Annotated in this window: 40 protein-coding genes and 1 tRNA gene; 17 read left to right on the top strand and 24 right to left on the bottom strand. The window is 63.1% G+C overall.

Features of this window, described 5'->3' with window-relative positions; genetic code table 11:
• A partial coding sequence (bamC, locus tag BGRAMDRAFT_RS29405) for an outer membrane protein assembly factor BamC (RefSeq protein ID WP_044021963.1) occupies positions 1 to 818 on the bottom strand: 818 nt, incomplete at its 3' end.
• A gap of 342 nt (positions 819 to 1,160) precedes the next feature.
• Between bamC and BGRAMDRAFT_RS29400 the strand changes: the two genes are divergently transcribed.
• From BGRAMDRAFT_RS29400 to BGRAMDRAFT_RS29390, 3 genes are all read left to right on the top strand, one after another.
• Complete coding sequence (locus BGRAMDRAFT_RS29400) at positions 1,161 to 1,625, top strand: DUF2844 domain-containing protein (RefSeq protein WP_006052540.1); 465 nt, start codon at positions 1,161 to 1,163, stop codon at positions 1,623 to 1,625.
• Between the two features lie 177 nt (positions 1,626 to 1,802).
• Positions 1,803 to 3,101, top strand: a complete 1,299-nt coding sequence (locus BGRAMDRAFT_RS29395; RefSeq protein ID WP_006052539.1) for a DUF3443 domain-containing protein — start codon at positions 1,803 to 1,805, stop codon at positions 3,099 to 3,101.
• A gap of 165 nt (positions 3,102 to 3,266) precedes the next feature.
• On the top strand, positions 3,267 to 5,192 hold the full coding sequence (locus BGRAMDRAFT_RS29390; protein ID WP_006052538.1) for a hypothetical protein: 1,926 nt from the start codon (positions 3,267 to 3,269) through the stop codon (positions 5,190 to 5,192).
• 184 nt (positions 5,193 to 5,376) lie between these two features.
• Here BGRAMDRAFT_RS29390 and BGRAMDRAFT_RS29385 read toward each other — a convergent pair whose 3' ends face one another.
• Positions 5,377 to 5,940 carry a hypothetical protein gene (locus BGRAMDRAFT_RS29385; protein WP_006052537.1) on the bottom strand — a complete coding sequence of 188 codons (564 nt, stop codon included), beginning with the start codon at positions 5,938 to 5,940 and terminating at the stop codon, positions 5,377 to 5,379.
• Between the two features lie 308 nt (positions 5,941 to 6,248).
• On the opposite strand from BGRAMDRAFT_RS29385, the gene leuA reads away from it, so the two are divergent.
• Positions 6,249 to 7,967: a 2-isopropylmalate synthase gene (gene leuA / locus BGRAMDRAFT_RS29380; RefSeq protein WP_006052536.1), complete on the top strand. Its 1,719-nt coding sequence runs from the start codon at positions 6,249 to 6,251 to the stop codon at positions 7,965 to 7,967.
• 133 nt (positions 7,968 to 8,100) lie between these two features.
• Here the strand turns inward: leuA and BGRAMDRAFT_RS29375 are convergent, their stop codons facing one another.
• The 8 genes from BGRAMDRAFT_RS29375 to BGRAMDRAFT_RS29340 form a co-directional block, all read right to left on the bottom strand.
• Positions 8,101 to 8,868 (bottom strand): amino acid ABC transporter ATP-binding protein, encoded by a 768-nt coding sequence (locus BGRAMDRAFT_RS29375; protein WP_006052535.1) that lies wholly within the window; start codon positions 8,866 to 8,868, stop codon positions 8,101 to 8,103.
• Positions 8,868 to 9,545 carry an amino acid ABC transporter permease gene (locus BGRAMDRAFT_RS29370; RefSeq protein ID WP_006052534.1) on the bottom strand — a complete coding sequence of 226 codons (678 nt, stop codon included), beginning with the start codon at positions 9,543 to 9,545 and terminating at the stop codon, positions 8,868 to 8,870. Before BGRAMDRAFT_RS29370 ends, BGRAMDRAFT_RS29375 begins: the two co-directional genes overlap by 1 nt.
• Before the next feature lie 22 nt (positions 9,546 to 9,567).
• Entirely contained in the window at positions 9,568 to 10,350 is a 783-nt protein-coding gene (locus tag BGRAMDRAFT_RS29365; RefSeq protein WP_006052533.1) for an amino acid ABC transporter substrate-binding protein, read from the bottom strand.
• A gap of 351 nt (positions 10,351 to 10,701) precedes the next feature.
• Positions 10,702 to 12,153 carry a dihydropyrimidinase gene (gene hydA / locus BGRAMDRAFT_RS29360; protein WP_006052532.1) on the bottom strand — a complete coding sequence of 484 codons (1,452 nt, stop codon included), beginning with the start codon at positions 12,151 to 12,153 and terminating at the stop codon, positions 10,702 to 10,704.
• An 80-nt stretch (positions 12,154 to 12,233) separates the two neighbouring features.
• Positions 12,234 to 13,745, bottom strand: a complete 1,512-nt coding sequence (locus BGRAMDRAFT_RS29355) for an NCS1 family nucleobase:cation symporter-1 (protein ID WP_006052531.1) — start codon at positions 13,743 to 13,745, stop codon at positions 12,234 to 12,236.
• A gap of 112 nt (positions 13,746 to 13,857) precedes the next feature.
• Positions 13,858 to 15,186 carry an NAD-dependent dihydropyrimidine dehydrogenase subunit PreA gene (gene preA / locus BGRAMDRAFT_RS29350; protein ID WP_006052530.1) on the bottom strand — a complete coding sequence of 443 codons (1,329 nt, stop codon included), beginning with the start codon at positions 15,184 to 15,186 and terminating at the stop codon, positions 13,858 to 13,860.
• A gap of 58 nt (positions 15,187 to 15,244) precedes the next feature.
• Complete coding sequence (locus BGRAMDRAFT_RS29345; RefSeq protein WP_006052529.1) at positions 15,245 to 16,594, bottom strand: NAD(P)-dependent oxidoreductase; 1,350 nt, start codon at positions 16,592 to 16,594, stop codon at positions 15,245 to 15,247.
• A gap of 120 nt (positions 16,595 to 16,714) precedes the next feature.
• Positions 16,715 to 18,022, bottom strand: a complete 1,308-nt coding sequence (locus BGRAMDRAFT_RS29340; protein ID WP_006052528.1) for a Zn-dependent hydrolase — start codon at positions 18,020 to 18,022, stop codon at positions 16,715 to 16,717.
• A 352-nt stretch (positions 18,023 to 18,374) separates the two neighbouring features.
• Between BGRAMDRAFT_RS29340 and BGRAMDRAFT_RS29335 the strand changes: the two genes are divergently transcribed.
• Positions 18,375 to 19,088: a TetR/AcrR family transcriptional regulator gene (locus tag BGRAMDRAFT_RS29335; RefSeq protein ID WP_044021962.1), complete on the top strand. Its 714-nt coding sequence runs from the start codon at positions 18,375 to 18,377 to the stop codon at positions 19,086 to 19,088.
• A gap of 23 nt (positions 19,089 to 19,111) precedes the next feature.
• On the opposite strand, the gene boxA is transcribed toward BGRAMDRAFT_RS29335, so the two are convergent.
• From boxA to BGRAMDRAFT_RS29315, 4 genes are all read right to left on the bottom strand, one after another.
• Positions 19,112 to 20,353, bottom strand: coding sequence for a benzoyl-CoA 2,3-epoxidase subunit BoxA (gene boxA, locus BGRAMDRAFT_RS29330; protein ID WP_006052526.1), 1,242 nt, complete (start codon positions 20,351 to 20,353; stop codon positions 19,112 to 19,114).
• 78 nt (positions 20,354 to 20,431) lie between these two features.
• Entirely contained in the window at positions 20,432 to 21,859 is a 1,428-nt protein-coding gene (gene boxB, locus BGRAMDRAFT_RS29325) for a benzoyl-CoA 2,3-epoxidase subunit BoxB (RefSeq protein ID WP_006052525.1), read from the bottom strand.
• A gap of 46 nt (positions 21,860 to 21,905) precedes the next feature.
• Positions 21,906 to 23,576 (bottom strand): 2,3-epoxybenzoyl-CoA dihydrolase, encoded by a 1,671-nt coding sequence (gene boxC, locus BGRAMDRAFT_RS29320; protein WP_006052524.1) that lies wholly within the window; start codon positions 23,574 to 23,576, stop codon positions 21,906 to 21,908.
• A 115-nt stretch (positions 23,577 to 23,691) separates the two neighbouring features.
• Positions 23,692 to 24,684 carry a helix-turn-helix transcriptional regulator gene (locus tag BGRAMDRAFT_RS29315; RefSeq protein WP_006052523.1) on the bottom strand — a complete coding sequence of 331 codons (993 nt, stop codon included), beginning with the start codon at positions 24,682 to 24,684 and terminating at the stop codon, positions 23,692 to 23,694.
• Positions 24,685 to 24,866: 182 nt separating this feature from the next.
• Here BGRAMDRAFT_RS29315 and BGRAMDRAFT_RS29310 point away from each other — a divergent pair, with 182 nt between their 5' ends.
• The 6 genes from BGRAMDRAFT_RS29310 to BGRAMDRAFT_RS29285 all read left to right on the top strand — a co-directional run bounded on the left by BGRAMDRAFT_RS29310 (position 24,867) and on the right by BGRAMDRAFT_RS29285 (position 32,203).
• Positions 24,867 to 25,334: a DUF4863 family protein gene (locus BGRAMDRAFT_RS29310; RefSeq protein WP_006052522.1), complete on the top strand. Its 468-nt coding sequence runs from the start codon at positions 24,867 to 24,869 to the stop codon at positions 25,332 to 25,334.
• Positions 25,335 to 25,342: 8 nt separating this feature from the next.
• Positions 25,343 to 26,944 (top strand): 3,4-dehydroadipyl-CoA semialdehyde dehydrogenase, encoded by a 1,602-nt coding sequence (locus BGRAMDRAFT_RS29305; RefSeq protein ID WP_006052521.1) that lies wholly within the window; start codon positions 25,343 to 25,345, stop codon positions 26,942 to 26,944.
• Between the two features lie 119 nt (positions 26,945 to 27,063).
• On the top strand, positions 27,064 to 28,671 hold the full coding sequence (locus tag BGRAMDRAFT_RS29300) for a benzoate-CoA ligase family protein (RefSeq protein WP_006052520.1): 1,608 nt from the start codon (positions 27,064 to 27,066) through the stop codon (positions 28,669 to 28,671).
• Positions 28,672 to 28,679: 8 nt separating this feature from the next.
• Positions 28,680 to 29,510: an alpha/beta fold hydrolase gene (locus tag BGRAMDRAFT_RS29295; RefSeq protein WP_006052519.1), complete on the top strand. Its 831-nt coding sequence runs from the start codon at positions 28,680 to 28,682 to the stop codon at positions 29,508 to 29,510.
• Between the two features lie 176 nt (positions 29,511 to 29,686).
• Complete coding sequence (locus BGRAMDRAFT_RS29290) at positions 29,687 to 30,010, top strand: hypothetical protein (protein ID WP_006052518.1); 324 nt, start codon at positions 29,687 to 29,689, stop codon at positions 30,008 to 30,010.
• Positions 30,011 to 30,091: 81 nt separating this feature from the next.
• Entirely contained in the window at positions 30,092 to 32,203 is a 2,112-nt protein-coding gene (locus BGRAMDRAFT_RS29285; protein ID WP_006052517.1) for a phosphocholine-specific phospholipase C, read from the top strand.
• 160 nt (positions 32,204 to 32,363) lie between these two features.
• Here BGRAMDRAFT_RS29285 and BGRAMDRAFT_RS29280 read toward each other — a convergent pair whose 3' ends face one another.
• The 3 genes from BGRAMDRAFT_RS29280 to BGRAMDRAFT_RS29270 all read right to left on the bottom strand — a co-directional run bounded on the left by BGRAMDRAFT_RS29280 (position 32,364) and on the right by BGRAMDRAFT_RS29270 (position 34,076).
• Positions 32,364 to 32,744, bottom strand: coding sequence for a DUF5594 family protein (locus BGRAMDRAFT_RS29280; protein ID WP_006052515.1), 381 nt, complete (start codon positions 32,742 to 32,744; stop codon positions 32,364 to 32,366).
• 109 nt (positions 32,745 to 32,853) lie between these two features.
• The gene (locus BGRAMDRAFT_RS29275) at positions 32,854 to 33,051 is read right to left on the bottom strand and encodes a hypothetical protein (protein WP_006052514.1); all 198 of its coding nucleotides are present in this window, start codon (positions 33,049 to 33,051) and stop codon (positions 32,854 to 32,856) included.
• Positions 33,052 to 33,167: 116 nt separating this feature from the next.
• Complete coding sequence (locus BGRAMDRAFT_RS29270; RefSeq protein ID WP_006052513.1) at positions 33,168 to 34,076, bottom strand: LysR family transcriptional regulator; 909 nt, start codon at positions 34,074 to 34,076, stop codon at positions 33,168 to 33,170.
• Between the two features lie 154 nt (positions 34,077 to 34,230).
• Between BGRAMDRAFT_RS29270 and BGRAMDRAFT_RS29265 the strand changes: the two genes are divergently transcribed.
• The 6 genes from BGRAMDRAFT_RS29265 (at position 34,231) to BGRAMDRAFT_RS29240 (ending at position 43,379) form a co-directional block, all read left to right on the top strand.
• Positions 34,231 to 36,363, top strand: a complete 2,133-nt coding sequence (locus tag BGRAMDRAFT_RS29265) for a 3-hydroxyacyl-CoA dehydrogenase NAD-binding domain-containing protein (RefSeq protein ID WP_006052512.1) — start codon at positions 34,231 to 34,233, stop codon at positions 36,361 to 36,363.
• 63 nt (positions 36,364 to 36,426) lie between these two features.
• The gene (locus BGRAMDRAFT_RS29260; protein ID WP_006052511.1) at positions 36,427 to 37,635 is read left to right on the top strand and encodes an acyl-CoA dehydrogenase family protein; all 1,209 of its coding nucleotides are present in this window, start codon (positions 36,427 to 36,429) and stop codon (positions 37,633 to 37,635) included.
• 15 nt (positions 37,636 to 37,650) lie between these two features.
• A complete protein-coding gene (locus tag BGRAMDRAFT_RS29255; protein ID WP_006052510.1) occupies positions 37,651 to 38,793 on the top strand; it encodes an acyl-CoA dehydrogenase family protein in 1,143 nt (380 codons plus the stop codon).
• Between the two features lie 86 nt (positions 38,794 to 38,879).
• On the top strand, positions 38,880 to 39,773 hold the full coding sequence (locus BGRAMDRAFT_RS29250) for a LysR family transcriptional regulator (protein WP_006052509.1): 894 nt from the start codon (positions 38,880 to 38,882) through the stop codon (positions 39,771 to 39,773).
• Between the two features lie 135 nt (positions 39,774 to 39,908).
• Positions 39,909 to 41,879: an aconitase family protein gene (locus BGRAMDRAFT_RS29245; RefSeq protein ID WP_006052508.1), complete on the top strand. Its 1,971-nt coding sequence runs from the start codon at positions 39,909 to 39,911 to the stop codon at positions 41,877 to 41,879.
• A 57-nt stretch (positions 41,880 to 41,936) separates the two neighbouring features.
• The gene (locus BGRAMDRAFT_RS29240) at positions 41,937 to 43,379 is read left to right on the top strand and encodes an MFS transporter (RefSeq protein WP_006052507.1); all 1,443 of its coding nucleotides are present in this window, start codon (positions 41,937 to 41,939) and stop codon (positions 43,377 to 43,379) included.
• Positions 43,380 to 43,469: 90 nt separating this feature from the next.
• Here BGRAMDRAFT_RS29240 and BGRAMDRAFT_RS29235 read toward each other — a convergent pair.
• The 7 genes from BGRAMDRAFT_RS29235 to rpmI form a co-directional block, all read right to left on the bottom strand.
• A tRNA-Pro gene (locus BGRAMDRAFT_RS29235) sits at positions 43,470 to 43,546 on the bottom strand.
• A 61-nt stretch (positions 43,547 to 43,607) separates the two neighbouring features.
• Positions 43,608 to 44,015, bottom strand: a complete 408-nt coding sequence (locus tag BGRAMDRAFT_RS29230) for a MerR family transcriptional regulator (protein WP_006052506.1) — start codon at positions 44,013 to 44,015, stop codon at positions 43,608 to 43,610.
• A gap of 46 nt (positions 44,016 to 44,061) precedes the next feature.
• Positions 44,062 to 44,472 (bottom strand): integration host factor subunit alpha, encoded by a 411-nt coding sequence (locus BGRAMDRAFT_RS29225; RefSeq protein WP_006052505.1) that lies wholly within the window; start codon positions 44,470 to 44,472, stop codon positions 44,062 to 44,064.
• Between the two features lie 69 nt (positions 44,473 to 44,541).
• Positions 44,542 to 46,977 carry a phenylalanine--tRNA ligase subunit beta gene (pheT, locus tag BGRAMDRAFT_RS29220; protein WP_006052504.1) on the bottom strand — a complete coding sequence of 812 codons (2,436 nt, stop codon included), beginning with the start codon at positions 46,975 to 46,977 and terminating at the stop codon, positions 44,542 to 44,544.
• Between the two features lie 184 nt (positions 46,978 to 47,161).
• A complete protein-coding gene (gene pheS / locus BGRAMDRAFT_RS29215; RefSeq protein WP_006052503.1) occupies positions 47,162 to 48,175 on the bottom strand; it encodes a phenylalanine--tRNA ligase subunit alpha in 1,014 nt (337 codons plus the stop codon).
• A gap of 158 nt (positions 48,176 to 48,333) precedes the next feature.
• On the bottom strand, positions 48,334 to 48,693 hold the full coding sequence (gene rplT / locus BGRAMDRAFT_RS29210; RefSeq protein ID WP_006052502.1) for a 50S ribosomal protein L20: 360 nt from the start codon (positions 48,691 to 48,693) through the stop codon (positions 48,334 to 48,336).
• Positions 48,694 to 48,722: 29 nt separating this feature from the next.
• Positions 48,723 to 48,920 carry a 50S ribosomal protein L35 gene (rpmI, locus tag BGRAMDRAFT_RS29205; protein WP_006052501.1) on the bottom strand — a complete coding sequence of 66 codons (198 nt, stop codon included), beginning with the start codon at positions 48,918 to 48,920 and terminating at the stop codon, positions 48,723 to 48,725.
• Between the last annotated feature and the right edge of the window lie 242 nt (positions 48,921 to 49,162).

Here is a 49,162-nt window from a genome sequence, read left to right as displayed (position 1 = left end):
GCCGTGGCCGCAGCCGCCGATTTCGCGCCGTTCGCCGCGGCATTGGGCGCTACCTGCGCGCCAGCCGGCGACAACGCCGCAGTGTCGGCGCCGCCCGACTTCGCGCGCGAATCGGCGAGCGCGAGCGCCGCCATCAGGCGCTTCAGATATTCCTGCTCGAGGCCGGGATCGTTCGCCTTGGGCTGCCACGTGCTCGAATCGTTGTTCGTGCCGGTCAGCGCCTCGCGCATGCCCTTCTGGCTGATGAACACATACGTGCCGCCGTTCGGCGCCGTTTCGAGGCGCGTACGGTACTTGTTGCGCTCGGACGTGACGTAGCTGTTGCCCATCGCCTTCGACAGCGTGCTGCGGATCAGCCCGTCGTTGATTTGCGCGTGCGTTTCGTTCCAGTCGGTCTCCATCACGCCCTTGTCGCGCTGATCGACGACCAGCAGGAAGCCCTGCTCCTGCCAGAAGCGGCGGATTTGCGGCCACGCCTCTGCCGGCGTCTTGCTGTCGATCACGAGCCAGCTTTCCGTGCCATCGCGCTGGATGTGCATGCCGCTCACGGCCGGCACGACGGACACCGTGTTCGCCGCCGGCGCCTGGGCCTGCACCTGACGCAGCGCGGACAACGAGGTTTCGCCGCCTTGCGGAGGCAGCGAACGCTGATCGGCCGTCTCGTCGATCAGGTTCGGCGGGACGGCGAGTGAAGCCTGCTTCGATTTCGAGTCGCTCTTGTAGTCGACTTTGGTCGGCGACGACGTGCCGCAGCCGGCGACCAGCCCGCCTGCCATCAGCATTACTGCAAACCGCTTGGTAAGACGAAGATGAGTCATGTTCGGGGAATCCTTCCGCTACGCCACGGCAAGTTTCCGTGGATCAACCCAACATTTTACCGATCCCGGCGGGCCCTGTGCAAAAACTGGGGTTTGCCCGCTCTGCGCGCTCTGTTGCCGGGCCACATTTAACGTTCCACAACTATTCCTAATGGTCTGTCAGACATCTGCAAGTTTGTCGTCAGAACATTGTTTTAAAAGGCACTTTTCGATTCGGCCTCCGCCCAATTTTGGGATGACGTCATGCGATGAAACGCGCACCACGCTTAGTTTTGCGACGCGGGTGCTATCTTCAAATTGACGTAGGACAAAACCCAGAAGCAGCGCGCAGGAGACCTCATCATGTACAAAAAACATCGTTCTCATCGTGTCGCCGCCTCTCTGATTGCCGCGACGGCGTTATGCAGCAGCGCGAGCGCTTGCGCGCAGCTCGGCGCTGTGATTGCGGCCAAATCAGGCGAGAGCGCACAACAAAGCCTGCTGAACGGCACGCTGCGACTGCGCACATCGACCGATGCGGGCAACACGACCATCAACGAGTACGCGACGAACGGCGGCGAAATCGTCGCCTACACCTGGCAAGGGCCGACGATGCCCGATCTGGCCGGCCTGCTCGGCAAGTACGCCGACTCTTACCGCACGGGGGCCGCGGAGGCGGCAGCGGCGCCGGACGGGAATCTGCACGCGTCGCGCGTCGTGCGGCCGGACGTGGTCGTCGAGTCGGGCGGGCCGATGCGCGGCTACGCGGGCCGCGCCTGGCTGCCCGGCGCGTTGCCGCCGGGCGTGACCGCCGACGATCTTCGCTGACGGGCATCCGCTCGCGCCTGGATGCGTCCGCGGGTCGACACGCGCACGCCGAGAAAGCCGGTCTGTCGCAGCGTGGATGGCCTGGGGACTTCCTCTCCGAGCGGGCGCTCGAGCCGCGAAACGCACCGCAGCAAGCAGCAACAACCACAACAAACCAACCGCTGACCTTCTGACGCCATGAAACCCACTCCTTCCCTTTGCGCCCTGCTCTCCGTCTGCACCGTCCTCGCGGCTTGCGGAGGTGGAGGCGGAGGCAGCGGCGGCAGCACCGCGACCGCATCCGGCGCGAGCGCGCCAGCCGGCACGGCTAGCGCTCCTGTTGCCTCAGCGCCGCCTGCCGCGTCGAGCCCAAGCAGCACCTCGGTCCCGCAATCAAATACGCCGAACGTTCAGCCGATCGTCGTGCACGCGGCGCCGCGCCTCACGCGCAACATGCTGACGACGAGCGTCACGGTCTGCCAGCCGGGCACGGACAACTGCGCGACCATCGACAACATTCAGGTCGACACCGGCTCGCACGGTCTGCGCATTGTCGCGTCCGCGTTGCCGGCGACCCTGCCGCTGAACGCCGTGCCGTCGGGCAGCGGCGTGTCAGGCGGCATATCAGGCGGCATATCGGGCGAATGCGCGGTGTTCGGCAGCGGCTATGCATGGGGCGCGGTGCGCAGCGCCGACGTGCGCATGGCCGGACAACTGGCCGCGTCGATCCCGATCCATCTGATCGCCGACCCTTCGGTGCCGTCGGTCCCCGCGGATTGCGCCGCCTCGGGCCCGTCGATGCTCACCGTCGACACGCTGCGCGCCAACGGCATTCTCGGCGTCGGCGTGTTCGCGGCCGACTGCGGCGGCGCCTGCGCGAACGCCGCGCTGCCCCGCTGGTACTACAACTGCGACGCGAGCGGCGCCTGCCAGGCAAGCGCCCAGCCGCTCGCGCAGCAGGTGGCCAATCCGGTCAGCCGCTTCGCGCTCGATAACAACGGCGTGGTGATCGACCTTCCCGCGATCCCCGACGGCGGCGCGCTGACCGTGTCCGGTTCGATGATCTTCGGCATCGACACGCAGGCGAACAACACGCTCGGCAGCGCGGGCGTGCTCAAGGGAAATTCGCAAACCGGCTACGTCAGCACGACGCATAACGGCCAGACCTTTTCGCAAAGCTATCTGGATACGGGTTCGAACGGACTCTTCTATCGCGACACGCAACTGCCGCAGTGCGGCCTCTGGTATTGCCCGAGTTCGACGCAAGCGGCGAGCGCGAGCATCGCCGGAACGAACGGCGCGTCGAACACGGTGACCTTCACTATCGGCAATTCGCGCGCTCTCTTTGCGTCGGGCAATAACGCCTTCAACAATATCGCGGGTGCGGCTGCGAGCGGCTTCGACTGGGGCTTGCCGTTCTTCTTCGGCCGGCGTGTGTACACGGCGATTGCTTCGCGCGCGACGTCGGCGGGACCGGGTCCGTACTACGCGTTCTGAAGGTAAGGCCGCATTTAAACTGCCGAAAATTCAGAAACTGACGGACAGCGCAAATTCGGTATGGGGTGGCTGCGATAATCGCCGTTCGCGGCTAACGCTTCAGGAATGCATTCAAGAATGCTTCCTGAAGATAGTTAGTCATGCATAACTGCCAATCGCTATCCGATGCAAGACGCCACCCAAGCCAGCCAAGCCGCCGAACCCACTTTCTCGCTCGACGATTTCGAGCAGCTCGTTTTTACGCGGCAGCATATCCGGGCGTCTATCCAGCTTCTGTGCGCGCTCGCGCTGCTTCAGAACAAGCGCGGCGTGCTGGACGAGAGCTTTCTTGCGTCGGGCATGAGCGGCTTGACGCCCGCGGAGCAACAGCAGCGCTTCTGCACGCGGCTCGCGAGCGCGGCTTCAACGCTGTTCGCCGATCCGGAATTCCAGCCGCCCGTCGAATGCTTCAGGCTCTTTCTCACGCTGCACGAATGGGTCGGCCTGGTGTTCTCGGCCACACCGTTCGGCAATGCGGATCATGTCGCCTGCCACCTCAACCCGCGCGGTGCGCAAGACCGGCAGTTTCTGGCTGGCGACAGCTTCGTCGAGAAACTGTGCGTGCTGTATTCGACCGAATCGGAGCTCGAACTCGAGTTTTCCGCGCTGTGGGCTTACGACAAGGTGCTCGCGGCGTGCCTCGCGCTCGTCCTGCTCGCGCCGGTTTTCAAGGGCTCGGCAAGCGCGCACGTCAAGCGTGAGGCGTTGATCGAATGGCTGCCCGGCAAGCTGCAACAGCTAGACGATCTCGACGACCTGCCCACCGCCTTGCTGCATAACGCCTACATGTTCTGCAGCTACGCACACACGCCTCGCCGTCACGAGATCAAGCGGGACATCAATGTGCTGGTGCGCCGCAAGCTCGCGCAACTGGGCCTGACCGACGTGGCGGCGCCGCGCGCAGCAGCCACGGCGAACGCGAACGCGAAGCAGGCGGGCAACGCAAAGCGGCGCAAGAAGCCGTTGATGCTGGTCGTGCTCGAGTGGTTCGGCGGCGCGCATTCCATCTACCGCACGCACTCGCGCACGCTCGAAGCCGCGCGCGAGCATTTCGAAGTGGTGGCCTTCGGCTTCGGCTATGCGACTGACGACATCGGGCGCGCGGTGTTCGACCGTTTCATCGAACTCGAGCAGCCCGAGTACATCGGCGAATGTCTGCGGACCATTCGCGACTTTGCCGAACGCGAGAAACCCGACGTGCTGTATATGCCGAGCGTCGGCATGTTCGTCATGACCATCTTCATGTCGAATCTGCGGGTCGCGCCGCTGCAGATCGCGGGGCTCGGCCATCCGGCTACCACGCACTCCGACAAGATCGACTATGTCAGCGTCGAGGAAGATTATGTCGGCGATCCCGCGTGCTTCAGCGAACGCCTGATGAAGTTGCCAAAAGACGGGCAGCCGTACCGCCACTCGGTGGCGCTGCCGGTCATCGCCCCGATCATTGCGCCGCCGCGCGCCACGGTGCACGTGATCATTACGGCCAGCGCAATGAAGCTCAACCCCGCGTTTCTCCATGCGTGCCGCGAGATCGGCGCGCGTGCCCGCACGCCTGTCGAGTTTCATTTCATGAGCGGCGTGCACGCCGGGCTCGCGCTCGATCATATGCGCGACGTTATCGGCCGCTCACTGCCGGGCGCGGTCGTCCACGGGTTTCATCAATACGCGAGTTACCTGGACTGTGTGAATCGCGCGGACCTTTTTTTGAGCCCGTTCCCGTTCGGCAATACGAATGGCATCGTGGACGCGCTCACGCTCGGTTTGCCGGGCGTGTGCAAACGCGGGCCGGAAGTGTTCGAGTGCATCGACGGCGCGCTGTTCGAGCGTGTGGGCATGCCGCCGTGGACCGCGACGGAGACCATCGAAAGTTATATCGAAGCGGCGGTGCGAATGATCGATGGGCACGACGAACGGACCGCATTGCGGCAGCGTTTGATCGATACGAAGGCGGTCGAGCGCTGCTTCGAAGGCCGGCCTGAGGCGTTTGCAGAAAGCGTGCTTGGCTTGATGAAGAAGAAGCGGAGCCGGCGCAAGGTGGAAGTGGTGGATTGACGGGGGTGCGGGTGTAGGGATGCCGGGGTGCTGCGGTGCGTGGCACGACGTTAGACGCCTCGCTTGCAACGTTGTTGGCGTGTGCGCAGAGACGTCCTGGCAAAAGCATAATAATAACCATGACCACATGCATCGGCGCGCCCGCCGCTCGGGCCACGCCGACACTCAGTTCACAGCGAGCGCCTTACTCGGCCGCTTCGTCCGAATCCGGCTCGGAGGGCGCCGCGAGTTTCGCCGGAGCGAGCCAGCTAAAGCTGCTGAGACTCGGGCCACTAAACGTGCATTCGGCGGCTGCGGCCTGAATGACCTTCTTCGGCTTGCCTGATTTGACGGCAAGCGCTTGCGCATCCGAAGTCGCCGAACCCGAAGCCGGAGCCGCAGCAGTCCGCGCACCCGATGCTGCGGCGTCGGAACCGGCCATCGCGCCTGTTGCCGACGTGCCCTTCGACCCGCCCATCGCGCCCGCCGTCGCGCTCCCCTTCGACCCGCCCTTCGCCACCGAAGCAGCCCGCGCCGCCGCGACTTCGGAGGCCGTCACGACATGTTCAATCGACCCTTCCACGACCACGCGCGACCCGTCGATACCGGCGCCCGTGTGGCCGATCTTCAACGTATCGGACGAAGTTTCCGCAAACTTGCTGCGCATCAGTTGCTCGCACGCGTCCGAGTTCTTGTAGACAGCGGTACAGGCCGCGAGCAGCGCCGCAGCGGTCGAGACGCACGCGATTGTGAGAATCCGATTCTTCATTGACGTTCCGTTTTTGAAACCGTCGCGAATTGTAGCCTGGGCGCTGCGCGCGAGCCTGCGCTTGACGCAGTCCCAATAATATGGTCCTATTGCGCACTATGTACCGCGCCCAGACCACCCTATCGCTACTACTAGCCCGCTCTACCGGGCTAGGTCTGCTGCTGCGCGCTTCCATCTGAATCTGAAACACCCGAAGCACCGCGTAATTTCCCAGTAACTGACCCAGCCCCGGTTTCCGACCGGCGGCCCTGCTTTGCGTTTTTGTCGTCCGGTCGACTTCCAGCTTGTCGAATTCAAGGACGATGAAAATGTTGAAGAATCCCGCTACGAAATACCGCTCGTTCAAGCCCATCAATTTGACGGATCGCCAGTGGCCGTCGCGCACCATCACGCGCGCGCCGATCTGGATGAGCACCGACTTGCGCGACGGCAACCAGGCACTCTTCGAGCCGATGAACGGCGAGCGCAAGATGCGCATGTTCAAGACGCTGGTGCAGATCGGTTTCAAGGAAATCGAAGTGGCGTTTCCGTCGGCCTCGCAGACCGACTTCAACTTCGTGCGCGAACTGATCGAAGGCGGCCACATTCCCGACGACGTCACAATCGAAGTGTTGACGCAGGCTCGCGACGATCTGATCGAACGCACCTTCGAATCCTTGCGTGGCGCGCCGCGCGCGATCGTCCATTTGTATAACGCCACGGCGCCGGAATTCCGCAAGATCGTGTTCGGCCTCGATCAGAACGGCGTCAAGGAACTCGCGCAAAAAGCCGCGCGCACGATGAAGCGTCTCGCCGACGCCGCGCCGGAAACGCACTTCACGCTCCAGTACAGCCCCGAAGTATTCAGCGGCACCGAGCTCGAATTTGCGAAGGATGTCTGCGACGCCGTGTTCGACATATGGCAGCCGACGCCCGATCACAAGGCCATCGTCAACTTGCCGGCTACCGTCGAAATGGCCACGCCGAACGTCTACGCCGATCAGATCGAGTGGATGCACCGCAATCTCGCACGCCGCGATTCGCTGATCGTCTCCGTGCATCCGCATAACGACCGCGGCACGGCCGTCGCCGCGGCGGAACTGGCGGTGATGGCGGGCGCGGACCGCATCGAAGGGTGTCTCTTCGGCAACGGCGAGCGGACCGGCAACGTCGACCTCGTCACGCTCGCGTTGAACCTGTACACGCAGGGCGTCGACCCTGGCCTCGACTTCTCGAACATCAACGAAGTCGCGCGCACCGCCGAGGAATGCACGCAGTTGCCCGTGCATCCGCGTCACCCGTATGTCGGCGATCTGGTGTTCACCGCGTTTTCCGGCTCGCACCAGGACGCGATCAAGAAAGGCCTTGCCGTGCAGAAGCCGGACGCGATGTGGGAAGTGCCGTACATGCCGATCGATCCCAACGACCTCGGCCGCACTTATGACTCGGTGATTCGCGTGAACAGCCAGTCCGGCAAGGGCGGTATCGCTTATCTGCTCGAGCAGACCTACGGCGTCGTGTTGCCGCGCCGTTTGCAGGTGGACTTCAGCTCGGCTGTGCAGCGCCTCACCGACACGAGCGGCCAGGAAGTCACGCCGTCGCAGATCTGGGAATTGTTCCAGCAGGAATACGTGCGCACCGCCGCGCCGGTTCATTACATCGGCCATAGCCTGTCCGAGCAGGACGGACGCGAGCGCATCAAGCTCACCGTCGAGATCAACGGCACGCGCCGCGTGTTGCACGGCGAAGGCAACGGACCGCTCGACGCCCTGATGCACGCGATGGACGTGCCGGTGCGCATCCAGCATTACGAGGAGCGCGCGTTGACGCAAGGCGCCGATGCGCGCGCGGTGGCCGTCGCCGAGATGGCCGGCGCCGACCTGACGGGCAGCGCGTTCGGCGTGGGCATCGACGCGAATCTGGTTACGGCGTCGATTCGCGCGGTAATCAGCGGCGTAAACCGTGCGTATGCTCGCGCGAGCGACGACGCGAAGCAGCGCTTCTTCGACGCGGCGCTCAACGACGAAGCGGAGCGCGCGGAAGCATAAGGCGAGGCTAGCCAGGCCGCGACGGCCCGGCTACATAAGAAAGGGGCGCCCTGCATATTGACGGGGCGCCCCTTCTTTTTTCGCAAAGATAAGCAGCAGGTTTAATCAGGCATCCTACCTGACCGAAGGCGCTTCACTCCGTCCACGCTTCCGGCAAGCTATGCGTGAGCGTCGACACGAAACGAGCGGTCTCGTCCTGCCGCGGCCGCATGAAGACCTCGCGCGACGGCCCCGCCTCCACCACCACACCGTTGTTGAGGAACACCACGTCGCGCGCGATCGTAGCCGCGAGCCGCAAATCATGCGTCGCCATCAGCATGGTCATGCCTTCGCTCGCGAGTTGCTTCAGCACTTCCACGACTTCGGCAGCGAGGCCGGGATCGAGCGCGGACGTGGGCTCGTCGCACAGCAGGACTTCCGGCGACGGCGCCAACGCACGCGCGATCGCCACGCGCTGCTGCTGTCCGCCCGACAGCGTGACGGGCCACGCATCGGCCTTGTGCGCGATGCCGACTTTCTCGAGCAATTCATCGGCGCGGGCCCGCGCTTTTTCCTTGTCCCACTTGAGCACGGTGAGGAGCCCCTCCATCACGTTCTGACGTACCGTGAGATGCGGAAACAACTGGAAGTTCTGAAACACCATGCCGGTACGGCGACGAATCGTCAGCACTGTTTCGCGCGACGGCCGCTCGTCCTGACTGAACGTGAGCTTCTGATCGCCGATTTCGAGCGAACCCGACTCGGGAATCTCGAGCAGATTCACGCAGCGCAACAGCGTGCTTTTGCCGCTGCCCGACGGTCCGATCAGCGCGGTCACGTTGCCCTGCGCGAGTTGCAGATCGACGGAATCGAGCACACGGTGCCCGGAAAAGTACTTGTCGATTTTTTCCAGTCGGATCATCAGTTGCCCGCCTGAAAGAGTGCATGACGGCCGAATTTGCGCTCGAGCCTGACTTGCGCCGACGACAGCACCGAACTGAACAGCAGATACACGAGTGCGGCTTCGGTATAGAGAATCAACGGTTCGTAGGTCACCGAAGCAATTCTCTGCGCGGCCTGGAACACCTCGGGCACGGTCAGCACCGCCGCGAGCGACGTGTCCTTCACGAGCGCGATGAACGAGTTGGACAACGGCGGCAACGCGACACGCGTCGCTTGCGGCAGAATCGCGCGACGCAGCGCCTGTTCGCGCGTCATGCCCATCGAATACGCGGCCTCCCACTGCCCTTTCGGAATCGACTCGATCACGCCGCGTATCACTTCCGAGTTATACGCGCCCACGTTCAGCGAGAAACCGATGATCGCCGCCGTCAACGGATCGAGCACGATGCCGACGTTCGGCAAGCCGTAGAAGATCACGAATAGTTGCACGAGCAACGGTGAGCCGCGAAACAGCCACACATAGAAGCGCACCGCCGCCACCGCCCACTTCGGCCCGAAGAGCCGCACGAGCGCCACGATAAACGCGAGAGCGAGCCCGATAGCGAACGACGCCAGCGTAAGCGGCACCGTGAACACGAGCCCCGCATACAGCAGCGGCCACAGCGACTGCGCCATCAGATGCAACCATGCCGGCATGATTCAGACTCGCGAAAGGCGTTTACTGGGAGACGTCTTTGCCGAAGTACTTCTGCGAAATCTTCGCGTACGTACCGTCTTTCTTCATGTCGGCGAGCGCCTTGTTGATTGCCGCGACGAGTTCGGGGCTGCCCTTGCGGATCAGCACAGCGGACTTGTCGCTGCTTTCCGGCGACGTATCCAGCGTAGCGATCTTCACCTTCGCATTCGGCTTGTGCTTTTTGAAGTCGAGGAACGACAACGAATCGTTGACGGTTGCATCGACGCGGCCCGCGGTCAGCAGGTCGATGGACTCGTTAAAGCCCTGCACCGGAATCACTTCCGCACCGTGCGACGCGGCAATTTTGCCGAAGTTGCTGGTCAGCGTGTTGGCCGATTTCTTGCCTTTCAGATCGTCGAAGTTCTTGATCGTCGTGTTGTCCGAGCGCACGATCAGCGCCGCGTGCGACGTGATGTACGGGTCCGAGAAATCGTATTTCGCCTTGCGCGCATCCGTGACCGCGACCTCGTTGATCACCGCGTCGTAGCGGTTCACGTCGAGCCCCGCGATCAGGCCGTCCCATTTGCCTTCGACGAATTGCGGCTTGACGCCGATGCGCTGTGCGATCTGCGTGCCGATCTCCACATCAAAGCCGGTCAGCTTGCCCGATTCGTCGTGGTACGTGAACGGCGCATAGGTGCCTTCGGTGCCGATCCTGAACACGCCCGAGGACTTGATCTGCGCGAACTCGTCGGCCGCGAAGACCGGGCTCACGGCGACCGCCTGCAGCAGCGCAACCAGCAAAATGGAACGAATCGACTTCATGTGTGGCTCCCTAAAGTGGCCAGGCCGTATGCCTGGTCTTCTGTTGGCAGTCGCGCGGGCGCTCACGCCCGGCGGAGTGGGCGGACTGTAGCAAACGGCTTGCCGTTTTACAAAGGATCAGCTTTCCAATCCATATGCGCATGCGTGCTAAGCCGCAGCGGTAACCTCCGCCATCGCATGAACTTCAACTCTACAGCAGATGTGAAGACGCGGCATGCATCGCAACATGGAACGTGGGCGCGGCGCCATCGGGGAAAACGCGAGACGGTCGTGCCGCGGCGAATGCGCGGCAGCGTGGAAAAGGCGGCGCGGGCTTCCATGTCCGCGCCGCCTTTTACGATGGCAGAAGCCCTACCGCTCGACGCGGTGCGGCTCTTTCAGCTTGTTCGACACGCGGATCGCGTCGAAGTACGCCGGGTTCGGCGGGCGCTTCTGATATTGGCCCGCGCCTCGCACGGCGCGCAGATCGCCGTCGGTCCATGCAAGGGCGCCGCGCGTGAGCGTATGCATCGCCACGCCTTGCACGGTCATCCCTTCGAACACATTGAAGTCGACTTTCTGATGATGCGTCTTCACCGAGATCGTCTTGCTTGCCTGCGGGTCCCACACGACGATGTCCGCATCCGCGCCGACCCGTATTGCGCCTTTTCGCGGGTACAGGTTGAAAATCTGCGCGGCATTCGTCGATGTGATGCGCACGAACTCATTCGGTGTGAGACGCCCCGAGTTGACGCCGTGATGCCATAGCACCGCCATGCGATCTTCCACGCCGCCGCAGCCGTTCGGGATCTTCGTGAAGTCCTCACGGCCCATCGCCTTTTGCGACGCGCAGAACACGCAATGATCGGTCGCCGTGGTATGCAACTGCCCGGCCTGCAAACCGCGCCACAATGCCTCGCGATGTTCGGCCGAGCGAAACGGAGGGCTCATCACGTGCGCCGCGGCGCGCGTCCAGTCGGGATCGCGATACACGCTTTCATCGATCACGAGATGGCCGGGCAGCACTTCGCCGAACACGCGCAGCCCTTCGCTGCGCGCACGGGAGATGGCGTCGACCGCATCTTTCGCGGACACGTGCACGATATACACCGGCACGCCCAGCACTTGCGCGATGCGGATCGCGCGATTCGCGGCCTCACCTTCGACCTCGGGCGGCCGCGACAGCGGATGTGCCTCCGGACCGGTGAAGCCTTTGGCCAGCAACTGACGCTGCAACTGGAACACGAGTTCGCCGTTTTCCGCGTGCACCGTGGGCAACGCGCCGAGTTCGAGCGAGCGCGAGAAGCTGTTCACCAGCACTTCGTCGTCGGCCATGATGGCGTTCTTATAGGCCATGAAATGCTTGAAGCTCGACACGCCGTGCTCGTGCACGAGCGTGCCCATGTCGCGATACACCGAATCGTCCCACCAGGTGACGGCCACATGAAAACCATAATCCGCCGATGCCTTCTCCGCCCAGCCGCGCCACTCCTTGAACGCCTCCATCAGGCTTTGCTTCGGGCTCGGAATCACGAAGTCGATGATGCTCGTCGTGCCGCCCGACAATCCCGCTGCGGTGCCGGTATAGAAATCGTCGCTCGCCGTCGTGCCCATGAACGGCAGTTCCATATGCGTGTGCGGATCGATGCCGCCTGGCATCACGTATTGCCCGCCCGCGTCGACTATTGCAGCGTCAGCCGGCGCTTCCAGGTCCACGCCGATTTGCAGAATGGTGCCGCCGTCTTGCGGATCGGCACATAAAACATCGGCACGGTAGGTGTTTTCCGCATCGATCACGGTGCCGCCGCGAATCAGGGTCGTCATGTTGCCGCCTCCTTAATTGACTTGCTTATCTCGCTGCCGTCTGGGCCACGCATGCTACGCGCGCCACGCGCCCCACGACTTCAAGCGCTTGCCACGCGTGCGCTCGGTCCCTTGCTGAACTTCATCCACGCGCTATACACGATCGACGCCAACGCGAGCCCGACAAACCATGCATACGTGTAGAGCGTATTGAAGATCGACGGCACATTGGCGAACGAAGCGGGAAACGCGGTATGCAAAAAGCCCGGCAGATTCGGCAACACCCCGATCACGAGCGCGACCACCGCGCCGATATTCCAGCCGCCCGTATAGCTGTATTCGCCGCGTTCGTCGAACAGCTCGCGCGGATCGAGCCGCGTACCGCGAATCAGAAAGTAATCGACCATCAGAATGCCCGCGACCGGACCGAGCAGCGCCGAATAGCCGACGAGCCACGTGAAGATATAGCCCTGCGTGGTGGCGAGAATCTTCCACGGCATCATGACGATTGCGATGGTCGCGGTAATCATGCCGCCCGCGCGATACGAAATACCCTTCGGCCACAGGCTCGAAAAATCATAGGCGGGACCGACGAGATTCGCGGCCAGGTTGCAGCACATCGTATCGAGTGTCAGAATCACGAGCGCAAGGCCGACGCCGATGCCTGTCATGCGGCTTGTCAGATCGATAGGATCCCAAATCGCTTTGCCGTAGATCACCACCGTCGCCGATGTCACGACCACCGAGATCACCGACAGCAAGGCCATCGGCACAGGCAAGCCGATCGACTGGCCGATCATCTGATCGCGCTGCGTCCTCGCGAAGCGCGTGAAGTCGGGAATGTTCAACGCGAGCGTCGCCCAGAAGCCGACCATCGCGGTGAGGCCCGGCCAGAATGTCGCCCAGAACATGCCTTCTTTCTTGCCGCCCGGCACGAACTGCGACGGCGCGGACAGCATCGAGCCGAGGCCGCCCGCCTTCGACGTCGCCCACCACACGAGCGCGATGCACATCACGATCTTGATCGGCGCCGACCAGCTTTCGAGCCAGCGGATCGAATCGGTGCCGTGCACGATGAAGTAGATTTGCAGCGCCCAGAACGCGAGAAAACACGCGAGCTGTCCAAGGGAAATATCGAGCAGCGGCAAGGCCGCGCCATGCAGCGCGTTGCCGGTCAGAATGTTGAGCAGCGTATAGATCGCGCTGCCGCCGAGCCACGTCTGAATGCCGTACCAGCCGCACGCGACGATAGCGCGCAGCATCGCCGGCAACTTGGCGCCCTGCGTGCCGAACGACGAGCGCACCAGCACCGCGTACGGAATGCCGTGCTTCGCGCCGGCGTGGCCGATCAGCAGCATCGGCACGAGCACGATCAGGTTGCCGAGCAGCACGGTCACCACCGCCTGCCACGGCGACATGCCCTGCTCGGTCAGGCCCGCGGCGAGCATGTACGACGCGATGTTCATCACCATGCCGACCCACAGCGCGGCGAAGTGATACCAGCGCCATGTGCGCTGCGCGGGGCCGGTCGGCGCGAGGTCGTCGTTATAAAGACTGCTGCCTTGCGCGCCGGCCGCGAATTGCGGATCGACGGAGTTCGCGGTCTGCTTCATCGAATGATCTCCACTTGATCGTCGAAGCCCGCGCGTTTCTGTGAACGCGTCGGGCGTTAAAGGGAAACACGGCTTATGTACAAACACTGCGCAACGACAAAAACCCCTTGTTTCAGGCTGCTTTCGCTGCGTGCGCCGGTTCCGCGCTCGCAGCGGCTTCCTGCGCTTCGCTCTGTGCCGCGTTCACGCGCGCCGGATTGTTCGGATGCGTGGTCCAGTTCGCATACTCGCCGTTGTCCACGCGCTCCATCGTGATGCATTGCTCGACCGGGCACACGTGCATGCACAGATTGCAGCCCACACATTCGGAGTCCACCACTTCAAAATGCCGGACGCCATCTTTTTCTTTTGTGATCGCCTGGTGCGCGGTGTCTTCGCATGCGATATGGCACAGGCCGCACTTGATGCACTTGTCCTGATCGATGCGCGCCTTGATGCTGTAGTTGAGATTCAGGTACTTCCAGTCGGTCACGTTCGGCACCGCGCGGCCGCGAATATCGTCGAGCGTGGCGTAGCCTTTTTCGTCCATCCAGTTCGATAGACCGTCGGCGAGATCGGTCACGATGCGAAAGCCGTAGTGCATGGCCGCCGTGCACACCTGCACGCTGCCCGCGCCCAGCACCATGAATTCGGCCGCATCGCGCCACGTCGAAATGCCGCCGATGCCCGAGATCGGCAGATTCGGCGTTTCTGTATCGCGCGCGATTTCGGCGACCATGTTCAGTGCAATCGGCTTCACCGCCGGGCCGCAGTAACCGCCGTGCGTGCCCTTGCCGTCGACCATCGGCAACGGCGACATCGCGTCGAGATCGACGGCGACAATCGAGTTGATCGTGTTGATCAACGACACGCCGTCCGCGCCGCCCTTGTAGGCCGCGCGCGAACCGACGCGAATATCGGTGATGTTCGGCGTGAGCTTCACGAGGCACGGCAGCTTCGTGCCCTCCTTCACCCAGCGCGTGACCATTTCAATGTACTCGGGCACCTGGCCGACGGCCGCGCCCATTCCACGTTCGCTCATGCCATGCGGACAGCCGAAATTCAATTCGACCGCATCGGCGCCGGTGTCTTCGACAAGCGGCAGAATCCATTTCCAGTCATGCTCGTTGCACGGCACCATCAGCGAGACAATCATTGCGCGCTCGGGCCAGTCGCGCTTGACCTGCGCGATCTCACGCAGATTGACGTCAAGCGGACGGTCGGTAATCAACTCGATGTTGTTCAAGCCCGCGATGCGTTGGCCGTTCCATTGCACGGCGCCATAGCGCGAACTCACGTTGACCACATGCGGATCGAGGCCGAGCGTCTTCCACACCACGCCGCCCCAACCTGCTTCGAACGCGCGGTTCACGTTATAGGCTTTGTCGGTCGGCGGCGCGGAAGCGAGCCAGAAAGGATTCGGCGAAGTAATGCCGGCAATCGTACAGCGCAGATCGGCCATGTTCGGCTCCTTGGGGACGGCTGCTATTTATGTGACTCGTTGCTAGCGACAATGCGCGCTAGGCGGCCTTGATGTCGGCGCGCGCGAATTGCGCGTGTATGGCTTCGGCGGCGAGCTTGCCGTCCTGCACGGCTTGCACAGTCAAATCGATGCCGCCCGTGGCCGCGCAATCGCCGCCGGCCCACACGCCCGCGAGCGAGGTCTGGCCGTTTGCATCGACGGCAATGCGGCCGCCGTCGAGCGTCAGCAGTTCGCGTGCTATGCCCGCGGGCACGAGCGTCTGACCGATTGCCTTCAGCACCATGTCGGCCTCGATCACGAAGCGCTCGGCGTCGCCGGTGTTGAAGCTTCGTTCGAACTCGACGCCGGTCACCACACCGTTCTCGCCGATCAAACGCAGCGGCGTTGCATGCGTGATGAGCGTCACGCCGTTGGTCTGCGCGAAGTCGCGCTCGGCCCACGTCGCGCTCATCGATTCGACGCCGCGCCGATACACCATCGTCACCGAGGCCGCACCGAGCTTGCGGCTTTGCACTGCCGCATCCACCGCCGTATTACCGCCGCCGATCACGACGACGCGGCGGCCGACCGGCACCGTGCCGAAGTCGCGCGCGCTGCGAAGGGCCTCGATAAAGTCGACGGCGTTCATCACGCCGCTCAGGTCCTCGCCCGCCATCGCGAGCGCGCGAACGCCGGTGAGACCGATCGCGAGAAACACCGCATCGTATTGATTGCGCAGTGCATCGAGTTGCACGTCGCGGCCGAGCGCAACGCCGTGCCTGATCTCGATGCCGCCCACCGAGCACAACCACTCGACTTCGCGCTGCGCGAAATCGTCGACGGTCTTATACGCCGCAATGCCGTATTCGTTGAGGCCGCCGGCCTTTTCGTGCGCGTCGTAGATCGTCACGTTGTGGCCGGCGAGCGCGAGGCGATGCGCGCATGCGAGTCCCGCCGGGCCCGCGCCGATCACAGCAACATGCCGGCCGGTCTCTGGTGCGCGCGTGAAGAGTGCTTCGCCGCGCGCCATCGCCCAGTCGGTTGCATGACGTTGCAGCGCGCCGATCGCCACCGGCTTCGCGTCCTGATGGTTGCGCACGCAAGCGCCTTCGCAAAGAATCTCGGTCGGGCAGACGCGCGCGCACATGCCGCCTAATGGATTGGCCGACAGAATATCCACGGCTGCGCCCTTCAGATTGCCGTTGCCGATCTTGCGAATGAAGCTGGGAATGTCGATCTGCGTCGGGCACGCGTTCACGCATGGCGCGTCATAGCAGTAGTGACAGCGGCTCGCAGCAGCCGCGGCGGCACTCGCGTCGAGCAACGGCGCAATGTCAGAGAACTCGCACGAGAGCTGTTCGGGGGACAGGCGCCGCGCGGCGATGTCGCCGGTTTGCTTGATGGCCATACACGTTCCTTCTGTCGATGTGAGGACGCAGCCGCATCTGTCGGCACTCGCATGAGCGAAGCCCGCACGGCGTGTTTTGTCTGGCACTGCGGTAAAGCAGCTAAAGCAAATTCCGACGCGCTACGAAACCGGCTCGCATGCGCGCTCGAGCATCGCGTGCAGCAATACGTTCGCGCCCGCCTCGATCCATTCGAAGGTGGCGTCCTCGATTTCGTTGTGGCTGATGCCGTCGACGCACGGCACGAACACCATCGAAGTCGGCGCGACCTGCGCGAGATAACAGGCGTCGTGGCCCGCGCCGGACACCATGTCGCGATGCGAATAACCAAAGCGCTCGGCCGCCGCGCGCACGGACTTCACGCAGGCTTCGTCGAAGGCGACCGGCGCGTAGTAAAAGATCTGCTCGAGTTCTGTTTCGAGGCCAATGCCGCTCGCAATTCGCGCGACGCCTTCGCGCAACGCCGCATCCATTTTTGCAAGCACCGCATCTTCGGGATGACGGAAGTCGACGGTAAAGAACACGCGGCCTGGAATGACGTTGCGCGAGTTCGGATGCACCTGCATCATGCCGACCGTCGCGCACGCGAGCGGCGCGTTGTCGAGCCCAATGCGATTGACGAGATCGACGACGCGCGACGCGCCCAGCAACGCATCGCGCCGCCGCGGCATCGGCGTCGGACCCGCATGCGCTTCCTGCCCGGTCAGCGTGATTTCATACCAGCGCTGGCCTTGCGCGTCCGTCACGACGCCTATGGTTTTCTGCTCGGCTTCGAGAATGGGCCCCTGCTCGATATGCAGTTCGAACGCCGCATGCAACTGACGGCCGCCGCACGGCACATCGCCGGCATAGCCGATACGCTGCAACTCCTCGCCGATCGTCTTGCCGTCCACGTCCTTGCGCGACAGACCGTACTCGAGCGGAAACACGCCCGCAAACACGCCCGACGCCACCATCGCCGGCGCGAAACGCGAGCCTTCCTCGTTGGTCCAGATCACGACTTCAACAGGATGTTCGGTTTCGATGCCGTGATCGTTCAAGCTACGAATCACTTCGAGACCGCCAAGCACGCCGTAGATGCCGTCGAAGCGTCCGCCCGTCGGCTGCGAATCGGCATGCGAGCCGGTCATGACCGGCAGCGCGTCCGGATTGCGCCCGGCGCGGCGCATGAAGACGTTGCCCATCTGATCGACGCTGACCGAGCAGCCGGCTTGTTTCGCCCAGCTAACTATCAGGTCGCGCCCTTCCTTGTCGAGATCGGTCAGCGCAAGACGGCATACGCCGCCTTTGGGCGTTGCGCCGATCTTCGCCATCGTCATCAGGCTGTCCCATAGACGTTTGCCATCGACCTTTATCGACGTGACCTGTTCCGCGTTCGCGGCGACAGTGGCCTTCGGGGCGCCCTTCAGCGCTTCAGTAACCGCGTTCATTCGTCTCTCTCCTTTCGGTGAACCGACATGAAACTGGTGCATCGGCGGCGGATTTGTTGGCCTTTGTGGGGCGTGTCCGCACGGTCGCGGTGCAAAATTCGATACGCCCTTTGGCTCCGGGAACAAGGGCTAACCCTGAGGCGCGCCCCGCTCGTTCAATCCTGTCCAGTTGGACAGGTTGTAGACGATTAACATCGCCAAATCAATGCCTTTCGCACGGAGACAAAGAGAGCGAGAAGCGTGCCATTGCGTTGCAGCACGAAGAGGCATCGCGTGACAAATACGCGTGTGAGCGCGGCGTCGAGCGACTAGAATGAAGCGCGGCGCGGCACGCATGCCGCCGAAGGCAAACATGAGAGACGACGACGTGGCTGCGGGTATCACGCAAAACGACGAAACACGCGCGCCTTTGCGGCGGCGCAAGGCGCACATTCGTGAGTCGAATGAAGCGCATCTTCTGGCGTGTGCGGAGGCGGTTTTCGCCGAGCGCGGACTGGACGGCGCGAGTACCGCGATGATCGCCGAGCGCGCAGGCTTACCGAAAGCCAACGTGCATTACTACTTTCCGACCAAGCTCGCGCTCTACCGGCGAGTGCTCGAAGACCTGTTCGAAGACTGGCATCGCGCGGCCGATACATTCGAATGCAGCGACGACCCCGTCGATGCAATCGGCGGATACGTGCGCGCGAAAATGGAACTGTCGCGCCGGCGTCCGCTCGGCTCCAAAGTGTGGGCGAGCGAGATCATCCACGGCGCGGAGCACATGGAAGACATCCTCACTGAGCGAGTCAAGCCGTGGCTCGATACGCGCGTGAAGGTGATCGACGACTGGATTGCGCGAGGACTGCTGGCGCCCGTCGATGCGCGCACGCTGATGTACATGATCTGGGCGACCACGCAGCACTACGCCGATTTCGACGCGCAGATTCGCGCGCTCAAAGGCAAGCGCGCGTTGACGAAGAAGTCATTCGAGGCGACGACCGAAGAAGTCGTGCAACTCGTGATTCGCGCGTGCGGCGCGGTGTCGCCCGCACAGCGCGACGAAGGTGCGGACCCTTCAAGATAGGGCTTTTCTTTGGCTGGCCTGAATCAATACGTTTCCAGATGCAGGCGCCCTTCTTTTTTGAGCCTCGCCCACAGCGCGTCCCAATCCATCTGATGCTGCTCGCCGATCTCCTTGAGCGCTTGCAGCACGCCGTCTTCCATGCCCTTCAGGCCGCACACATAGACATGCGTGTTGTCGTCCTTCAGCAGATGCGCGACGTCGACCGCACGCTCACGCATGGCGTCCTGCACATAGCGCTTCGGCTGACCCGGCGTGCGCGAAAACGCCAGATTGGTGTCGATAAAGTCCTTCGGCAAATTAGTTAGCGGCCCGAAGTAAGGCAATTCCTCCTTGGTTCGCGCGCCAAAGAACAGCATCAGTTTGCCGGTCGCGCCCTTCAGGCGACGGCGCCGGCGGTACTCGGTCATCGCGCGCATCGGTGCCGAGCCGGTGCCCGTGCAGATCATCAGCAGATGCGAGTTCGGATGGTTCGGCATCAGGAAGGTGCCGCCGAACGGACCGATTACCGTCACCGCGTCGCCCTTTTTCAGGTCGCACAGATAGTTCGAGCAGACGCCGTCGATCGAATCGCCATGCTGTTGCGAGACGCGCTTCACGGTCAGCGAAACGTTGTTGTAGCCGGGCCGCTCGCCGTCGCGCGGACTCGCAATCGAATACTGGCGCGCGTGATGCGGACGGCCGTCGGCGGTCGCGCCGGGCGGCAGCACGCCGATCGACTGGCCTTCGAGCACAGGAAACGGCATCGATCCGAAATCCAGCACAATGTGATGGATGTCGCTTTCCGTCGATGCGTCCGTGAGCCGGTAATTGCCGACCACGGTTGCAGTAGTCGGCGCTTTATGCGTGTAGAGATTCACGTACGGCTTGGCAGCGGACCACGGCGGCACGACCGAGCCGCGCACGGTATCCACTTCGATGCCGCTTGCGTCTGCCGCGGCATCGTTAGCCGTGCCCGCGGTGGGCGATTCGTCGGCGGCAGGCACCGCCATCGTGTTCTGCTCGGGCAATACGTCCCACGTGAATTGCTCTTCGATCGGATACGCGTCGGCTTTCAGCACCGTGCGCCAGTTGTCGATCGCGCCTGTCGGACACGGCGGCACGCAAGCCATGCAGCCGTTGCAGACATCCGCCTTCACGACGTAGTTGTTGTCGTCGTGCGTGATCGCGTCGATCGGACAGGTCTCTTCGCAGGTGTTGCAGCGAATGCAGATTTCCGGATCGATCAGATGCTGCCTGAGAACCTCGATCGACACTGGGCCGTTCATGACTTCCTCCACCATGTAGTGCTGCACGGGCGCGCCGCGCGTTTCTTACTTCGCCTACGTCGCGTACTTCGCGTCCGTTCAGTTAAAGCGCACGTACTCGAAATCGACCGGCTGACGGTTCACGCCCATCGCAGGCGGCGCAATCCAGTTCGCAAACTTGCCGGGCTCCACCACGCGCCCCATCAGCGAAGCAACGAATGCGCGATCTTCCGGCGTGGCGAGCCACTTTGCTTCGTTCGCCGCCCACTCGGTTTCGCTGACCACGCGGCCGTCGGGCGACACGCGCGTGCCGGAAAAGGTGCCGATCTGCCGGTTGAACGCCTTGTGCGGCACGGTCATGCGAAAGTCGATGCCGGCCTTTTCAAGCACCTTGTTCCAGCGCGCCACGCCCGCCACGGAATCCTTGATGTAATCGTCGCGCAGCACTTCGTTCATTGCATTGAGCATCGGCACTTCGCGTTCGACCAGCTTGCCGTCCTGCACGTCGAGCAGTTTGTAGCTCTGCCCGTTCAATTGATGATCGTCGTCGCGCTTGCCTTCCTCATAGCGGCCCTTGAGGCCCGAACTGTAGAACGTCGCCGCGTTCGACGAATGATCCGCGCCGAACAGGTCGATCGTCACCGAGTAATGGAAGTTCAGATAGCGCTGAATGGTCGGCAGATCGATCACGCCTGCAGCGCGGATCTTTGCGACGTCGTCGGTGCCGAGTTCGTTCATCACCTGCGCGGTGCGCTGAATCACGCGGGACACGCCCGATTCGCCGACGAACATATGATGCGCTTCTTCGGTCAGCATGAACTTCGTGGTGCGCGCGAGCGGATCGAAGCCCGATTCCGCGAGCGCGGAAAGCTGGAACTTGCCGTCGCGGTCGGTGAAATACGTGAACATGTAGAACGCGAGCCAGTCCGGCGTTTTCTCGTTGAACGCGCCCAGAATGCGGGGATTGTCCTCGTCGCCCGAACGGCGGCCGAGCAATGCTTCGGCTTCCTCACGACCGTCGCGGCCGAAGTAGCGATGCAGCAGATACACCATCGCCCACAGGTGCCGCCCTTCTTCCACGTTGACCTGAAAGAGGTTGCGCAAGTCGTACATGGAAGGCGCGGTCAGGCCAAGGTGCCGTTGCTGCTCGACGGAAGCGGGCTCCGTATCGCCTTGCGTCACGATAATGCGCCGCAGATTCGCGCGATGCTCGCCGGGCACGTCCTGCCACGCGGCCTCGCCCTTGTGCTCGCCGAAATGAATCTTGCGGTCCTGGTCGCCCGGCGTGAGGAAGATGCCCCAGCGGTAGTCCGGCATCTTCACGTGATCGAAATGCGCCCAGCCGCCCGCGTCCACGCTCACTGCCGTGCGCAGATACACGTCGTAGCCGTGCGAGCCTTCCGGGCCCATGTCGCCCCACCACGACAGGAAGTTCGGCTGCCACTGTTCGAGCGCGCGTTGCAGCGCGCGGTCGTCGGCGAGGTTGACGTTGTTCGGAATCTTTTCGCTGTAGTTGATCGTTGACATGGTCGGTTCCTTGCGATGCTGAAGGTGAGAGGCCCGCGTCGGGGCGTCAAACGCGCGAGACGTCGAATTGCGCCTTGCTGCCCTTGCCGTACACCTTGAGCGCGCCCTTCTCGCCCACAGCGTTCGGCCGGTTGAAGATCCAGTTCTGCCATGCGGTGAGGCGGCCGAAGATACGCGTCTCCATCGTTTCGGGTCCGTTGAACCGCAGATTCGCTTCGAGTCCCGTCAGCGCGTCCGGCGACATCGCCGCGCGTTCCTCCAGCGCAATGCGGATTTCGTCGGCCCAGTCGATGTCGTCCGGCGCCGCAGTGACGAGACCAAGACGCTCCGCTTCGACCGGCTTGACCGGCTGACCGATCAGTGAGCGCACCGCGTCGATTGGTTCGGCTTCCTCATAAAAGCGGCGTGCGAGTCGCGACTGATGCGTGACCATCGGATAGAGACCGAAGTTGACTTCCGACAGCGTGATGGCCGGCTCCTCGTCTTCGTTGCTCGGCAGCGCGGCCATGTACGAACGGTCCGCGGCGAACGCGAGTTCCGCGAACGTGCCGGCGAAGCACGAGCCCGGCTCGATCAACGCGAAGAGCGACCGCGACGACACGTCGATTCGCGCGAGCGTGCGGCGCAACAGGCCAATCGTCTCGCGCACGAACCAGTGATCCTTGTGCTGCAGCAGCACGGCATCCACGGCGAGCAGATTGCGCGCGTCGCCTTCGGTGCGGAACACCCACGTGCCGACTTCGAGTTCGTTGGTGCGCATCGACAGAATCGCGTCGTCGAGTTCGCGTGCGAATTGCAGCGGCCACCAGTTCGCGCCCGCGGCGACAATCGCGTCAGTCGTTGTCGGTTGCTGTGTTTGCGGCGCTTTCGCGGTGAATGTCGCGATACGTTTCGCGCGGTCGATCGTCACGTCGAGCGTTTGATAAGTCAGGCCGTCTTCGCGATCCGTGCGCTCGATGCGCGTCAGCTTCACGCCCGGCGCGTCGGAAGGACGATCGCTTTGCGCGGCAAGTTCGAGCGCGCGGGCCTGAATGGCCGCGTCGAACTGATTCGGCTTCACGACCTCATCGACGAGACGCCATGCCTTCGCGCGCTCGCCGCGAATGCCTTCGACCACCGTGCAAAAGATGTCGGCGCGATCGTGGCGCACGCGGCGCTTGTCCGTGACGCGCGTGAGGCCGCCAGTGCCGGGAAGCACGCCGAGCAGCGGCACTTCCGGCAGCGACACCGACGACGAGCGGTCGTCGACCAGATAGATTTCGTCGCAGGCGAGCGCGAGTTCGTAACCGCCGCCCGCGCACGCGCCGTTCACCGCGGCAAGAAACTTGAGCCCCGAATGGCGCGACGAGTCTTCGAGACCGTTACGCGTTTCGTTCGTGAACTTGCAGAAGTTGACCTTCCACGCATGCGACGAAAGACCGAGCATGAAGATGTTCGCGCCCGAGCAGAACACGCGATCCTTCAGGCTCGTCAACACGACGGTCTTGACTTCCGGATGCTCGAAGCGGATGCGCTGGATCGCGTCGTGCAGTTCGATGTCGACGCCGAGGTCGTACGAATTCAGCTTCAGCTTGTAGCCGTCGCGAATGCCGCCGTCTTCCGCGATGTCGATAGCGAGTGTCGCCACCGGGCCGTTGAAGCTCAGCTTCCAATGCTTGTATTGCGAGGGATCGGTGCGGTAGTCGACCGGCGCGATGGCGGTTTCTGCTGTGGACATGGGCGTCTCCTGACTGGACGATGCGAGTTGTGGATCGAACAATAGTGCATCGTCACACCCATGTAAAGCACTTTAGTGCATATGTGCGAGTAAACCCCGAAACCGAATGCAGTCGTCAACCGGCTGGTGCTTCGTCCGGCGCTTCGGCGGCGAGCCTCGCGGCCAGCCGGTCGCGCAGTTGCAGATAGGCGTCGGCCAAGGTCTTCTCGCTCGTGTCGAAGGTCATGTCCGCCCGGCCGTACAGCTCGCTGCGCCCCGTGAGAATGCGCTTGAGGTCGTCCATCGCCTCCTTGTTGCCGGACATGGGCCGCAAATCGCCCTGCGCGACGACCCGGCGCATATGCTCCTCCGGCGTGGCTTGCAGCCACACCGTAAAGCAGTGCGACAAGAGCGCGTTGAACGTGCCGGACTCCGACACGAGTCCGCCCGGCGACGCGATCACGGCACGCTCGTGTTCCTGGATCACCGCCTCCAGCGCGCGGTGTTCGTAGCGCCGGTAAGCGCTCGCTCCGTATAGCGAATGAATCTCCGCGGGCGGGCATCCGGCGAGCTGCTCGATGACCCGCGTCAGCTCCACGAACGGCACCTTGCGCTCCTGCGCGAGCATCCGGCCGAGCGTCGATTTGCCGGCGCCGCGCAGCCCGATCAGCGCGATCCGGTCCTTGCGATGCGGGTCGCGCGGCGCCTGCGCGAACATCTCGGCGAGCGCGATGCGGGCGCGCTGCAACGCGGCCTGGTCGCGCCCGTGCAGCAGTTCGCGAATCAGCAGCCATTCCGCCGACGCCGTGGTTTCATCGCCGATCACTTCGGCGAGCGGACAGTTCAGCGTCGCCGCAATCTGCCGCAGCACCAGCACCGACGCGTTACCGACGCCCGACTCGAGATTGGCGAGATGTCGCTCGGACAAGCCCGTTTCGGCCGCCAGCGTCTTGCGGGTCATGCCGCGCCGCGCGCGCAACAGGCGCACGCGTTCGCCCATCGCGGTGAGGAATGGGTCGCGCTCCTCGCGTTCGCCGCCGCGCTCGGCGCGCTCCGGGCGGCCCGCTTCGTCGTCGGCGGCATCGCGTGGACGCGCGTCCGGCGGCAACTCAGTGTAATTCCGGTTCATGTTTTTATACCTCCAAACCACGATACATGTACTATAGTGCTTGACACACACCTCGTGAACGGTTAATTTTCGCCGAACATTGATCCACTTACAAAGATTGCCGCGATTTTTCGCGCGGCGTCACGGAGACCGCGCAGCGCGTCACATGCATTAACGTGCGTGCGCACAGTCCGGAGGCTCGCATGTCCCCATCCGATTTCCAGCGGCTTATCGCGCAGGTCACGGCGCAACTGGCCGGCCGGCCGCTAAACGCCGACCTCGCCGCGTGGCTCAACGTCACGTATTCCGCGGACAGTCAGACGTTTAGCGATCTCGCCGACGCCTGCCGCGTCGGCGTCGCCGAAGGTTGGCTCTGCAACCGCGAAGGCGGCGGCATTCGCTACGGCCGCATCTTCAAGGCGCTGCCCGACACGCACGGCTTTTCCGTCGACGTCGTCGACATGAAAGACATTGCCGGTCCGCATCACGTTCATCCGCACGGCGAGATCGACCTGATCATGCCGCTCACCGAAGGCGCGACTTTCGACGGCCACGCTGCGGGCTGGTGCGTCTACGAACCCGGTTCCGCGCATCGGCCGACGGTGGCGAACGGCGAAGCGCTCGTGCTTTATCTCCTGCCGCAAGGCGCAATCGAATTTACCGCCGCGTGAGTGCTGCCATGACCGAACTATTGAAGAACCATGTCGCGGGCGAATGGCTTGCCGGCGCCGGCGAAGGCGTGACGCTAAGCGACCCGGTGACGGGCGAAGCGCTGGTGCGCGTCTCGAGCGAAGGTCTCGACCTCGCGCACGCATTCCGCTTTGCCCGCGATGAGGCCGGCGCCGCGCTGCGCGCGCTGACCTATGGGCAACGCGCCGCCCGTCTCGCCGAAATCGTCAAGCTGCTGCAGGCGAAGCGCGACGACTACTACGCGATCGCAATCGCAAACTCGGGCACGACGCGCAACGATTCGGCGGTCGATATCGACGGAGGCATTTTCACGCTGTCGTATTACGCGAAGCTCGGCGCGTCGCTCGGCGACGTGCATGCGCTGCGCGACGGCAACCTAAGCGCGCTGAGCAAGGATCAGTCGTTCAGCGCTCAGCATGTGCTGACGCCCACACGCGGCGTCGCGCTTTTTATCAACGCGTTCAATTTTCCGTCGTGGGGCTTGTGGGAAAAAGCGGCGCCCGCGCTGCTGTCGGGCGTGCCCGTCATCGTCAAGCCCGCGACCGCGACGGCGTGGCTCACGCAACGCATGGTCGCCGATGTCGTGGACGCAGGCATTCTGCCGCGCGGCGCGCTGTCGGTGATTTGCGGCGGCTCGGCTGGGCTGCTCGATCAGATTCAGGCATTCGATGTCGTGTCGTTCACCGGCTCGGCTGAAACGGCCGCCACGTTGCGCGCGCATCCGGCTTTTGTCGCGCGCGGCGCGCGGCTTAACGTCGAAGCGGACAGTTTGAACAGCGCGATTCTCTGCGCGGATGCGGCACCCGACACGCCCGTGTTTCAGCTTTTCATCAACGAAGTCGCGCGTGAAATGACCGTGAAATCCGGGCAAAAATGCACTGCGATCCGGCGCGCGTTCGTACCGGAGAACATGCTCGAAGCGGTGGTCGATGCGCTAAAGACGAAGCTCGCCAAAGTGGCCGTCGGCAATCCGCGCAACGACGCCGTGCGCATGGGCTCGCTCGTGAGCCGCGCGCAATACGAGAACGTGCTGGCCGGCATCGCCGCTTTGCGCGAGGAAGCCATGCTCGCGTATGACGGTTCGTCCGCGCCGCTTATCGATGCCGATGCAACTATCGCGGCTTGCATCGCGCCGCATCTGTTCGTGGTCAACGATCCGGATAACGCGACGCTGTTGCATGACCTCGAAGTGTTCGGCCCCGTTGCGAGTGTCGCGCCGTATCGCGTTGTGCAGAACGCGGGCGAATCCGGCTTGCCCGAAGCGCATGCAGTCGCCCTCGCGCGACGTGGCCAGGGATCGCTCGTCGCGTCGATCTATTCGAACGACGACGCCCACCTCGGCAGGCTCGCTCTCGAACTCGCCGATTCGCATGGGCGCGTGCATGCCGTGTCGCCTTCGGTGCAGCAGAGCCAGACCGGCCACGGCAACGTGATGCCGATGTCGCTGCACGGCGGACCCGGCCGCGCGGGCGGCGGCGAAGAACTCGGTGGCCTGCGCGCGCTCGGTTTTTATCATCGGCGCTCGGCTATTCAGGCATCGGCAACGGCACTTGAAGCACTCGCGCAAATTACTCATTTGCCCGCGGCCTGAACATCTTTAAGCATGACACGCAAATGAGCACGACCCAACGCACCAGCTAGCGCACGCAAGCATTCAGCGGATCATGAGCACATAACAGCCGGACCGCCCCCACTCGATGGAGGAGACATATGGAAGCCCTGTTCGAACCGGCTGCGAGCCAGCCCGCCGTGACGGCCGAGCCGCCGCCCGCGCGCTTCAATTTCGCGGCTCATCTGTTCGCGCTGAACGCGTCGCGCGCGGCCAAAACCGCTTATATCGACGACAACGGCAACACGACCTACGCCGAACTCGAAGAACGCGCGCGACGCTTCGCGACCGCGTTGCGCGATCTCGGCGTGCATCCCGAAGAACGCGTGCTGCTGGTGATGCTCGACAGCGTTGCATTGCCGATCGCGTTTCTCGGCGCGTTGTACGCCGGCGTCGTGCCGGTCGTCGCGAACACGCTGCTCACGCCCGCCGATTATGTGTACATGCTCACGCACAGTCATGCGCGCGCGGTGATCGCGTCGAGCGCGCTCGTGGCAACCGTCACGCAAGCGATGGAGGCCGCCGAGCACGACGGCTGCCAGCTCATCGTTTCGACGCGCGCATCGGCCGCGGCCGACAGCACGCCGCTTGCGGCAGCGCCTGAGTTGGAAGCGCTCATCGACGCGGCCGCGCCCGCCGCGAAGCCCGCGGCAACCGGTTGCGACGACATCGCCTTCTGGCTGTACTCATCGGGCTCGACGGGCAAACCGAAAGGCACCGTGCACACGCACGCGAACCTCTACTGGACCGCGGAACTGTATGCGAAGCCGGTGCTCGGCATCGTCGAAAGCGATGTGGTGTTTTCCGCGGCCAAGCTGTTCTTTGCCTACGGACTCGGCAATGCGTTGACCTTTCCGCTTTCGGTGGGCGCGACCGCCATTCTGATGGCCGAGCGCCCTACCGCCGACGCCGTCTTCGCCCGTCTCACGCGCCATCGTCCGACGGTGTTCTATGGCGTGCCGACGCTCTACGCAAGCATGCTCGTGTCGCCGAATCTGCCCGCACGCGACGATGTCGCGATGCGCGTGTGCACATCGGCGGGCGAAGCGTTGCCGCGCGAAATTGGCGAGCGCTTTACGAAGCACTTCGGCTGCGAAATTCTCGACGGTATCGGTTCGACTGAAATGCTGCATATCTTTCTGTCGAACCGCGCGGGTGCGGTCGAATATGGCACGACGGGGCGCCCGGTGCCCGGCTATGAAGTGGAGTTGCGCGACGAGACCGGTCATGCGGTCGGCGACGGCGAAGTGGGCGACCTCTACATCAAAGGACCGAGCGCGGCGCTGATGTACTGGAGCAACCGTGAAAAATCGCGCGCGACGTTTCTCGGCGAGTGGATCCGCAGTGGCGACAAGTACTGTCGTCTGCCGAACGGCTGCTACGTGTATGCGGGCCGCAGCGACGATATGCTGAAAGTGAGCGGTCAATACGTGTCGCCGGTCGAAGTGGAAATGGTGCTCGTGCAGCACGACGCGGTGCTCGAAGCGGCGGTGGTCGGCGTCGATCACGGCGGCCTCGTGAAGACGCGTGCGTTCGTCGTCTTGAAGCGCGAGTTCGCGGCCTCTGAGATACTGGCGGACGAATTGAAGGCATTCGTGAAAGAGCGGCTCGCGCCGCATAAGTACCCGCGCGACATCGTGTTCGCCGACGACTTGCCGAAAACCGCCACAGGCAAGATTCAACGCTTCAAGCTGCGCGAAATATCATAAGGCGATACATGCAGAATCCCGCTGTCGAGACGCCCGCCAGTCACTTCGCCGACCTGCCCGCTACCGCGTCGCATGGTCCGTTGCGCATCGAATATCGTTGGCTTAACGCTGCGGCGAACGCGGCGCCGATCGCCGTGTTTCTACACGAAGGACTCGGCTCGATTGCAATGTGGCGCGACTGGCCGCAAACATTGTGCGAGCGTCTCGGCATGCGTGGGCTCGTGTATTCGCGTCCCGGTTACGGAAGGTCGACACCGCGAGAGCATCACGTCAAATGGCCGGTGCATTTCATGACCGACCAGGCGCGCGATGTTCTGCCCGCGCTTCTCGACGCGCTTCACATCGACACGCGCGAACGCCGGCGCATGTGGGTGATCGGCCATAGCGACGGCGGCTCGATCGCGCTGCTGTACGCGGCGCTTTTTCCGGACGCGCTGGCCGGCGCCGTGGCCATCGCACCGCACCTGTTCGTGGAAGACGTGTCCGTGCAAAGCATTGCGCAGACCAAGGTGCTTTACGAAACCACCGATCTGCGCAACAAGCTCTCGCGTTATCACGCGGACGTCGATTCCGCTTTTTATGGCTGGAACGATGTCTGGCTAAACCCGGCCTTCCGGCAATGGTCGATTGCGGAGCAACTCACGTCGATCGACAAGCCGCTGCTCGCCGTGCAAGGCCATGACGACAACTACGGCACGATGGCGCAGATCGATACGATTCAGGACTACGTGCCGCATGCGCAACTCGCAAGACTCGACGCGTGCGGGCATTCGCCGCATCGCGACGCGCCGGATCGGCTGAACGACGTGATTGCCGCGTTCGTGTCGGAACACCAGTAGCCGCGGTTATGCCGCTGTTATGCCGCGGCTACTGTGCGGTCGTCCCACGGCGAATCCCCAATATTCATCAAATCCCCAAAACTTCACAAAAGTTACACAGGTAAGCGGCTATTCTCCTTGCATCGCTGAGCTGGGCATACCGATGCCCGCGCGTTCCCCGTGCTGGAGACATCGCCATGTCCTTTCTGTGGAAGCCGTGCATTGCCCTGCATCGCAAACGTTTGGCGATCGCCCTCGCGGCGTTGCCGCTTTGCGCGCTGCTCACCGCCTGCGGCAACGACGACACGAACGCGGCCGACATGAGCAAGTCCAGCGCCGCTGCAAACCCGGCCGATAACGGCACCAATCCGGTGCTATCGGCGAATCCGTCTTCCGTATCGCCCGCGCCTGCCGCCGTCACGATTCAAAGCCCAGCACTACCCGCACCAAACGCCGACGTGGCATTGTCCGCCGCCGCGCCGACGCCGCTTGCCACACCCGTGATCCATACTGTTGACTGAGTCCCGCGTTTCACGCGACGCGCGGCTCATGCTTGCGCGCCGCGCGGAGCGCTCCCCACTGAAGACACCCAGGCTCATACCATGACTTCAAAAAACCGCCGTGATTTTCTACGTTCGGCCGCGCAGGCCGCAGGCTCGTTCACCGCGTTGAGCATGTTGCCGGCCGGCATCCGCAACGCGCTCGCGATTCCCGCGAACAGCAAGACGGGCACGATCCGCGACGTCGAGCATATCGTCGTGCTGATGCAGGAAAACCGCTCGTTCGACCACTACTTCGGCGCGCTGCGCGGCGTGCGCGGTTTCGGCGACACGCGCGCGGTCAATCTGCCAAACGGCAAGCCGGTGTGGTATCAGCCGCTCGCCGCCGATGCCGGCTACGTGCTGCCGTTCCGCCCGAGCGCGCCGAACCTCGGCCTGCAGTTCCTGCAAGACCTCGCACACGACTGGAACACGACGCACGCCGCATGGAACGGCGGCCGCTACGATCAATGGGTGCCCGCCAAAAGCGCGACGACGATGGCCTACCTCACGCGCGAGGACATTCCGTTTCACTATCAGCTCGCCGACGCGTTCACCATCTGCGACGCGTACCACTGCTCGCTGATGGGCCCGACCGACCCGAACCGCTACTACATGTGGGCGGGCGGCGTGGGCAACGACGGCACGGGCGGCGGACCGGTGATCGACAATTCGGAACTCGGCTACGGCTGGTCGACTTACCCCGAAGTCCTGCAAAACGCCGGCATTAGCTGGAAGATCTATCAGGACGTCGGCACGGGACTCGACGCCAAAGGTTCGTGGGGCTGGACGCAAAACCCGTACATCGGCAATTACGGCGACAACTCGTTGCTCTATTTCAACCAGTACCGCAACGCGCAGCCGGGCAACCCGCTGTACGACAACGCACGCACGGGCACCAACGCATTGAAGGGCGACGGCTACTTCGACGTTCTGAAGCGCGACGTACAGAACAACGCGCTGCCGCAAGTCTCGTGGATCGTCGCACCGGAAGCCTATTCCGAGCACCCGAACTGGCCCGCCAATTACGGCGCGTGGTACATCGACCAGGTGTTGCAGATTCTCACGTCGAATCCCGAGGTGTGGAGCAAGACCGTACTCCTGATCAATTACGACGAGAACGACGGCTTCTTCGATCACATGGTGCCGCCATGCGCGCCGAGCTCGAACGCGGACGGTCTTTCCACCGTCGATACCGTCAACGAGATTTATCCGGGTGACGCGAAGAACGTTGCCGCGCCCTACGGTCTCGGTCCGCGCGTGCCGATGCTCGTCGTCTCGCCGTGGTCCAAAGGCGGCTATGTGTGCTCGCAGGTGTTCGACCATACGTCGGTGATCCGCTTCATCGAACAGCGTTTTGGCGAGCAGCACAATCTCGCCGAGTCGAACATTTCGCCGTGGCGTCGCGCGGTGTGCGGCGATCTGACATCGGCGTTCAACTTCAGCAATCCGAACGACGCGTTCCCGAGCCTGCCGAGCACGAGCGCTTATGTGCCGACCGATCAGAACCGCCATCCGGATTACGTGCCGCTGCCGCCGGCGATACAGGCCGTGCCGCGCCAGGAACCCGGCGTGCGCCCTGCCCGTGCGTTGCCGTATGAGATGTTTGTGCGCGTCCACGGCGAAGGCGCCGAGAAAACGCTGACCATGCGCTTCGTGAATACGGGCAGCGCGGCCGCGGTCTTTCAAGTGTATCGAGCGAATAGCGCCGACGCGCCGCGCACGTACACCGTGGAAGCCGGCAAGCGCTTGCAGGACGCGTTCGCGCTGAACGTGGACGGTACTTACGACTTCACCGTGCATGGTCCGAACGGTTTCTTGCGCCGCTTTACAGGCCGGCCGATTGCGCGTAGCTGGTGGGACGGCTCGGACATCGCTCGTCCGGAAGTACTCGAAGGCTATGACGTCGCGAACGGCAATCTGCAATTGCGCCTTGAAAACGTGGGCAGCGCGCATTGCAAGTTCACGATCGTCAATGCGTACGACCCGAAGCACGCGATCAAACGCGTGGTGCGCGGCGGCGATACGGACGAGTTGTATCTCGATCTTCGCAATGCGCACGGCTGGTACGATCTGTCGATCACCGTCGATACGGACCCGCTGTTCGCGCGCCGTTTCGCGGGCCATGTGGAGACCGGCAAGAGCAGCATGAGCGATCCTGCACTGGGCGCGTGATCGCGTAGTCAATCGGGCAAGCTCGAATGGCCGCTGCATTAGAAATGCAGTGGCCGTTTTTTATTTCGCCGAGGGTTTTTTGCTGCTGCGTCTGCATCGCGAGATCACCCAGGCCGCCGACGAGCAGACGCGCGGCATTCAGGAAGTGAGCTGCGCGGGCTCAAGCCTCAAAGTCGAGCCCGCCAATTAATGACACGGGCTCCGCTTGCGTGTGCGACGAAAAATCGAGTTCGCGCGCGTGGCGCCATGCCTGCAGTTTGCGAGGCAGCGCGGCCAGATAGCGGGCAAAACGCGCCTGCCCTTCGTCTTTCATGAGCCGCTCGATTTCGTCGCTGTCCCACGTCAGATACAGATTCAACGGATGCGCGTAATGCGCGATGTGCTCGAGCGGCGCCGCATGAATACGAAGTCGTGTCGGACGACCAGGACCGCCATACGGCAGCACTTCCGTATGCACGGTCGTGGCGAAGCACGCAGCGATGGCCTCGGCAATGCGAGGCGCGAACTCAATATCGAAACGGTCGGCGGTGTCTGGGCGCATCTCATTCTCCGGCGTGCTGCGCAATGAGCGAAGCATCGTAGCACGCGCAATGCGGCCTCCGGTCAGCGCTTTTTCCCGCCCTCTTCTTCGAGCGGCGCTTATCCCCGCGTTATCCCGCGCGCTTGGCCTTCTGCGCGCGGCTATTGCGCCTGCGAACCACGAAGCCGATCAGCGCCGCCAGCGCGGCCGTGGCCGCATAGCCCGCGAGGCGAATGGCTTGCTCGCCCGGTAAGCGCGCGACCAGCAGCGCGGCAACGGCGCATGCAAGAACCGCGAGCACGACGAGCAATGCATTTGACCGCTTCATTCTGGTGTCCCCTGACGTTTTGACGTGCTGCGTGCCGGCGCGTCCGCGCTCTTTTTCTCAGCATACTCGCGGCAAGCGCGCGAATGCGCAATGGTCTTTAACCCGCAAACCGCGCTTCAGGCGACGCGGCCTCTTCCGCTCGCGCGTGCCTGCTCCAGAATGAATTCGATGAACGTTGCCGCCGCGCGCGTGTGATGGCGGTTCGGCATATAAAGCAGGTACATGTTGGTGCCGAAGATGCTCAGGCGCCATTCGTCGAGCGTCGTCACGACATCGCCGCGTTGCAGATCGTCATGCACCACATAGTCGGGCACGATGCCCACGCCCAGTCCCGCGAGCACCGCCTGCCGCAAAAACAGAAAGTTCTCGGAGATGATGGTCGGCTCCAGCAGCACCTCGTGGCGCTCGTCGCGCAGATACGCGGCAACGCGCAATTGCCGGCCGACCACTGCGGCGGTGATCAACGGCGTGGTGCGCAGATCGTCGAGTTGCGTCGGCATGCCATGCGTATCGGCGAAGGCGCGCGACGCGCACGCAACGTAGCGCACCGCTCCCATGTCGCGCGCGACGAGATTTTGCGGCGGCTCGGACATCACTCGCACGGCGATGTCCACTTCGTCGCGCATCAGGTCTTCGACGCGATTCTCGAACAGCACGTCGAGCACGATGCCAGGATAAAGGCGCTTGAACCCGATCAGCCACTCGGACATCACGAGTTGACCGTAACCGCTCGGCACGCTCAGGCGCACTCGCCCTTGCAGGCTTTGCCCGAGCGTTGTCACCGATTCGCGTGCGGCCAGCAGCGCGTTCTGAATCGCGCGGCCATGTTCGTACAACTGCAAACCGATCTCCGTGGCCTCGACCCGGCGCGTGGTGCGCCGCACGAGTTGCAGGCCGACCGAGCGCTCCAGTTGATTCAGGTGATAGCTCACGTTCGCGCGGCTCATTTTCAGGCGCCGCGCGGCCTCGCTCAGGTTGCCCGCGTCGAGTATCTCGACCAGCAGGGTTAGCGAATTGACGTCCACAAAACCGGCCTTTGTCAAAGTTATTTTGACAGTCTGTCAATCGTTGATGTGATTGTCAATGAACCTTGACCGCTCCACAATCGTGAGCATTCGCGAGACGTGGCATGCGGCAGCCCACCGTCTGCGCGCCGAGACAATCAAAGGAGACGCGCCCATGACCCTCACCTCTTCCACCGACACTTCAGCCGACGTCGTCACGCGCGAATTGCGCGGCAAGGTGCTGCTCGTCACGATCGACCACGCGCCCGTCAACGCGCTTTCCGCCGACGTGCGGCGTGGCCTGCTCGCCGCGATCGAAGCCGCCGACAGCGACCGTTCGGTCGAAGCGGTGCTGCTCGTCGGCGCAGGGCGCAACTTCATTGCCGGTGCGGATATTCGCGAGTTCGGCAAGCCGCCGGTGCCGCCGTCGCTGCCGGACGTGTGCAACCGCATCGAGGCGTGCACGAAGCCGGTCGTCGCCGCGATTCACGGCGCGGCGCTCGGCGGCGGTCTCGAAGTGGCGCTCGCCGCGCACTACCGGATTGCCGTCGAAGGCGCGAAGCTCGGCTTGCCCGAGGTGCAGCTCGGCCTGCTGCCCGGCGCGGGCGGCACGCAGCGCACGCCGCGCCTGATCGGCGCAGAGGCCGCGCTCGATCTGATCCTGAGCGGCCGCCATGCGAGCGCGAAGGAAGCGCTCGCGCTCGGACTCGTCGACCGGTTGGGCGCGAGCGGCGACGTGCTCGCCGAAGGCCTCGCCTATGTGCATGAACTGCTTGCCGGCGATGCAGCGGTGCGCCGCACGCGTGACGCCGGCGCGTTGAGCGATCGCGCCGCCAGCCTCGCAGCGGTCGCCGCGGCGCGTGCCGAGACCGCGAAGAAATCCCGCGGTCTGTTCTCGCCGCTGAAGATCGTCGATGCAATCGAGGCCGCGATCACGCAGCGCTTAGAAGAAGGCTTGCGTGTCGAGCGTCAACTCTTCTTGCAATGTCTCGACAGTCCGCAGCGCGCCGGCTTGATTCACGCATTTTTTGCGGAGCGTGAAGTGTTGAAAGCGCCGGAAACACGCGATGCAAAACCGCGCGCGTTGAATGCAGTCGGCGTGGTGGGCGGCGGCACGATGGGCGCGGGCATCGCGGTCGCGGTGCTCGACGCGGGCCTGCCAGTGACGATGATCGAACGCGACGAGGCGTCGTTGGCGCGAGGCCGCGCGCACATCGAGAAGGTCTACGACGGCCTCATCGCGAAGGGCCGCCTAAGTGCCGTGAAGAAAGATGAGTTCATGGCGCGCTGGACCGGCAGCACCTCATACGATGCACTGTCGAACGCGGACCTCGTGATCGAGGCCGTGTTCGAAGACCTGGCCGTCAAGCAGGCCGTCTTCGCCGAACTCGACCGCGTCTGCAAAGCGGGCGCCGTGCTCGCGACCAACACCTCGTATCTCGACATCGACGCGATAGCCGCGAGCATTTCGCGGCCCGCCGACGTGACCGGCCTGCACTTCTTCTCGCCGGCCAACATCATGAAGCTGCTCGAAGTCGTCGTGCCGCAAGCCGTGAGCGCCGACGTCGTCGCGACCGCGTTCGAGCTCGCGAAGAAGCTGCGCAAGACGCCGGTGCGTGCGGGCGTATGCGACGGCTTTATCGGCAACCGCATCCTCGCCGTCTATCGTAGCGCGGCGGACGCGATGATGGAAGACGGCGCGTCGCCCTACCAGATCGACGCTGCGATGCGCGCATTCGGCTTTCCGATGGGACCGTTTCAGGTGGTCGATCTCGCGGGCGGCGACATCGGCTGGGCCGCGCGCAAACGGCGCGCCGCGACGCGCGATCCCGCGGCGCGTTATGTCCAGATCGCCGACCGCCTGTGCGAGCGCGGCTGGTTCGGCCAAAAAACCGGCCGTGGATTCTATCTGTATCCCGAAGGATCGCGCAGCGGCCAGCCGGACCCGGAAGTCGAGGCGATTATCGACGCCGAGCGCGAGCGCGCCGGCATCACGCCGCGCAATTTCACCGACGACGAGATCATTCGCCGCTACATGGCCGCGATGATCAACGAAGGCGCGAACGTCGTGCATGAACGGATCGCGCTGCGTCCGCTCGACGTCGACGTGACGCTGCTGTATGGCTACGGTTTCCCGCGCTATCGCGGCGGTCCGATGAAATATGCGGACATGGTTGGCCTGCCGAGCATTCTCGCGGACATTCGCGGGTTCGCGAAAGAAGACCCGTTGTTCTGGCAAGCGTCGCCGCTGCTCGTTGAACTCGTCGAGCGCGGCGCGGATTTTGCGAGCCTCAATCAGACAATCTGACGCCGCTTGCCGGTGCTTGTCCGTGCTTGTCAGCAGAAGCATTCGAATCACAAAGGAACTGCGATGGACCTGAACTTCACGCCCGAAGAAGAAGCGTTCCGCGCGGAGGTGCTCGCGTTTCTGCGCGACAAACTCCCGCGGCGTCTCGCCGACAAAGTGCACGGCGGCCGGCGGCTCACGCGCGAGGACATGGCCGAGTGGCACGCGATCCTCAACGAGCGCGGCTGGCTCGCGAATCATTGGCCGGAGGAATACGGCGGGCCCGGCTGGAACGCGGTGCAGAAATTCATCTTCGAGAACGAATGCGCGCTGGCCGGCGCACCGCGCGTCGTGCCCTTCGGCGTGAATATGCTCGGACCTGTGCTGATCAAATACGGCAGCGATGCGCAGAAACATCACTGGTTGCCGCGCATTCTCGACGGTTCCGACTGGTGGTGCCAGGGCTATTCGGAACCCGGCGCGGGCTCCGATCTCGCGTCGGTGAAAACCACGGCCGTGCGCGGCGTCGATGCGGACGGCGAGCATTACATCGTCAATGGACAGAAGACGTGGACCACGCTCGGCCACTACGCGAACATGATCTTCTGCCTTGTGCGCACCGCGACCGACGTGCGCAAGCAGGAAGGCATCAGCTTCCTGTTGATCGACATGAAAACGCCGGGCGTCGAAGTGAGGCCGATCATCACGCTCGACGGCGAGCACGAAGTGAATGAAGTGTTTTTCACGGACGTGCGGGTGCCGGCTGCCAATCTCGTCGGCGAAGAAAACAAGGGATGGACATACGCCAAATATTTGCTGACGTATGAGCGCACGAATATCGCGGGCGTCGGCTTTTCGGTGGCGGCATTCAACCGGCTGCGCAAGATCGCGGCGAAACAGCGGCGCAATGGGCGGCCTCTCGCGGACGACCCGTCGTTCGCGGCGCGCATGGCGCGCGTCGAAATCGATCTCGAGAACATGAAGACGACCAACCTGCGCGTGATCGCCGCGGTGGCGGGCGGCGGGGTGCCGGGCGCCGAAAGTTCGATGCTGAAAATTCGCGGCACGGAGATTCGCCAGGAGATCTCGTCGCTCACGCGCCGCGCGATGGGACCGTATGCGCAGCCCTTTATCGAAGAAGCGTTGCACGACGGTTATCAAGGCGCGCCCGTTGGTCCCGACGAAGCGGCGAGCGCGGCTTCGCAATACTTCAACAATCGCAAGCTGTCGATCTTCGGCGGATCGAATGAGATTCAGAAGAACATCATTTCCAAAATGATCCTCGGACTGTAGAAGGAAACGGACATCATGAACTTCCAGCACACCGAAGATCGCCGGATGCTCGCCGATACGCTGAACCGCTTTATCAGCGAACAGTATGGCTTCGCGACGCGCGACCGGATCGCGCGAACGGCGCATGGTTTTAGCAGTGAGTTGTGGAATCGTTTCGGAGAGCTAGGTATTATCGGCGCGTTGTTCGATGAAGCGAGCGGCGGCTTCGGCGGCGGCGGCTTTGATATTGCAGTCGTGTTCGAGAGCCTCGGGCGCGGGCTCGTGGTCGAGCCGTTTCTCGATACGCTCATCGTCGGCCAGGCCATTGCTCGCAGCGGCAATGACGCGCAGCGGGCGTTGCTCGGCGGATTGATCGACGGGTCGCGTATTGTGGCGCTCGCGCACGGCGAGCCGGATAGTCACTACGAACTCGCCCGAGTGACGACGCGCGCCGAGCGCAATGGCGATGGCGATGGCAGCGCGTGGCAATTGAATGGCGCTAAAGCGGTGGTTCAGCACGGCGAGCAGGCTGCCTTCTTCCTCGTGTCGGCGCGCACCGAAGGCGCGGACGATTCCCAAGCCGGCGTGACGCTGTTTCTGGTGCCTCGCGATGCGCCGGGCGTGAGCGTGCGCGGTTATCCGAAGATCGACGGCGGGCGCGCGGCCGAAGTGAGCTTCGAGAACGTCATACTCGGCGACGACGCTTTGCTCGGCGCGGCGGGCAACGGTTTCGCAACGCTCGAATATGCGATTGCATGCGGCGTACTTGCGCTCTGCTCGGAAGCGGTCGGCGCGATGGACGTCGCGAAGGACTACACGCTCGACTATCTGCGCACGCGCAAGCAGTTCGGCGTGGCGATCGGCAGCTTCCAGGCATTGCAGCACAGAATGGCCGACATGCTGCTCGAGATCGAGCAGGCACGCTCAGCGGTAATCAACGCCGCGGCCGCGTTAGGTGCCGAACGCAAGGTGCGCGAGCGCGTGGTGTCGGCGGCGAAATACAGCATCGGCAGGATCGGTGCGCTCGTCGCGCAGGAGTGCATTCAACTGCATGGCGGGATCGGCATGACGTGGGAACTGCCGCTCGCTCATTACGCAAAGCGGCTTGTGATGATCGATCATCAGCTTGGGGATGAGGATCATCATTTGGAGCGGTTTGTGGAGTTGGGGCGAGAGTGACGATTGTTGAACGCAGTCGTCCCGGGACTCAGGACTGCCGCTGCTAGAATTGGTTGTTCAAACTTTGCAGGCGCAACGCCGGCCGTATGCGAATCGATCCGTACAGCCTCGAGCTGTTCATCTCCGTTGTGCAGGAAGGCTCGATTGCTCGCGCCGCCAGCCGCAATCACATTGCCGCTTCCGCATTGAGCCGGCGTATCGCGGATCTGGAGTCGGCAATGGGCCTCGCGTTGCTGATTCGTTCGCCGTCGGGAGTCGAGTTGACGGAGGCCGGGCGGCATGCCTTTTCTCGTGCGGTGTCGGTCCACGATCAGTTGCAGTCATTCGCCCGCGAGGTGCAGTCGCTCAGCGGCGAGGTCGCCGGCGTCGTGCGTCTGTATGCGAACGCATCGGCGATTGTCGGCTTTTTGCCCGAGCGGCTGAAGGCATTTCAGGCCCACTACCCGCTCGTGCGAATCGCGCTCACCGAGCAGATTAGCGACGAGGTCATCCGCGCCTGCATGGACGACCGCGCCGACGTCGGCATTTCTGCGAGCGGCAAAGCATCCGGCGGACTGGAATCATGGCACTTCGCCGATGACCCGCTGATGGTCGTGCTCCCTCTCGATCACGAACTCGCCGCGCTCGAGGCGCCGACCTTCAGCGACGTGCTCCGCTTTCCACTCGTGGCGCTACAGGCCGGCGGCTCGCTAGACCTGCTCATCAAGGAGCGCGCCGACGCAGCGCGAACGCCGCTCAAACTGTCCGTTACCGTCAACAGTTTCGACGCGCAGTGCCGGATGGTCGAAGCAGGACTTGGCATCGGTATTGTGCCGACGAGCGCCGCGTCCGCGTTCGCCGGATCGCATGCGTTCGTGCGCCGGCCGCTCGATGAAACCTGGGCGACGAGCCGCACGCTGCGGGTTCACGCGCTGCGAAAATCGTCGCGTCTGAAGGCGGTCCAGGCGTTGATTGAAGCGCTGACTGCGCCTGCAAATTAGAGAGACGTCGGCGGACCATCACAAGCCTTTTGCAAGCCCTTCGTGAGGCCATCGCCAATCGCGATGCCCCGTTTGCCGATCCAGCACTTCGCTCAGCTCTCGCCGCCATCTAGATTCGGGTAGAAGGAGAAGTGGATGGCAAAACTGGATTTGACTGGCCGCGTACTGTTTCTTTGCGCGGACCCCGAACGGATCGCGCAACAGCTCGACGGTACGGATCTGAACCCCGCGACGGCAGGCAGCTTGAGAGACGACGTGTCGACGGACGAAATCACGCCGATGAGCGTGCTGACCCGCTTCGACGAACGCCTTGGCCGGGTGCCTTATGTGGGGTTCCGTGCAGGCGATACGAATCCGATCGGTATCGACGCCATTCGCAACGGCGGCTTTCGCGTGACGGTGGCGGGCAACCGGTACGGCAAAGGATCGTCGCGCGAACATAGTCCGCTCGCGGAATATCGCGCCGGCATCCGGCTCGTGATCGCGCGGAGCTTCGAGCGCATCTATCGTCAGAATGCGGACAACCTCGGGCTCTTTACGTCGACGGACTTCGGTTTGATTGAACGCATCCAGCGAGGCGAGCCGATCGACGTCGAAGAGCTCGTCGCCTCGCGCGATAGCCTCGCCGCTGCGATTCTGACAAGCGGCGGCCTGCTGCGTTACGGCGCGCAAAACATGCGCCGAGTCGGCTCTACAACTTCCACGGCCGATGCCGCCAACAACGCGCAGCCGCGCACGCTCGCGCAAAAAATCCTCGACCGTCACGCGCTCTCCACCGATGCAACCGGCGACACGCCGACGCCCGGCAGCGGCGCGTTCGTCCGCGCGGATTGGCGCTTCATCCACGAGTACTACACGGGCATGGCCACGCACATGCTGCATGCCACGTTCGGCAAGCCGCTCACGCTGAGCGATCCCGACACGATTCTCGCGTTCGAGGATCACCTGTCGTATTCGCACAAGAGCGAGCTTCATGTGCGCAACGGCCTGCTGCCCGACGTGCGCGAACTGTCGGCGGCGCATCGTCAGTTCGCGCGCGACTACGCGATCACGAATCACGGCTATCTGAGCGAAGTCGACGGCAGCTTCACCGAGGGTTCACAAGGCATCTCGCACGCGATGATGGCCGAGCGTTACGCGCTGCCCGGGCAACTGATTGTCGGCACCGATTCGCATACGCCGCATAGCGGCGCCTTGGGCTGTCTCGCGTTCGGCGTCGGCACGACCGACATGGCGAATGCGTTTGTCACAGGCGCGGTGCGGATGACCGTGCCCGAATCGCTGCGGGTTAATTTCAACGGCGCGGTGGCGCCGGGCGTCACGGCGAAAGACCTCGTGTTGCATCTCCTGGCCGAACCGCGCATACGTGCGGGTGCGGGCGTCGGAAAGGTGTTCGAGTTCGCCGGCAGCGCTGTGCATCAATTGACGACCGACGAGCGAACCACGCTCACCAACATGACGGCCGAGCTGGGCGGCTTCTCCGGCATTGTCGCGCCCGACGAAGAAACCGTGCGGTTTTTGAAGGAGCGCCGCGGCATCGACTTCGGCCTCGAACCGTGGATGCAGAGCGATGCGGGCGCGACATACGCCGACGTCATCGATATAGACTGCACGCACATTTCGCCGATGCTCGCCGCGCCCGGCGATCCGGGCAACGGCATTGCGCTGCGCGATCTCGCGCAACGCCCGAAGGTGGACATCGCGTATGGCGGCTCGTGCACGGCAGGCAAGCGCGAGGACTTCGATCACTATCACGAGGTGCTCGCATGGGCGCTCGCGCGCGGCTTGCGGGTGCCGTCAGGTGTGAAGCTGTTTCTTCAGTTCGGCACGTCGGAGGTTCGCGATTACTGCGTGAAACGCGGCTATATCGACGCGTTCGAGCAGGCCGGCGCGATTCTGCTTCAACCCTCGTGCGGCGCATGCGCCAATTGCGGACCGGGCTCGTCCACCGACGCGGACCAGGTCACGATCAGCGCGATCAACCGCAATTTCTCGGGCCGCTCCGGGCCTGGGCAGGTGTGGCTCGCGAGTCCGCCGACGGTCGTTGCAAGCGCGCTTGCGGGCAAGATCGCTTCGTTTGCGGAATTGCAGGAACAGTACCGCTAACGGCCGCGGCGCAAGTTGTGACATATTCAAAAAGAGATGCAGATACAGGAGACAGGCATGGCCATTCTGGAGGGCGCGTCATCGCTACGCGTCGGTAATGACGCAGCACAAGCCGAAGCGGCCACGGTCGCCGGCATCGGAGCAATTTCGGCCCGCCTCGACAGACTTCCCGCGACGCGCGCGGTCTGGAAGCTGATTCTGCTGCTCAGTCTCGGATTCTTTTTCGAGCTTTACGATCTTCTCTTCACGGGCTACGTCGCGCCCGGTCTCGTTAAAAGCGGCATTCTCACGCCCACGACGTCGGGGCTCTTCGGCACGTCCGGCGTCGCAAGCTTCGTTGCGGCCCTGTTCGCCGGGCTGTTCGTCGGCACGATCGCGTGCGGCTTTCTCGCCGACCGTTTTGGCCGACGAGCGATCTTCACCTGGTCGCTGCTGTGGTACATGGCGGCGAACACGGTGATGGCGTTCCAGGACACCGCACACGGCCTCAATTTATGGCGCTTCGTTTCAGGCATGGGCATCGGCGTTGAACTCATCACCATCGGCACCTACCTGTCCGAACTCGCGCCGAAGCACTTGCGCGGCAGGGCTTTTGCAGTGTGTCAGGCGATCGGCTTTTCCGCGGTGCCGGTGGTGGCGTTTCTCTCCTATCTGCTCGTACCGAGAACGCCGTTCGGACTCGACGGCTGGCGCTGGGTCGTGCTGCTCGGCGGCATCAGCGCACTCTTCGTCTGGTACTTCCGGCGAAATCTGCCGGAAAGCCCGCGCTGGCTGGCGAGCAAGGGGCGAATTCGCGAAGCGGACGAAGTGCTCGCGCGTCTGGAAGAAAAAGTCGCGCAGCAATACGGCAAGCCGCTGCCTCAGCCTGGGCCCGCGGCGCCGGTGCCGCGCAAGGCGCGATTCGCCGACATGTGGCAGCCGCCCTACCGCAAGCGCACGCTGATGCTGATCGTCTTTCACATTTTCCAGACCGTCGGCTTCTACGGTTTCGCCAACTGGGTGCCTACGCTGCTGGTCAAGCAAGGCATCACTGTGACGTCGAGCCTGCTCTATACGACGGTGATCGGCCTGGCCGCGCCGCTCGGTCCGTTGCTTGGCTACTGGATCGCGGACCGCTTCGAACGCAAGCATGTGATCGTGTGCATGGCCGCGATCAATATCGCGAGCGGATTGCTGTTCAGCCAGGCCTCGGCGGCGGTGATGATCGTGACGCTCGGCGTGCTGCTGACGCTGGCCGGCAACATCATCTCGTTCACCTATCACACGTATCAGCAGGAGCTTTATCCGACGGCGATCCGCGCGCGTGCGGTGGGCTTCGTGTATTCCTGGAGCCGGTTGTCCGCTGTGTTCAGTTCGTTTGTGATCGCGTTTATGCTGAGGGAGTTCGGCGTGACGGGTGTCTTTGTTTTTATCGCGAGCGCGATGGCGCTTGTGATTGTCGCGATCGGTCTGATGGGGCCGCGGACGTTGGGGAAATCTCTGGAGAGTATTTCGCACTGAATGCGTCGCACTGAATGCGCGATTGGCGGGGCACGCTGTGGCGCAAATGAAAAAGGCCTTACAAGCGATGCTTGTAAGGCCTTGATTCTTTGGTCGGGGCGAGAGGATTTGAACCTCCGACCACCTGCACCCCATGCAGGTACGCTACCAGGCTGCGCTACGCCCCGAACAGCAAGAAATTATAACAGACACTTCATTCGATGAGAACCGCCGCCACCAACAAAGCCATTAGCGATTCAACAGGTCGATCACGTGAAGCAGTTCCTTGCGCAACTGTTCGACGTCGACTTCAACCGTGGTCGGCGCCGGCGGTGCGACGCCCTCGACCTGGTCGCCCGCTGCGGCCGGCGCACCGTGCGCGCCGCCGCCATGCGAATCGAGCCGGTTGCGCGCACCGTTGATCGTGAAACCCTGCTCGTACAACAGCTCGCGAATCCGCCGGATCAACAGCACCTCGTGATGCTGATAGTACCGGCGATTACCGCGCCGCTTCACCGGCCGCAACTGCGTAAACTCCTGCTCCCAATAGCGCAGCACATGCGGCTTCACACCGCATAGTTCGCTGACCTCACCAATCGTGAAGTAGCGTTTCGCTGGAATCGGAGGCAAGACGACTTTTTCCATCGTCGCTGTCATCGTCAGTTAGCCGTCGTGGTGGGTTGCGCAGGAACGCGCCAGTCGATCAGCGCGTGAAGCTCGCTTCCGCGCCGTTCTCGACCAGAGCCTTCAGCTTTTGACTTGCATGAAACGTCACAACGCGGCGCGCGGCGATCGGAATCGCCTCACCGGTTTTCGGGTTTCTGCCGGGACGCTGCGGCTTGTCGCGCAACTGGAAGTTGCCGAAGCCCGACAGCTTGACGCTGTCGCCGCTCTCGAGCGCGTCGCGGATCACCTCGAAAAACGCCTCGACCATGTCTTTCGCTTCCCGCTTGTTGAGCCCGACATTGTCGAACAGCAACTCGGCAAGTTCCGCTTTGGTGAGCGTCGGCGTTTCAGTTGAAACGGCGGCGGGTGATGTCGGAATTTCTCGAATCATGGCGCTGCGTTGCGCCGTAAGAAGGGCTTCGAAATCACTCGAGTTCATTTCATTCATATCTATCAAATGGCGCGCCAGACAGAAAACAAAGGATGCGGAAACAGCCGTGCAATTGTTAAATGCGGGTTATCCGCGCAACCGTGCGCCATATACTCGAGCCAGACGTTCCACCAGAGTCTGAATGGCCAGATCGACCGTTTCGTCCTGAAGGGTCCCGCCAGTATCTTGCAAGGTAACTCGGAACGCAAGGCTTTTCTCGTGAGCCGCCAGACCACCGGAAGTGTTTGATTTTGGACGGAATTCGTCGAAAAGCGCAACCTTCTGAACGGTCTTGCAGGCGGGCTCGGACTGGGCCTTCTGGAGCTCGTCGAGAAGCGCCTGCACCTCGATTTTCTGATCGACAACCACTGCGATATCGCGTCGCACCGGCGGGAATTTAGACACTTCCGACGGCGTGGGCAATACGCGTTGCATTAATGCGTCCGCTTCAAGTTCAAACAGAATCGGCGCATGCGGTAAATCATATTTTTGCATCCAGCGCGGATGCAATTCGCCAATCCAGCCGATCGCGCGGCCATCGAGTTCGATGCGTGCGCTGCGCCCCGGATGCAGCGCCGGATGCTCCGCTTTCACGAAGCGCGCCGCCGCCGGCGCGAGCAACGTCTCGACGTCGGCCTTCACGTCGAAGTAGTCGACCGTGCGCGCCGGCGCGCCCCACTGCTCGTCGAGCGCCGCACCGTACGCGAGGCCGCCGATCATCTTCGGCTGCGCGAAGCCTTCGACCGTCAGCTCGCCCGCCTTGATCGACGGATCGTGCAGGAACACGCGGCCCGCTTCGAACACGCGCACGCGGTCGGCGGCGCGCCGGTTCAGGTTCGTGCGCAGCACGTGGATGAGGCTGCCGAACAGCGTCGTGCGCATGACCGACAACTGGCTCGCGATCGGGTTCAGCAAACGCACCGGCTTGTCGTTGCCGGCGAAGTCCTGTTCCCACTCGGCGTCGACGAAACTGAAGTTCACCGTTTCCGCGTAATCGCGCGCGGCGAGCGCGTGGCGGATAGTGTGGATCGAGCGGCGCGTTTCGTGGGTCGCGCGCATCTCGCTCTTCGCGACGGGCGGGCGCGCCGGAATCTTTTCGAAACCGTAGATGCGCGCGACTTCCTCGATCAGGTCCTCTTCGATTTCAATGTCGAAACGGTACGACGGCGGCATGACCGAAAAGGTGTCGCCGTCGCGTTCGAATGTGAGGCCGAGGCGCGTGAAAATCTGCGCAATTTCGTCAGCGCCGATCGCAACGCCAATGATGCGGTTCGCGCGCGACACGCGCATCTTCACCGGCTCACGCTGCGGCACGTTGACGATCTGGTCGTCCACCGGCCCCGCCTCGCCACCGCAAATGTCGAGGATGAGTTGCGTGATGCGCTCGATATGTTCGACGGTGCTCGCGTAATCGACGCCGCGCTCGAAGCGATGGCCGGCGTCCGTCGAGAAGTTGTACTTGCGCGAGCGGCCGCGAATGCTGTCGGGCCACCAGAATGCGGCTTCGAGGTAGATGTTGGTGGTGTCGAGCGTGACGGCCGTGCTGTCGCCGCCCATGATGCCCGCGAGACTTTCGATATGCCGCTCGTCGGCGATCACGCCTACCGTTTCGTCGACTTCGACAGTGTTGCCGTTCAGCAGCTTGAGCGTTTCGCCCTTGCGGCCCCAACGCACGTCCATGCCGCCGTGGATCTTGTCCAGATCGAACACGTGCGACGGACGGCCCAGCTCGAGCATCACGTAATTGGAAATATCGACGAGCGCCGAGATGCTGCGCTGACCCGAACGCTCCAGACGTTCGATCATCCATTGCGGCGACTTCGCACGCGCATTCACGCCGCGGATGACGCGGCCCGAGAAACGTCCGCACAGATCGGGCGCTGAAATTCTGACAGGCAGCGTCTCGTTGAGCTTGACCTCGACTGGCTTGATCTCGAGCGGACGCAACGGTGCGCCGGTGATCGCGGACGTTTCGCGCGCCACGCCGAACACCGACAGGCAGTCCGCCTTGTTCGGCGTCAACTTGATTTCGAAAATGGTGTCGTCGAGATTGAGCGTTTCGCGGATGTCCTGGCCGATCGGCGTATCTTCCGGCAGGATCATCAGGCCGCTATGATCTTCGGACAGCTTCAGCTCGCGCGCGGAGCACAGCATGCCCTGGCTTTCCACACCGCGCAGCTTCGAAAGCTTGATCGCGAACGGCGCGCCGCCCTCTTCGGCCGGCGGCAGTTGCGCGCCGACCAGCGCGACCGGCACCTTGATGCCGGGCGCCACGTTCGGCGCACCGCATACGATGTTCAGCGTCGCGCCCGTGCCGGCGTTCACCTGGCAGACGTTGAGCTTGTCCGCGTCCGGATGCTTGACGACTTCCAGCACCTGACCGACCACGATCTTCGAGGTCGGCGGCGCGGCCGGCCGCAGGTCTTCCACTTCGAGACCCGCCATCGTCAATGCGTGCGACAGCTCGTCCGTGGTCAGTTGCGGATCGACAAAGGTTCTCAGCCAGGATTCCGGGAATTGCATGGTTCTGTGTACGTTCTGATCGGTTTAGGTCCACGTGACGCAGAGGCCAACTGTCACTGCTTGTCACTGCTTGTCACTGCTTGTCACTGCGGGACGCTTTGGCGGCAGGCACTGCGTGCGTTGCCGCGCTCTATGCTCGTCGTCGCGCCGTGCGCGTTCGCTCGGGCGCGCTCAGTAGGCGCGCTCAGGCAAATTGACGCAGGAAACGCAGGTCGTTTTCGAAGAACAGACGCAGGTCCTGCACGCCGTAGCGCAACATGGTGAGCCGCTCGAGGCCGCTGCCGAAGGCAAAGCCGATGTAGCGCTCCGGGTCGAGGCCCATGTTGCGGATCACCGTGGGATGAACCTGGCCGGAACCAGAAATCTCGAGCCACTTGCCCGCGTTCTTGCCCGTTTCGAACAACATGTCGATCTCAGCCGACGGTTCGGTGAACGGAAAATAAGACGGGCGGAAACGCACCTGAATATCGTCGCGCTCGAAGAACTTCTTGAGAAAGTCGGTATAGACGCCCTTAAGATCCGCGAAGCTGATGTTCTCTTCGATCCACAGGCCTTCGACCTGGTTGAACATGGGCGAGTGAGTCGCGTCGCTGTCCACGCGATACGTGCGGCCCGGCACGATCACCTTGATAGGCGGCGTGTTGGTGCGCGCGTAGCGGACCTGCATCGGGCTCGTATGCGTGCGCAGCAGCAGTTGACGGCCGTCGGCATCTTTGCCGTCGACGTAGAACGTGTCCTGCATCGAACGCGCCGGATGGTTTTCCGGGCTGTTCAGCGAGGTGAAGTTGTACCAGTCGGTTTCGATCTCGGGGCCGTCGGCCACGTCGAAACCGATGCTGCCGAAAATCTGTTCGACGCGCTCCCACGTGCGCATCACCGGGTGCAGGCTGCCGGCATGGGCGCCGCGTCCCGGCAAGGTGACGTCGATCGCTTCGGCGGCGAGGCGCTGGTTCAGCAACGCGTCGGCCAGCGCCTGGCGGCGCGCCGTCAACGCGGCTTCGACCTGTTGCTTGACGAGGTTGATCCGTGCGCCTTCGGTCTTGCGCGTTTCGGGATCGAGTTTGCCAAGGCCCTTCAACAGTTCTGTCAGCGCGCCCGATTTACCGAGAAAGCGCGCTTTCTCGTTCTCGAGCGTGGTGACGTCGGAGGCTTCTGCGAAGGCTTTTTGCGCGTCGGCGACAATCTGGTCCAGATCCATTGATCCCATCATTTCAACGTCAGTGTTCTATCGAAACAAAACTGGTTCTACCAACAAAAACGGGGCTCGGTGAGGAGCCCCGTTTTTGTTGCAGCGTCACCGAGACTACCGGATGTTCGCTGCAACGAACCACGCAGTGTTAATTGCCAGAAGCGCAATCAGGCTGCAACGGCGGCTTTCACCTGCTGAACGATCGCAGCAAAAGCAGCCTTGTCGAACACAGCCATGTCGGCCAGCACCTTGCGGTCCAGTTCGATCGAAGCCTTCTTCAGGCCGTTGATGAACACGCTGTACGTCATGTCGTGCTGACGCACCGCCGCGTTGATACGCGTGATCCACAATGCACGGAACACGCGCTTCTTGTTGCGGCGATCGCGGTAGGCGTACTGGCCTGCGCGCATGACCGCCTGCTTGGCGATGCGATAGACGTTATTGCGACGGCCGCGGTAACCCTTGGCCAGCTTGATGATCTTCTTGTGACGGGCCCGTGCGGTAACCCCACGTTTTACTCGAGGCATGTCTTGCTCCTATGAGTTTCGGTTAAGGGTTAAGCGAACGGCAGCATTGCGCGCACGGAGTTCAGATCGGAATCATGAACTGCCGTCGAACCGCGCAGATGGCGTTTGTTCTTGGTGGTCTTCTTGGTAAGAATGTGGCGCTTGAAGGCTTGACCGCGCTTGACGGTACCGCCCGGACGCACCACGAAGCGCTTTGCAGCACTCTTCTTGGTCTTCATCTTCGGCATGACAACTCCATTATTAGATGGATATGGGTGTGCGGTCGGCCAGTTGGCCATTACCCGCCCTTCGAAACCCACTCCACTTGGTATGCAGACCGCCGATACCGCCGGCGGCCGCTTTCAGGAAACGGCACGTTTGCACGAGCGCCGCTCCGAAACCTGCTGACGTCGCGCCGGACACCCGGCGTGACGCCACTCGAACTTGACAACCAGAACGCGCGCCACATGGCGCGCCGCCGCTCTGACCG

The organism is Paraburkholderia graminis C4D1M, assembly GCF_000172415.1.
Lineage (GTDB): Bacteria > Pseudomonadota > Gammaproteobacteria > Burkholderiales > Burkholderiaceae > Paraburkholderia > Paraburkholderia graminis.
This window is presented reverse-complemented; position numbering and strand designations above follow the sequence as displayed.

Bases quoted from the DNA above. Each gene is read 5' to 3' on its own strand.
- BGRAMDRAFT_RS29250 (WP_006052509.1), top strand. From the start codon at position 38,880: ATGCGAATCGATCCGTACAGCCTCGAGCTGTTCATCTCCGTTGTGCAG.
- BGRAMDRAFT_RS29355 (WP_006052531.1), bottom strand. From the start codon at position 13,745: ATGAAGCAGACCGCGAACTCCGTCGATCCGCAATTCGCGGCCGGCGCG.
- boxB (WP_006052525.1), bottom strand. From the start codon at position 21,859: ATGTCAACGATCAACTACAGCGAAAAGATTCCGAACAACGTCAACCTC.
- BGRAMDRAFT_RS29300 (WP_006052520.1), top strand. From the start codon at position 27,064: ATGGAAGCCCTGTTCGAACCGGCTGCGAGCCAGCCCGCCGTGACGGCC.
- BGRAMDRAFT_RS29345 (WP_006052529.1), bottom strand. From the start codon at position 16,594: ATGGCCATCAAGCAAACCGGCGACATCGCCGCGCGGCGCCTGTCCCCC.
- BGRAMDRAFT_RS29260 (WP_006052511.1), top strand. From the start codon at position 36,427: ATGGACCTGAACTTCACGCCCGAAGAAGAAGCGTTCCGCGCGGAGGTG.
- BGRAMDRAFT_RS29245 (WP_006052508.1), top strand. From the start codon at position 39,909: ATGGCAAAACTGGATTTGACTGGCCGCGTACTGTTTCTTTGCGCGGAC.
- hydA (WP_006052532.1), bottom strand. From the start codon at position 12,153: ATGACGACCCTGATTCGCGGCGGCACCGTGATCGATGCGGAAAACACC.
- BGRAMDRAFT_RS29240 (WP_006052507.1), top strand. From the start codon at position 41,937: ATGGCCATTCTGGAGGGCGCGTCATCGCTACGCGTCGGTAATGACGCA.
- leuA (WP_006052536.1), top strand. From the start codon at position 6,249: ATGTTGAAGAATCCCGCTACGAAATACCGCTCGTTCAAGCCCATCAAT.
- BGRAMDRAFT_RS29295 (WP_006052519.1), top strand. From the start codon at position 28,680: ATGCAGAATCCCGCTGTCGAGACGCCCGCCAGTCACTTCGCCGACCTG.
- BGRAMDRAFT_RS29305 (WP_006052521.1), top strand. From the start codon at position 25,343: ATGACCGAACTATTGAAGAACCATGTCGCGGGCGAATGGCTTGCCGGC.
- BGRAMDRAFT_RS29290 (WP_006052518.1), top strand. From the start codon at position 29,687: ATGTCCTTTCTGTGGAAGCCGTGCATTGCCCTGCATCGCAAACGTTTG.
- BGRAMDRAFT_RS29275 (WP_006052514.1), bottom strand. From the start codon at position 33,051: ATGAAGCGGTCAAATGCATTGCTCGTCGTGCTCGCGGTTCTTGCATGC.
- BGRAMDRAFT_RS29310 (WP_006052522.1), top strand. From the start codon at position 24,867: ATGTCCCCATCCGATTTCCAGCGGCTTATCGCGCAGGTCACGGCGCAA.
- BGRAMDRAFT_RS29230 (WP_006052506.1), bottom strand. From the start codon at position 44,015: ATGACAGCGACGATGGAAAAAGTCGTCTTGCCTCCGATTCCAGCGAAA.
- BGRAMDRAFT_RS29315 (WP_006052523.1), bottom strand. From the start codon at position 24,684: ATGAACCGGAATTACACTGAGTTGCCGCCGGACGCGCGTCCACGCGAT.
- preA (WP_006052530.1), bottom strand. From the start codon at position 15,186: ATGGCCGATCTGCGCTGTACGATTGCCGGCATTACTTCGCCGAATCCT.
- BGRAMDRAFT_RS29255 (WP_006052510.1), top strand. From the start codon at position 37,651: ATGAACTTCCAGCACACCGAAGATCGCCGGATGCTCGCCGATACGCTG.
- BGRAMDRAFT_RS29280 (WP_006052515.1), bottom strand. From the start codon at position 32,744: ATGCGCCCAGACACCGCCGACCGTTTCGATATTGAGTTCGCGCCTCGC.
- pheT (WP_006052504.1), bottom strand. From the start codon at position 46,977: ATGCAATTCCCGGAATCCTGGCTGAGAACCTTTGTCGATCCGCAACTG.
- BGRAMDRAFT_RS29225 (WP_006052505.1), bottom strand. From the start codon at position 44,472: ATGAATGAAATGAACTCGAGTGATTTCGAAGCCCTTCTTACGGCGCAA.
- BGRAMDRAFT_RS29375 (WP_006052535.1), bottom strand. From the start codon at position 8,868: ATGATCCGACTGGAAAAAATCGACAAGTACTTTTCCGGGCACCGTGTG.
- BGRAMDRAFT_RS29335 (WP_044021962.1), top strand. From the start codon at position 18,375: ATGAGAGACGACGACGTGGCTGCGGGTATCACGCAAAACGACGAAACA.
- pheS (WP_006052503.1), bottom strand. From the start codon at position 48,175: ATGGATCTGGACCAGATTGTCGCCGACGCGCAAAAAGCCTTCGCAGAA.
- BGRAMDRAFT_RS29400 (WP_006052540.1), top strand. From the start codon at position 1,161: ATGTACAAAAAACATCGTTCTCATCGTGTCGCCGCCTCTCTGATTGCC.
- BGRAMDRAFT_RS29370 (WP_006052534.1), bottom strand. From the start codon at position 9,545: ATGCCGGCATGGTTGCATCTGATGGCGCAGTCGCTGTGGCCGCTGCTG.
- BGRAMDRAFT_RS29365 (WP_006052533.1), bottom strand. From the start codon at position 10,350: ATGAAGTCGATTCGTTCCATTTTGCTGGTTGCGCTGCTGCAGGCGGTC.
- rpmI (WP_006052501.1), bottom strand. From the start codon at position 48,920: ATGCCGAAGATGAAGACCAAGAAGAGTGCTGCAAAGCGCTTCGTGGTG.
- boxA (WP_006052526.1), bottom strand. From the start codon at position 20,353: ATGAACGGCCCAGTGTCGATCGAGGTTCTCAGGCAGCATCTGATCGAT.
- BGRAMDRAFT_RS29340 (WP_006052528.1), bottom strand. From the start codon at position 18,022: ATGAACGCGGTTACTGAAGCGCTGAAGGGCGCCCCGAAGGCCACTGTC.
- BGRAMDRAFT_RS29395 (WP_006052539.1), top strand. From the start codon at position 1,803: ATGAAACCCACTCCTTCCCTTTGCGCCCTGCTCTCCGTCTGCACCGTC.
- boxC (WP_006052524.1), bottom strand. From the start codon at position 23,576: ATGTCCACAGCAGAAACCGCCATCGCGCCGGTCGACTACCGCACCGAT.
- rplT (WP_006052502.1), bottom strand. From the start codon at position 48,693: ATGCCTCGAGTAAAACGTGGGGTTACCGCACGGGCCCGTCACAAGAAG.
- BGRAMDRAFT_RS29390 (WP_006052538.1), top strand. From the start codon at position 3,267: ATGCAAGACGCCACCCAAGCCAGCCAAGCCGCCGAACCCACTTTCTCG.
- BGRAMDRAFT_RS29385 (WP_006052537.1), bottom strand. From the start codon at position 5,940: ATGAAGAATCGGATTCTCACAATCGCGTGCGTCTCGACCGCTGCGGCG.
- BGRAMDRAFT_RS29265 (WP_006052512.1), top strand. From the start codon at position 34,231: ATGACCCTCACCTCTTCCACCGACACTTCAGCCGACGTCGTCACGCGC.
- BGRAMDRAFT_RS29285 (WP_006052517.1), top strand. From the start codon at position 30,092: ATGACTTCAAAAAACCGCCGTGATTTTCTACGTTCGGCCGCGCAGGCC.